Here is a 56,499-nt window from a genome sequence, read left to right as displayed (position 1 = left end):
ACGTCGCGATCGTCGACGTCCGCATGCCACCGACGCACACCGACGAGGGTCTCCGCGCCGCGATCCGGATCAAGGCGGAGCATCCCGCCACGGCGATCCTCGTGTTCTCGCAGTACGTCGAGGCGCGGTACGCGAGCGAGTTGCTCGGCTCGTCCGCGGGCGGGGTCGGCTACCTGCTCAAGGACAACGTCAGCGACGTCGCGGCGTTCAGCGACGCCCTCGACCGGGTCGGGGCCGGCGGCACGGCGCTCGACCCGGAGGTGGTGCGCCAGCTGCTCGGCGCGACCCGACAACGGGAACGGCTCACCACGCTCACCCCTCGCGAGCGCGACGTGATGGTCCTCGTAGCGCAGGGCCGCTCGAACCGGGCCATCAGCCAGGGCCTCTCGATCACCTACAGCGCGGTCGAGAAGCACATCGCCAGCATCTTCATGAAGCTCGGGCTGGGGACGTCGGACGACGACAACCGGCGCGTCCTCGCCGTCCTGTGGTTCCTCGGAGGGTGAGTCGGGACGGGCCCCGGGCTCGCGGCCGGCGTCGATACGACCTCCGGCAGAACTGACGCCAAATCTCGGGGTCAGGCGAGCCCGCCGGGCCCGGAGACCGGGAGTGTCCGCCCGCGAACCGCGAAGTCCGAGCTGTCGTCGCCACCCGCGTTGTCGCTCCAGCCGACGAACACGGCCTCGCCGCCGAAGCCGAAGGTCGACGCCGCACACGTCCCGGCCCGGTCGGCCGCTGTCGACGTGCTCACCTGGACCTCCGCGCCGACCGGCCCCGCGCTGTCGGAGAACGCCCTGGCCTTGACGACCGGAGTGGTGGCGAACGTCTCGGCGCTTCGTTGCATCCACGCGACGACGAAACGTCCCCCGGGCAGCGCCGCGATGGCCGGCGACGAGCAGTTGATGCCTTGCCCGGAGCTGGCCGCGAACGCGATCCCGGCCTCCGTCGCATCGGGGCGGAACACCGTGGCCTCCACGGTGCTCCGCTGGACCCCGATGTCGCTCATCGTCCCGTTCCTGATGTGGGCGAGGGCGAATCGCCCCGTGTCGAGCAGCGCCAAGGCCTTGCCGCCGCCGAACCCGAAGAGGTTCACCGGCCGCTCGGCCGACTGGGGTGTGCCCGCGAGGTCGAAGACGCGGAAGAGGAGCGCGCCGCCGCCGACCGCGGCCGGATCGCTGCGCCACGCGACCACGTAGTTCCCACCTTCCAGCGGCACACAGGTCGGGCCGGTGTGGAATCCGGCCGTGGTGGTGACGGTGAACTCCGCACCCGTCCTCACCCCGCTGCTGGTGAAGCGCTGCGCCCGGATCCGCTGGTCGGGGCGCGGGTCGACCCAGACGGCCAGGAAGCCGCCGTCGACGAGGTTCACCAGGGCGGGCCGGTGCTCCGGATCGACGTCGGCGGTGCTGACCTGGATCTCGGCGCCGATCGGCCGTCCATCCTGGTCGAACCTGCGCAGCTTCACGTGCGGGCGCGGACCGGGGTTGGTGAACGCACGCTCCACCCACGCGGCGACCAGCCCGAACCCGATGTTGCGCACGGTCGGCAGCCGGCGGTCGGTGTTGTTCGCGGCCGGGGCGCTGACCGTCAACTCGCCACCGCTGCGGACGCCGTCCGAGCGAACGATCTGCCCCTTGATCGTCGCGTCGCTGCCGTCCGCCCACACGACGAGGAAGTGGGTCCCGGCGAAGGACGCCACCGCTGGTTGGTGCTGCAGCCCTGCCGTCGTCGTGTTGACCAGCATCTCACTCATGATCAGCGCTCCAGTCCTCCTGGAGGTCCGAGTATCTGGTCGCGCCCGGCCCCGGTCCCGAGTAGTCGGGTACTCGATCCGGGTCCGACGGCTACGAGATGGACCGGAGCCGGCCGCCGCGCTCCCGGCCGAGCTGGGTCACCGCGTGCGCGGTTCGGTCGTCGGTGGGGTGGAAGACGACGAGCTGCTGGTCGTCGGCGGGGAGTTCGAGGGTCTCGCGGTGCAGGTGGAGCTCGGGCCCCGCCGGGTGCCGGAGCCGGAGAACGCCGCGCGGCGGCACGACGTGGCGCTTCAGACGCTGCGTGAAATCGGGGCCGGCGACGGGCGTGAGCTCGGCGGTGAGCCACTCGGAGTTCTCGATGGACGGGACGAGCCACAGGTCGAAGGCCTGTTCGTCGGCGACGTCGGCCCAGTCGATGAAGAACGTCCGCGCGCGCGGGTCGGTGAAGACGTAGCGGGTGAGGTTCGGGGGGTCGGCGTCGAGCAGCCCGGTCCCGCTGGTGATCGACGCGTAGCCGCTGGTGTGGGCGAGCACGTCACCCAGCCGGTTGGTCACGACCGCGATGCCCGGTTCGAGGAGGCGGAGCGTCTCCAGCACGGAGGATCGCACGGTCCGGCCCGGCGGCACGGGCTGGATGTGGGCGGAGCACTCCCCGCCGGTGATCTTCGCGAGGTAGCTCAGGTGGTTGCGTTCCGGTGCATCGAGGCCGAGCGCGTCGGCGAGCGCCTTCGTGACGGCCGGCGAGGGACGCCGGTCGCGGCCCTGCTCGATGCGGGTCAGGTATTCGACGCTGATGCCGGCCCGCTCGGCGACGTCCAGGCGGCGCACGCCGGGTGCCCTGCGGCGGCCGCGGTCGGGCAGGCCGATGGATCCCGGCTGGATGCTGTCGCGCTTGGCGCGGAGGAAGTCCCCCAACGGCGAACCCATCCTTCGAGCGTATGCCGGTTACCGCGGCTAAGGGTGTCCCGACGAGGGCCAGCCTGAGCTCGGCCTGGTTGATCGCCACCGGGTGCCTCGATCGTGGCGAGCATGGACACGCACGAGGTGGTGGGTAGGAGGTCACGCTCCGGTCGGGCGCTGCTGGTGTGGGGCCTGCTGGTGGTGGCTGCGAACCTGCGGGCGAGCCTGACGGGCGTCGGGCCGTTGCTGGATCAGGTGCAGGCCGATCTGGCGCTGGCGCCCGCGGCGGCCGGTCTGTTGAACACCGTGCCGTTGCTGGCTTTCGCGGCGATCTCACCGATGGTTCCGCGGCTGGCCGCGCGGTGGGGGCCGGAGCGGCTGCTCGGGGGTGCGCTCGTGGTGCTGGCGCTCGGGATCGCGGTCCGGTGGGTGCCGACGACGGCCGGCCTGTTCGGCGGAACGGTGCTGATCGGAGGCGGGATCGCGGTGGGCAACGTGATCCTGCCGAGCCTGATCAAGCGCGACTTCCCGACCAGGGTGGGGCTGCTGACCAGCGCGTACGCCACCGTGATGGGCGGGGTCGCCGCCGTGGCGTCCGGGGTGGCGGTGCCGGTCAGCCAGGTTGCCCCTGGTGGTTGGAGCACCGCGCTGGGCGGCTGGGTCGTGTTCGCGCTGGTGGCCGTCGTGCTGTGGCTGCCCCAGGTGCGGAATGCGCCGCGGCCGGCCACGGCCGCGGCGCACGGGCACAGGTTGCCGTGGGCGTCACCGCTGGCGTGGGCTGTCACGGCGTTCATGGGGCTGCAGTCGCTGGGCTTCTACGTCGTCGTCACGTGGTTGCCCCAGGTGCTCCAGGACAGCGGGGTGAGCGCGGCCGCGGCCGGTTGGCTGCTGTTCGTGTTCCAGGCGGTCGCGGTCGCAACCAGCCTCGCGGTGCCTGCGGTGCTGCGATGGGCGCGCGACCAGCGGCTGCTGGCCGCGGTGAGTTCGGCCATCCTGCTCGCCGGCTACCTCGGGCTGCTCGTGGCGCCGGGATGGGCACTGCTGTGGAGCGTCGTGCTCGGGCTGGGCGGTGGCGCGTGTCTGGTACTGGCACTGGCCTTCCTCAGCCTGCGCGCCCACGACGCTGCCACGGCCGGCGCGCTGTCGGCGATGGCGCAGTCGATCGGCTACCTGCTGGCCGCCGTCGGGCCGGTGGTGTTCGGGCTGCTGCACACCGTCAGCGCCGGCTGGCAGGCCCCGATCCTGCTGATGTGCGTCGCCGCCACCGGACAGGTGATCGTCGCGACGGTGGCAGGCCGGGGCGCGGTGCGGGCGGCGCGAAGCAGGTAGCGGCTACTCATGTGGTTCGGGGTGCCGATGCATAGCGTGCCGTTGGCAACGGTCCGCATCGGCGAAAGGTCGCCGGCCATGAACCGCCCTGACGATCACCGACCCTCGGTTGGCGGGTTCGCACCCCGGCGGCCGATGCCACCTCATCCAGGCCAGCCGCCCTACGGCCACCCGCCCTATCCGCCACAAGGATTCGCCCCTGGCTACGCGGCGCATCCCGGCCAGCCGCCCTATCCCGGCACGCCGTCGTATCCCCGCCAGCCGATCCGGACCACGAACTACGGTCGAGCACTACTGGCATCGCTCGTATAGGCCGTGGTGATCGGGGTCGTCCTGCTGGTGCTCTACATCAACACTCTGGCGGCCGGTGACCCCGAACCGATCAAGCCCGTCTCCGAAGAATTCGGACGGCTCTCGCTCCTCCTTGCGCGACGACCTTCCTGACCGCGTTGCCGATCTGGCTCATCGCCCGCAACGCGCCGAGACCCTGGCCGTTCATCGGCCTGACGGGTCTGGCGCTCCCGATCTTCGTTGTCGGCTGGCGATCGTCGTCGACCTCGCCGACATGCGCAGCTCGGCCGCCCCGGACGCAGTTCCAGGCCCAGACGACCTTCGGTCAGATCATCACCGGGCCGGACACGACAACGGCCGAGTTGGCCAAGCTCCTGCGAGCGATGCGGGCCGATATCGAAAAGCCGATCGGCGGGTAGGCACCTCCGGTCTATGCCCGCAGCCCGTCGAACACGATCGCGAGCATCCGGTCGCGGACGTTCGCGTCGAGCGCCGTGTACACCGCCGCCCGCGACACCCCGACCAGTAGCGCGTAGACCTCCGGCAGCTCCACGTCAGCTCGGACGGCACCGGCCTCGATCGCGCGCTCCAGGAGCTTTCCCACGGCAGCACGCAGCTCGCCGGACGCCCGCGTGGCCTCGGGCGCGGCCCCGCCGCCCGCTTCGCTCAACGCGGTGGCGATGGCGATCTTGCCGGCGGCGTCCTCGACGAGGGTGGCGAAGAAGTCGAAGAACGCGGAGCCCGGCTCGAGCCCGTCGACGAGCGCGGCCGCCTGATCGCGCAGCCGCTCCAGCCTCCCGACCAGCACGGCCTCCAGCAGCTGCGGCTTCGTCGGGAAGTGCCGGAACACCGTGGCGATCCCGACGCCGGCTCGGCTCGCGACCTCCTCGGTGGACGCGGCGTCGCCGCCCTCGGCGAACACGGCCTCGGCCGCGTCGAGGATCCGGGCCCTGTTGGTCCGGGCGTCCGCGCGCATGCTCGTCGTGCCTCCCTCTCTCGACAACCGGAGTGACGACTCCCTATATTCGGAGTCTCTACTCCGAATATATCGGGAGATCTCATGCCACTCTCACCGCGAGAAGTGTTCCTCAAGCTGGTCAACGGCGTCGCCGACCAGGACGTGGCCGCGCTTCCGCAGCTCTACGCCGAGCACACGGACGTCCGACACCCGATGGCGCCGCTGGGCATCCCACCGCTGACTACCCGCGCCGAGCTCCGCAAGCACTTCGAGCGGCCCGAGCTGGCGCAGGTGGCGCGGCTCCGGGTCCGGCCGGCCGACATCGTCGTCCACGAGACCGCCGACCCCGAGGTGATCGTCGCCGAGTTCTCCTACGCGGGGACGCACCCGGAGACGGGTGAGGCGTTCGCGGTGCCGTGCGTGTTCGTGATGCGGGTGCGCGACGGCGAGATCGTGGAGTCCCGCGACTATGTCGACCACCTGCGCTTCGCCCGCCTGCGCGGCCAGCTCGACGACCTCTGGGCGCGCCTGCACGCGCAGGCCCGCACGAAACCACCCGTCCTGGCACCGCAATGACCACTCGACGTGCGTCGGGAGCCGGGGGCGGGGGTGACCCCGGAAAGGGCAGCAAAGCCACTTTCCGGCCCTCACAGGGCAGGAAAGTGGCTTTCCTGCCCTCGCGTGCGGAACGCGCGCATCTGCTCGCACAGGTCGCGCAGCTCCGCCGCGAGCGCCTGCGGGCAGGTGAGCTGCGGAAGGTGTCCCCCTGACAGCTCGACGAGCGGCGCGCCCAGTCGATCCGCGAGCCAGCGCGACGCGTCGTGGAACCAGTGGAAGGGTGCGTCGGCAGCGCGGTGCTCGGCCCCTGCCGCGACAACACAACAGGTACGCACCGCGGCCAGCTCCTGCTGCGCGGGCAGGTACGCGGAGACTCCTCCGATCTCCATTCCGAACAGCACCTCGCCGTTGCCGAGCATCCGGGAGCGGGTGGCCGGATCGATCGCCTCGAAGGCCGCGTCCCCACCCACCCAGCGCAGGAACCGCTCGGTCGCGAGCGCAGGACCGCCCTCCGCCATCGCAGCGCCGACCAGCTGCTGCAGACCGCCGCGGATCTCATCGGCAGCTGGCAGGGCGCCTGCGTAGGGCGGCTCGTGGAACACCGCAGCGGAGAGCACCTCGGGGTGCCGCAGGACGAGCGCGGTCAGGACCATCGCACCCTGACTGCTGCCGTAGCCGATCGCAGGTGCGAGCCCGAGCGCTCGGAGCAGCGCCGCTGCGTCGTCGGCCTGCTCCCCGATCGGGGCGCTGCCCCAGGCCGGTGGACGTGGGCTGCGCGAGTTGCCGCGTCGGTCGTAGGTCAGCACCGTGTAGTCGTCGGACAGCAGGTCCGCGACGGCGTCCCACTGGCCGGCGTCACCGGTCGCCCCGGAGATGAACAGGATCGTCGGACCCGCCCCACGGACCTCGTGGTAGAGCTCGGCGCCGTTGGCGACGACGGTCCCGGCGCCGGTCATGGGACGTCGGGGGCCGTGGCGCGCTGAGCCGTCGCCAGCTCGGCGATCCGGTCGAGACTGGTGACCATGTTGGCGTGCAGGTCGGCCTGGAGGTCGCGGACGCCGAACAGCACTCGCAGCACGATGTGCAGGCCCAGCGGCACCGTCTGCAGCACCTCGTAGCTCAGCGCCACCCGGGTTCCGCCTGCCTCGGGAAGCAGGCGATAGGCCCACCGGATGCTGCCACCGCCCGGTTCGGTGCGGCAGATCGTGAACTCGCGGCCGGGATCGGCCACTTCCACGACCGGCCTGTTGGACCAGACGAACCAGCGGAGCTTGTTGCGCGCGACGAACCGCGCGCCGACGGCGGGGCCGGTGGCGCCGTCGAGCCACGAGCAGTCGATCACCTGCGGGCTCCATGTCGGCGTGCGGGTGACGTCCGAGACGAGCTCGTAGACCTGCAGCGGTTGAGCCACCACGTGGCGCTGCACCTCATCGCGTCCCAACCGCTGCATGACCCCTCCTCGAACTCCCCTATAGGTCATAGTTAAACAGATAGGGTATAGCGTCGTCTATGGTGTAGTGGTGACTGACGTCGTCGATCGGCCGCCCGGACCGCGCGAACGGCAGCGCAGGCGGACCCGCGAGGAGATCCTCGATGTCGCGCTGGCCGTCATCGGCGAGCTCGGCGCCGGTGCGCTGAACATGTCCGAGGTCGCCCGTCGGGTGGGGCTTCGCCAGCCGTCGCTCTACCAGTACTTCGACTCCCGCCTGGCCATATACGACGCGCTCTTCGAGCGAGGCATGAACCAGCACCTCGAACTCGTCCGTGCAGCGGTTGCGGCGAACGCCCCGGGGCTGCCGGCGCTCCGCGCGATCATCACCGCCTCGATCACGTTCACGGTCGAGGACCCCGCGCTCACCCAGCTGTTGTTCTTCCCCGCGGTGCCCGGCTTCGAGCCGTCCGAGCGCGCCTACCGTCCCAGCCTGGAGGTGCAGGAGGTGATCGCGAGCGCGGTCGCGGCAGCCATCGATCGCTGCGAACTGCACCCGGCAGCGGGTACCGAGCGCGGCACCAGCCTGCTCGTCGCCCTCAGCGCCGGCATCTCGTCGCTCCAGCTCGGCAACGACCAGCACGCCCGGCCGGGTGAGGCGCGCTTCGCCCCGCTCGCCGCGCCGGCGCTCGAGATGTTCGAGGCGTACTTCTCGCCGGAGAAGCCGGCCGGCTGGCGGCCGTGACGGTCAGCCGGTGGATTCGCTGTCGTAGCGCCACAGCTCGGGCACGGCCCACACCAGCAATGCGACGGCCAGAACTGTGAGCGCTCCCCCGACGCCGACCGCCCAGCGGGCGCCCATGGCGGCGCCCGCGAACCCGTGCACCACGTTGGCCAGCTGCGGACCACCCATCAGCACAATGGTGAGGATGCCCTGGATCCGGCCGCGGAGCGCGTCGTCGGTGTGGGCCTGCGAGATGGCGTTGCGGAACGTGCTGAGCACGAAGTTGACGGCGCCACCGGCGACCAGCGCCAAGACGGCGAGCGGCAACGCGGTCGCCAGGCCGAGCACCACGACGCAGCAGCCCCAGACGATCGCGGCGGACGCCATGAGCCGACCATGCCGCCGCGCTCGGCTGAACGTCCCCGAGAACAGTCCTGTGAGCAGCACACCGGTCGGGTAGGCGGCGAACAGGAGGCCGAGCTCGACGCCGCCGCCGGCCGGGCCGCCGTAGCTGCGCTCGGCCAGCTCCGGGAAGAGCGCGACGGGCATGGCGAGCACCATCGCGGCCAGGTCGACGGCGAGGATCGCGACCAGCACCCGTTGCCCGGCGAGGTAGCGAAAGCCGTGGCGGAGCGAGCGTTCTGCGCCGGTCCCGCGCGGCGGCATCGCCGGCAGCTTGGCCGTGGCCCAAAGCACGGCCCCCAGCGCGAGCGCGTCGAACAGGTAGAGCGAGCCGAGCCCGACGACGGGGATGAGCACGCCGGCGAGCAGCGGACCCACGACCGCGCCGGTGTAGCGGGTCAGGGCGCTGAGGCTGTTGGCGGCGACCAGCTGGTCGTTCGGCACCACGCGGGGAACCGCCGCGCCCGTCACGGTCATGGTCGCGCCGAAACCGACGCCCTGGAGCGCGACGAGCACGAGCAGCACCGGGAGCGTCGCGACCCCGAGCACGGAGCTGAGCCACAGCCCGAGGTAGGCCAGCGCCAGCCCGCCGTTGCCGGCCAGCAACAACCGTCTGCGGTCGATGGCGTCGGCCAACGCGCCGGACCAGAGCGCCGAGACGACGAGCGCGCACATCGACACCGTCGCCGAGACGCCCACGGCGGCCGAGGAGCCGGTGAGCGTGAAGACCTGCGTCGGCACGGCGATGAGGCTGAACGAACCGCCGACCGCGGACACCACCGACGCCGTCCACAGGCGGCGGAACGCCGGGATCCGCAGTGGCCGTCGGTCGATGACGTATGCGCTCAATCGCATGGTGACCTCCCCCGTCGGGCCGAGCGTGGACCTTCCCCAAGGGGGAAGGTCCAGCCCGCGTCCCCTCGACGGGCGATCGCCCTCCCCCGCTGCGGGGAGGGCGAGCACGGTCCCGGCCGCAACGCTGAGCGGCAGCCGAGACCGAGGAGCAGCCGATGACCGTCCTGACCACCCGGGTGCAAGCGCCGCCGCGATGGGCCGTCCGCGCGGCGCACGTCATCCCGTTGCTGACGCTGCCCACCGCGCTGTGGCGTCTGGCGTGGGTGTTCGCCATCCCCATCGGCTGGGACGCGACCCTCTACCAGCAGGCCACCGACGACCTGCACGAGAAGGCCTACCTGCTCGGGCTCGCGCTGCTCGCCGAAGGGCTGGCGCTGCTGGCCCTCGGCCTGGTTCAGCCGTGGGGCGAGGTGGTGCCGCGCCGGGTGCCGGGCCTCGGCGGCCGGCGGATCCCACCGATGGCGGCGGTCGTCCCCGCCACGTTCGGCGCGATCGCCCTCACCGTGATGTGGGGCGCCACGCCGCTGATGTTCTTCCTCCCGCCGCAGGCCGGCGCACCCGACGGCAACGGGTGGGAGGCGCTCATGGCGGTCTGCTACCTCCCACTGACGCTGTGGGGGCCCCTCCTCGGCGCCGTCACGTGGTCGTACTACCGGCGGCGCGTGAGGTGTGTGGCGTCCGGCTCCGCCGGGAGGGCAGGAAAGCCACTTTCCGGCCCTCACAGGGCCTGAAAGTGGCTTTGCTGCCCTCCCGGCGTCACGGCGCGCTCGACGTTCGTCAGGCGTGGGCGATGCCGGCTATTTGGGTGTTGAACGGGATGAACGGGGTGTGCAGGCGGTACAGCTCGATGTCGAGGCGGGCGAACCCGGCCGTGCGCAGCTGACCGGCCAGGTCCCGCTCGCACGAACACCCCTCGAAGGTCCAGGCCCACGGCCTGCGCAGCGCACGTTGGAGGAAGCGCGTCGGCGTTCCGGCCGGGGCGGCGACGTGTTCCACGAAGCGGAAGGTGCCACCGGGCCGCAGGATGCGACGGATCTCGGCGAGCACCGCGGCGGGGTCGGTCACCGAGCAGAGCACCAACGAGGAGATCACGCCGTCGACGCTCCGGTCGGGGAGTTCGGTGTGCTCGGCGACCCGGTCGCGCAGGTCGAGGTGCACGCCGCGCCGCTCTGCGGCAGCCCGCAACCGCGCGTGCATGTGGATGTTGGGTTCGATGGCGACGAGTGTCGATCCGCGGGGCAGGTGGCGGAGGTTGGCCCCGACGCCCGGGCCGACCTCGACGACCGTCTGAGGCAGCCCGGCGAACACACGTCGCTTGTGCCCGCGCAGGTTCCACTCGATGTACGGGCCCATCACGCTGAAGAACGCGGCGTTGAAGCGTCCGCGTGCCCCGTGCACCTCGAAGCCGGGCGCGGGAGGCATGGGGCTGTCGGTCACAGGAGTCCTCGCCTCGCTGGTCGGTGGGGGCGCATGCCGCCCATCTCACCGAATCGAGAGGTGTGGAACTACCCCAAGTCCGTGCGAGAACCCGACGGCCGCCGCATCGGCCGCACACCAGCCGCACCGACGCGGAGCACCAGAGCCACCGGACGAGGTCACTCGGTCGCCTTCGGGTGCGACGTGCACGCCGCAACGACCCAGACCACCCGCTTCTGGTCGTGCGGGCAGTACCAGATCCGCGCGCCCGCAGTGACCTCGTGCTGCCACTGCGGCAGGGTCCGCCCCCCGATCTGACGCTCGGCCAACTGACCACGCAGGCGGTGCTGCCGTGATGGATTCTTCGGGTGCATCGGCTGCTCGGTCAGCACAACCCACGCCTCCCAGGTGTTGGCCTGCGACGCTCCCACGGCAGGTCCGCACCGCTGCCAGAAAGTCCGCCATGACCTTCGGGCGCATGCGGTGCACCCACCCGTCGGGCCGGAAGTGAACCCCACCACGGACGTACCCCGAGTGCCGCACCCAGCACCGATTCTCATCCCTCGTGGCGACCCGGAGGGCCATGGCGGACTTTCCTGGCAACGTCTGCGTTGCGCACGCATCCAGCTCGCGGGGTAGACCGCGCCGTGCAGACGGGGACAGGCTCCGGGGTTGCGGACGGGCCGCTTTGCACACCGGGGGCGTGCTTTGCACATGGCCGACCATCTGCACGGTGCGTCGACGGTGTGCAACGTCGGACCGCGCCTGCGGCGATTCACCTGAAAGCCACTTTCCTGCACCCGCACGCCGGCGCAGTGGCACTCCCGCCCTTCGTCCGGTCCTCGTCGGCGCTCCTCCGGCGCCGACCAGCGGGCTCTCGCGCGTGAAACGGGAGCCGTGCGCCCGCGCGCCAGGATGTAAGCCGGATGTCAGCCAAGGCTGATGAAGTGCGCCGCATGAATCACACACCGGGCTTGCGCGTCAGGGTGAAGGTGCAGGCGGCACTCATCGCGGTCGCCATCCTGTCGGCGACCTGCGCCTTCACCGCCCCCGTCGCAGCAGCCGCAGGCTCCGCGGGAGCGGCCTCGGAGTTGTGCGATGGCAGCTCCTACCCGGCCGAGAAGAGCCGCAAGTACAAGAATGTCCGACTCCGGATGGTCACCTGCAAAGCGGCCCGACCTGGTGCCTGGACGTACACCGCGGAGCTCCTCGACGCCCCCAGGGAAGCCACGTCTACCTCTACTACTTCCCGTACGGAAAGGGGATGGTCCCGGGCGGCGCCGGTGGACCCGTCGACGGGACGGGCTATGCCAGCGTCCCAGGCTGGTGGTACGGCAACTACGGAGAGCTGCAGCCGTGCGCAACCATGGGCAACACCGGCGAGTTCTGGTGCGCGTGGGAGTGGGAAGGTCCGTTGGGACCGCACGCATGAGGGCGTCTCAGCCGGAGCTGCGCGGGCGTAGGCCGCCCGAGGCGACCACCGACAGCGACGGGGTCTCGGCCCCCAGAAAGAACGACGACGACCGACCAACGGCCAGCGCGACAGGCGCCGCCGAGGCGACCCCGACCCCGACCTCGACCTCGACCAGGCCCTCACCCTCGCGAGATCCGCTGGGATGTCACCGACCTCGACCGCCGCCGGGACCTTTATGAGATCGTCCTCGTCGAAGGCAGCCTCGATGACATCACGCGGCTGATCGACGGCCCTGGACTCGTCGAAGTCTGGGACCGCATGTACCTGCCGCACCGAGTTCGGTCCGCCTGGCGTCCGCTGATCGACGACTCGCGCGCGGCTGCCTGAACCGTGCCGCTCGATCCCTTGCAAGATCTGATCGTTCGCATCGCGTCCGCTCTGCCCGAAGCGCACACCATTGCCCTCGCCGGCGGCGGGGCGGTGATCGCCCATGGCTTCGCCGACTGAGCGACCCAGGACGTCGACCTGTTCACCGAGATCGACGACGCAGAAGCACGCCGCGTCACAGCCGCACTGCGTACGGCCTTGCGCGAGCGCGGCCTGGAATCTCGCGACGCCGACCGCCCTCCCGCCGACCACCGCTTCGTCGCCGTCGATCCCACCGACGGAAGCGAGTGCACGGTCGAGGTGTTCGCCGACGGCGGCCGTCTCCAGCCCCGCGTCATGCTTGATGTCGGACCGGTCTTGCACCCGGATGACCTGGCCGCGGACAAGGTGCTCGCGCTGTGGGGACGAGCCCGCCCACGCGACTTCTACGACGTCCACGCACTGATGCGCCACTACTCGCGTGACGCGCTGCTGCAGCTTGCCGCCGCCAAGGACGCCGGGTTCACGATCGAGATCTTCCTCGACGCCCTGAACGCCATCAAGCGGCTGACCAACGCCGATTGGGCCGAGGACGGGATCCGCGGCGACGCCGTCCTCCAATTGACGAGTCTCTTCGCCGAATGGCGCGCCGCCCTCGCCGCCGGCGGGTAGGACCTGGTCTCAAACTCGGCGTGTCGCTAGGTGGACCAACGGCCCGCCGCCAGCTCCGCAGCGCCCGCTTGTGGGCCGGCCCGACGGACCGCGAGGTCTGTCAGAGAGACTGGGGGCCAGTGCCCGCCCTCTCGACCTGGAGCCTTCGATGCCGCAGGGGACCGTCCGTTGGTTCGACGCCGACCGGGGTTTCGGCTTCCTCGCGCCCGAGGACGGCTCGCCGGACGTGTTCGTGCACGCCTCCGAGATCGTCGGGGACGGCGGCGGGAAAGTGCTCCGCGAGGGTCAGGCCGTCGTGTTCGAGGTCGGCGAGAACGACCGCGGGCCCCAGGCGCTGCGCGTTCGCGTCACCGCCGATGCGGCCACCGGCAGCGCCATGGGCCTGCTCGGCACCGTCAACTGGTACGAGCCGGGCAAGGGGTACGGCTTCGCGTCGCCGGACGGCGGCGGCGCCGACATCTTCGTGCACAGCTCCGCCATCGTGACCGGCGGCGTGGTCACCGAGGGGCAGCGGGTGGCCTTCCTGATCGTCGAAGGCGAGCGCGGCCCGCAGGCCGGGCACGTGATCCCGCTGGGAGCCGGGGCCGGCCTACCCGCTGCGGCCGGCACCGCGGACGGTGCCGACGGCACGGTGGCCTGGTACGACGAGGACAAGGGCTTCGGCTTCATCACCCCCGACTCCGGCGCCGGGGACGTCTTCGTTCACGCCCGGGCCCTGGCCGACGGGCTGACGTGGCTCGCGGAGGGCGACCGCGTCGCCTACGAGGTGGCTAGTGGAGACAAGGGCCCGCAGGCCCGCGACGTGCACCTGGTCCGGGGCGCCGAGCCTCAGACGGCGCCGCAGCGGTCGGCACCTGCCGCGGCCGCAGGGCCGGCGGCGCGGGACGTGCCCGCACGAGGCGGCGAGGGCGTCGTCGCGCGCTACGACGGCGACCGCGGCTTCGGCTTCATCACCCCGGACGCAGGCGGCGACGATCTCTTCGCCCACGTGTCCGTGATCATGGGGTCGGAGCCGCTGCAGAAGGGTGACCGGGTCCGGTACGCGGTGCGGCAGAGCGACCGGGGCCCGCAGGCCGACCGCGTCGAACGCCTCTGAAGAGGCGGCCCACCGATGGCTGATCAGTTCCCGACGTGAGTGCTCGTTCATCCCCGTCGATGGGTGCCGTCAGCAACGCCGCCGCCGATCCTGCTCACGCCTTAACTCGTCCCAGTACGAACTCACAGACCTCTTCGACCAACCGCAGCGCGTAGCCGACACCGCCGCACCGGTGGCCTCGCGCGCCGACTGGCGGCCGGATGACGCGACCTCAGCCCGCGTCGTGTAGAGCCCGAAGCCCCTCGCCCACCGCTGCACTCGACCCTCATCACAGCGTTCGCTCATCCGCGACCGAAGTCGGCCACCGTGTCCGCGATTTCGCACCACGAATGGCTCCACGCGGCGGATGCGCGCAGTCTTCCCCTCAGCACGCGCTATGGCGATCCGTACGCCCCCGGACCCACGAGCGTCGCCAGGCATCCTGAGCAGCGGCGTCACGGATCGCGACGAGGTCAACCTCACCCGGCGTCCATCCCAGGTCAGCGCCTGAGGACCGGCTTACCGGGTCTCACCAAGTGACCACTCGGCTCACGGACTTGCAGTCACCACTGATCGACAGCCCGCGTTTCCGCAGGTCACGTGGGCGCGGCAGGGTTCGAACCTGCGACCGCTCGAGTGTAAGAGGGGCGGGCAGCGCCACACGGAGCCTCTACCATCGACTTCGGCGCCGTGCTCCACATCATCTGACGCTGCAGGCTGGCCCTGATCGCCGCCATTTCGCACCACGAATGGCTCCACGCCGGCAGAGCGAGTTCGATCTTCTACTCGGTGACCTTGGGATGCGACGTGCTCGCCGCAACGACCCACACGATCCGCCTCGCCGCATCAGGGCAGTACCAGATCCGTCCGCCCGCGGTGACCTCGTACTGCCACTGCGGCAACGTCTGGCCTGCGATCTGACGCTCCGCGAGTTGGCCGCGGAGTCGGTGTTGCCGTGAACGGTACTCCGGCTGAGTGGGTCGCTCGGTCAGCACGACCCACGCCTCCCACGTGTTCGACTGCGCCACCCGGCACAGCTCTTCCCAACCTTTCGCCGCCTCCGAGGTGGCGAACCGGGCTTCCCACCCATCAGGGCGAGCCGGTGGCGCCACCCGATCACCACGCTTCGCAGGCATCGCTCAGGAACCCGTCGGCGCCGGCACCGGACCGAGATCATCATCGAGCGACCGGGACAACTCCGCGACGAGCGCAGGGTCGGCGTATACGGCCGCGGTCGCCTTCCACTCGACCAGGACCTGCGCCAACACCGTCCAGCGACCCAGCTCCGCCGACGCCCCCACCGCCCGCACGAAGTCGGACACGAACTGGAGCCGATCGGCCTCGGGAAGCAAGTCCGCCCACGGGAACTCCTCGACCAGGACCTCCGCCGCCGCCTCACCCGGCAGATGCGAGAGCGCGTTACGCAGCGTCCGCGCCGCGCCTACCGCGCCATCGGCCGCCGACGTGGCGGAGTCCTCACGAACCAGCAGCAGCGGCACACCATCCCGGCGCCGCACCCGCACGTCGCCCTGATCGGCAAGCGCAGCGACACCCTTCGGGTCACGCTGCAAGTCGCTCCACTGCACCTCGGTAGTCACATCACCCAGTCTGAACTTTTTCAGAAGTCCTGGCAAGGCGGTCGGCGTCGACTCAGGTTTACCACGATCACACCAGCCACTCCGGCTTGCCGCGAACGTGCCATTTGATCTTCGCGCGGTGCGAAACTCCGGCACGTCGAGTCAACCAGGGTGAACTTCCACAGGAACCGCTGGGACGTTTCCGCAGGTCAAGACGTGGGCGCGGCAGGGTTCGAACCTGCGACCGCTCGGGTGTAAGCCGAGTGCTCTCCCGCTGAGCTACGCGCCCGTGTGCACGGAGGCCGGAGGGCCTCCGTGCACAGACTCTCACAGCGCCGCTACTGCCTTCTTCCATCCGTCCTGGTCACGGGCCTCGCCGGGCGCGTTGACCTCGGCGAAGCGCACGACGCCCGCCTTGTCGACGAGGAAGGTGCCGCGGACGGCCATGCCGCGGTCGGCGTTGAAGACGCCGTAGTCCTGCGCGACCTTCCCGTGCGGCCAGAAGTCGGCGAGCAGCGGGAACTCGTAGCCCTGCGCCTCGGACCACGCCTTCAGGGTGAACGCGTGGTCCACCGAGATCGCGAGGACCTGCACGTCGTCGTTCTGGAACGACGCCAGGTCGTCGCGGATGCCGCACAGCTCGCCGGTGCAGATGCCCGAGAACGCGAACGGGTAGAAGACCACCAGTACGGCGCGCTCGCCGCGGAACGACGAGAGCGTGACCTCCTGGTTGTTCTGGTCCTTCAGGGTGAAGTCCGGTGCCGCGGTGCCGACCTCGGGCGCCATGTGCTGGTCTCCTCGACTCGATCGATCGCTGTCGAGGAGAGCCTAGGCGATGGCATACCGGCCGGTGCGAGACCGGCGGGATCAGCGTCTGGACTTCGCCGCCTTCGGTGCCACGAGCCGGGCCCCCGCCCAGTCGTCGCTGACGCTGACGTTCGACGTCTGCGAGAGGCCTGCCGTCGGTGCGGCTTCGGCGATCTCGCTCGGCTCGACGTGCCCACGCCGGCCGGTCTTCGGGCTGAGCACCCAGACCACACCGTTGTCGGCGAGCGGGCCGATCGCCCCGATCAGTGCGTCGACGAGATCGCCGTCGCCGTCGCGCCACCACATGACGACGACGTCGACCACCTCGTCGGCGTCCTCGTCGAGCAGCTCGTCCCCCGACCTCTCCTCGACGGCATCACGTACCGTCTCGTCGACATCGGAGTCCCAACCGAGTTCCTGGACGACCATGCCCGGCTCAACGCCGAGCTTGCCCGCGATGTCGGACCCACGTCCGGCATCATCCGCGGCGACCACGCGTGTACCCCTTTTCGTCGTTCTCCCCACTCGAGCGTTCAACGCACGAGCGTGCATCCGGATGCGGAATCCGAACACGTGACTCGTCGGTGCGCAACCACTCGTTACGAGATCGAGCGCCGAGGGGCACGATAGGGGAAGAACCGGAGATAGACCCAGCTCGAGCCCTGCAGGGAGATCCCTTGACCGGCCAGACCAGTCCCCACGACGCGGCGCCGCGGCGTGTCCACGTCATCCGCGACGGCCTCGCCGCGCACCTGCCGGACATCGATCCGGAGGAAACCGCAGAGTGGCTTGACTCCTTCGATGCCGTCGTCGACGCCGCCGGACAGCAGCGTGCGCGCTACTTGATGCTGCGGATGCTGCAGCGCGCCCGCGAGCGGCACGTCGGCGTACCGTCGCTGACCAGCACCGATTACGTGAACACGATCCCGACCGATCGGGAGCCGTGGTTCCCGGGCGACGAGGAGGCGGAGCGCGCCTACCGCCGTTGGATCCGTTGGAACGCGGCCATGACGGTGCACCGGGCGCAGCGGCCCGGCATCGGTGTCGGTGGCCACATCTCGTCCTACGCGTCGTCGGCGACGCTCTACGAGGTCGGTTTCAACCACTTCTTCCGTGGCAAGGACCACCCGGGTGGGGGTGATCAGATCTACATCCAGGGACACGCGTCTCCAGGTGTGTACGCCCGCGCGTATCTCGAGGGTCGCCTCACCGAGGACCGCCTCGACGGGTTCCGGCAGGAGCTCTCGCACGGCGGGCCCGGCAACGGGCTGCCGTCCTACCCGCACCCCCGGTTGATGTCGGACTTCTGGGAGTTCCCGACCGTCTCGATGGGCCTCGGCCCGATGAACGCGATCATGCAGGCGCGGTTCAACCGCTACCTGGGCGACCGCGGCTTCACCAACACCGACGAGCAGCACGTGTGGGCGTTCCTCGGCGACGGCGAGATGGACGAGCCGGAGTCCCGCGGCCTGATCCACATCGCCGCGACGGAGGGCCTCGACAACCTCACGTTCGTGGTCAACTGCAACCTGCAGCGCCTCGACGGGCCGGTCCGCGGCAACGGCAAGATCATCCAGGAGCTGGAGTCCTTCTTCCGCGGCGCCGGCTGGAACGTGATCAAGGTCATCTGGGGTCGCGAGTGGGACGCGCTGCTGCACGCCGACCGTGACGGCGCGCTGGTCAACCTCATGAACCAGACGCCCGACGGCGACTACCAGACCTACAAGGCGAACGACGGCGGTTACGTCCGCGACCACTTCTTCGGACGCGACCCGCGCACGAAGTCGCTGGTCGAGCCGATGTCCGACGCCGAGATCTGGAACCTCAAGCGCGGCGGCCACGACTACCGGAAGGTGTACGCGGCCTACGCGGCCGCGATGGAGCACAACGGTCAGCCGACCGTCATCCTGGCGAAGACGATCAAGGGCTACAGCCTCGGGACGCACTTCGCGGGCCGCAACGCGACCCACCAGATGAAGAAGCTCTCGCTCGAGGACCTCAAGCAGTTCCGCGACGAGCAGCGCATCCCGATCTCCGACGCCGCGCTGGAGGAGAACCCGTACCTCCCGCCGTACTACCACCCCGGCGAGGACGCCCCGGAGATCCAGTACATGGCCGAGCGGCGCCGCGCGCTGGGCGGGCCGCTGCCGTCGCGGCGGATCACGGCGAAGCCGCTGGTCCTGCCCGGCGACAAGGTCTACGACTTCGTCCGCAAGGGCTCGGGCAAGCAGGAGGTCGCCACGACGATGGCGTTCGTCCGGCTGCTGCGCGAGCTGGTGAAGGACAAGGAGATCGGCGGCCGGTTCGTGCCGATCATCCCGGACGAGGCGCGCACGTTCGGGATGGACTCGATGTTCCCGACGCAGAAGATCTACAACCCGAACGGGCAGCAGTACACGTCCGTCGACGCCTCGCTGATGCTCGCCTACCGCGAGTCGGAGCAGGGGCAGCTGCTGCACGAGGGCATCAACGAGGCCGGCTCCGTCGGCTCGTTCACCGCCGCCGGGACGTCCTACGCGACGCACGGCGAGCCGATGATCCCCGTGTACGTCTTCTACTCGATGTTCGGCTTCCAGCGCACGGGCGACTCGATCTGGGCGGCTGCCGACCAGATGGCGCGCGGGTTCCTGGTGGGCGCGACGGCCGGCCGCACCACGCTGACCGGTGAGGGCCTGCAGCACAACGACGGCCACTCGCTGCTGCTCGCGGCGACCAACCCGGCCGTCGTGGCGTACGACCCGGCGTTCTCGTTCGAGATCGCACACATCGTCAAGGACGGCCTGCGCCGGATGTACGGCGAGGGTGCGGGTGACGACGCCGAGCGCCTCGGCGGCGAGAACATCATCTACTACCTGACCGTCTACAACGAGCCGTACGTCCAGCCGGCAGAGCCGGAGGGTCTCGACCCCGAGGGCGTGCTGCGCGGTCTCTACCGGTTCGCCGCGAGCCCTCGTGACGAGGGCCCGCAGGTGCGCCTGCTGGCGTCGGGCGTCTCGGTGCCGTGGGCCCTGCAGGCGCGCGACATGCTCGCCGAGCAGTGGGGCGTCGGTGCCGAGGTGTGGTCGGTGACGTCGTGGGGCGAGCTGCGCCGCGACGGCGTCGAGACCGAGCAGCACAACCTGCTGCACCCGGAGTCGGAGAAGCGCGTTCCGTACGTCACGAGCGCGCTCGGCGAGGGGGCGCCCGTGATCGCGGTGTCGGACTGGATGCGGGCCATGCCCGACCTGATCCGCCAGTGGGTGCCGGCGCCGTTCACGTCGCTGGGCACCGACGGCTTCGGGCTCTCCGACACCCGCCCGGCCGTGCGCCGCCACTTCAACGTCGACGCGGAGTCGATCACGGTGGCAGCGCTGGCCAGCCTGGCGGAGCGCGGCGAGATGGAACGTGCCGTGGTGGTGGACGCAGCGGCGAAGTACAAGATCGACGACCCGCAGGCGGCCGGTCCGCAGACCAGCGACAGCGGCGTCGCGTAAGGGCTTCCCGGATACCGCACGAACGCCGCAGAGCCCCCAAGAGCCACGTTCCTGCCCGCAGCGGGCAGGAACGTGGCTTTTTGGCCCTCGGCAGAGAGCCCGGAACACGATACGCTCCGCGCGACGCCGACCTCGCGTGATCGCGAACGGGGTCCCGGCTGGGCGCTGATCGTAGTGGCCGGCCGGCGCGATGCCGGGGGCCAGCGCCCCGGCGACAGGTACGAGGAGAGCAAGAATGGCAGAGGGCACCGTCAAGTGGTTCAACAGCGAGAAGGGCTACGGCTTCCTCGCTCCTGACGGTGGTGGCGCGGACGTGTTCGTGCACTACTCGGCGATCCAGACCAACGGGTACAAGAGCCTCGACGAAGGCCAGCGCGTGGCGTTCGACATCGAGCAGGGACAGAAGGGGCCGCAGGCCACCAACGTCAGCCCGCTTGCCTGATCGCACTCATCGATCAGTAGCGCCGGGACCGCCGCCCGGCGCCAGTACCCCTCGCGGAAGTTCAGCTGAGGGTCGCGTGCATCTCCCAGACGAGCACTTCGGCGCCGTCTGAACCTGCGATTACCCGCTGCCCGTCACCGACGGTGATGCGGGCGGTATCGCCTGTGTCGAGCTTCCCTGCGCCTTCGAGCTCTACGGAGCCCCGCGCGAGGAACAAGTGCACCAGCGGCGCCTGTGGCAGGTTGATCGACGCTCCGGGCTGCAGCCGTGCCGCGAACAGGGCTGCGTGCTTCTGGTGGATCGAGATCGCACTGTCGGTGTTGTGCTTCGGCATTCCCGAAGCCACCACCACGAGCTCGCCCGAGTCTAGTTGAGGCCCGATGTCGAGCTGCGCGTACCCCGGTGTGATGCGTTCCGTGTCGGGCAGCACCCACATCTGCACGAAGTGGACGTCCTTGTCGTGCGGTCCGGCCGCGGGGTCGAGCCGCCACGAGTCGTTCTTCTCCGAGTGCAGGATGCCGCTTCCGGCGCTCATCCGCTGGGCCAGTCCCGGGTAGATGACGCCGGAGTGACCGGTGGAGTCCTGGTGCACGAGTGAGCCCTCGAGCACCCAGGTCACGATCTCCATGTCGCGATGGGGGTGCGTGTCGAAGCCGGTCCCCGCGCGCACGACGTCGTCGTTGCTCACGAGCAGCAGCCCGAAGTGCGTGTTCGACGGGTCGTAGTGCTGCCCGAACGAGAAGCTGTGCCGGGAGTCGAGCCAGTCGATCTCGGTATGGAAGCGCTCGCCTGCCCTCCGGACGTCCACCGAGGGCGTGAGGGTCGTGAGGGCGCTGCGTGTCATCGGATGCCTCCAGCCATTTTGTTGCATCTGCAACTACACGTTGGGAACGCCGGCACCAGCCGTCCTGTTCCCAGGTCCTTCGCGGCGCGCGTGCAATGCTGCCCGACATGACCCGGCGGGAGGCGATAGGACCAGCCACACAAGGGACGGCGGTCTCAGCCGCCACCCGGCGTCGGCTCGGGCTCGCGGCGGGCGAGCTGGCGTCCGCGTGCCTCGTCGCCATGGAGGAGCGCCAGCCGTGGTTCGCACGGCTGCCGGCCGACCAGCGCGCCGGTGTTGCGCTCGTGACGCAGACCGGCGTCGCCAACTTCGTGGCGTGGCTCGGTGAGCGCGGCGAGACGATCCGGCTCACCGCCGAGGCCTTCCGCATCGCACCGCACGACCTGGCCGAGCGACTCAGCCTGCGGCAGACCGTCGACCTGGTGCGGATCGCCACCGAGGTCTTCGAGCGCCACCTGCCCCCGCTCGCCGCCGACGAGGCCGAGCGACGCCTGCTGGTGGAGAGCATCCTGCGGTTCGGACGGGAGATCGCCTTCGCCGCCGCGACCGTCTATGCCGGCGCCGCCGAGACCCGCGGCGCCTGGGACGCCCGCCACGAAGCGCTCGTCGTCGACGCCGTCGTGCGCGGCGAGACCGACGATGCGCTCGTCTCGCGCGCCTCCGCGCTGGGCTGGGACCCCGACGCCGCGCTGCAGGTCGTCGTCGGCTCCCCCGCGGCCGACGCACCACGCGGGCCGACCGTCCTGCGCCGCGAGGCCGACAAGGCCGGCCGCTCCGTGCTCGCGGGGATCCAGGGCAGCCGGCTGGTCGTGCTCGTCGCGGAGCCGTCCGGCGAGGCGACCGAGGACGTCCTCGGTCAGCTCGTCGACGGCTTCGGACCGGGGCCGATCGTCGTCGGGCCGCTGGTCACAGGGCTCGCGGCCGCACACGGCAGTGCGCGGGAGGCGATCGCGGGCCTGCGCGCCGCTCCGGGCTGGCCCGCCGCGCCACGGCCGGTCGCGGCGAAGGACCTGCTGCCCGAGCGCGCGCTCTCCGGCGACGCCACGGCGCGGCGGCGGCTCGTCGAGTCCGTCGTCGAACCGCTCGAATCGGCAGGTGGCGAGCTGCTGCACACCCTCGCGGCGTACCTCGAGGGTGGCAGCGCGCTGGAGTCGTGCGCGCGTCAGCTGTTCGTCCACCCGAACACGGTGCGCTACCGACTGCGTCGCGTGAGTGAACTCACGGGCCGCACCCCGACCGATCCGCGCGACGCGCTGGTGCTGCGCACGGCGCTCGTCGTGGGCAGACTGGACGCCGACGAGGCGATCTGACCTGCGAGTTCCTACAACTTGTGCACCCTTCAAGTGAGGGTGACGTGGGACTCACCGGGCCGGCTTTGGAGGAAACCTCCAACTGGAAGCCTCCGAGTTCGTGCGTGCCGGTATCCCGCCGCGAGGGCCCGGGGGTGTTGTCTGTGCACCGTGATCGCACTGCTCGCACCCGGACAGGGATCCCAGAAGCCCGGCATGCTCAGCCCGTGGCTCGACGACACGCCGCACGGCACCGCCGCGCAGGAGTCGCTCGAGGCCTGGTCCAGCGCCAGCGGGCTCGACCTGCGCCGCCTGGGCACCACCGCCGACGAGAACGAGATCAAGGACACCGCGGTCACCCAGCCGCTCGTGGTCGCGACCTCGCTGATCGCTGCCGCCCGGCTCGCCGCGACGATCGACCTCCCGGCGGACGCGCCGACCGCGGGCCACTCGGTCGGTGAGCTCGCCGCCGCGGCCGTCGCGGGTGTGCTCACCCCCGATGCCGCCGTCGGGCTGGCCGCCGTGCGCGGCCGGGAGATGGCAGCCGCGTGCGCTGCCGAGCCGACCGGCATGAGCGCCGTCCTCGGCGGGAACCCCGACGATGTGCTGGCCACGCTCGACAAGCTCGGCCTCGATCCCGCGAACCTCAACGGCGCTGGTCAGATCGTCGCGGCCGGGCCCGTCAGCGCACTGGAGGCGCTCGCGGCCGAGCCGCCGGAGCGGGCGAGGGTGATCTCCCTGGCCGTCGCGGGCGCGTTCCACACCCGCTTCATGGCCCCCGCGGAGGACGCGCTGCGTGCCCACACCGCCGACCTCGCGACCGCCGACCCCGACCGGCCGCTGCTCTCCAACGCCGACGGCACCGTCGTCACGTCCGGCGCCGAGGTGCTGCGCAGGCTCGTCGCGCAGGTCACCCTCCCGGTCCGCTGGAACGCGTGCATGACGACCCTGCGCGAGGTCGGGGTCACGGCCGTGATCGAGCTGCCCCCTGCCGGTGCGCTGGTGGGCCTCGTGAAGCGCGAGCTCAAGGGCACGGCAACGCTGGCACTCAAGACCCCGGACGACCTCGACGCGGCCGCCGCGCTGGTCAGCGAGCACACAGGAGGAAACGCATGACCGGACGGTTCACGCTCGCACCCACTGCACCCGGCGCCCGGATCATCGGGCTCGGCAGCACCCAGCCGGAGAACGTCGTCACCAACGACGACCTCGCCGCACGCATGGACACCAACGACCAGTGGATCCGCGAGCGGGTCGGCATCCAGAGCAGGCGCATCGCCGAGCAGGGCACGTCCCTCGTCGACATGGCGTCCGAGGCGGGCGAGCTGGCCGTCAAGGACGCCGGGCTCAACCCCGCCGACGTCGACACCGTCATCCTCGCCACCTGCACGATGCCCAACCCCATCCCGAACGGCGCCGCGCAGACCGCGGAGCGCATCGGCATCCCCGCGCCCGGCGCGTTCGACCTGAACGCGGCCTGCGCCGGGTTCTGCTACGCGATGGGCAACGCCGCCGACCTGGTCAGGGCCGGTTCGGCGCGCAACGTGCTGGTGATCGGCGCCGAGAAGCTCTCCGACTGGGTCGACTGGACCGACCGCTCGACGGCGATCATCTTCGCCGACGGCGCGGGAGCGGCCGTCGTCGGCGCGGCACCGGACGCCGAGTCCGTCGGGATCGGCCCCCTCACCTGGGGCAGCGCGGGTGACATGGCGCAGGCGATCCACATCAAGTCGGACAACAACATGCTCCACCAGGAGGGCCAGGCGGTCTTCCGCTGGGCGACCACCAAGATCGCGCCTGTCGCGCTGCGCGCCATCGAGCTCGCCGGGCTCACCCCCGCCGACATCGACGTGTTCATCCCGCACCAGGCCAACCTGCGGATCGTCGAGGCGGTCGCGAAGCGGCTGCGCAAAGAAGGGGCGCGCGAGGACATGCGCGTCGCCGACGACATCGTGCACTCCGGCAACACGTCCTCCGCCTCGATCCCGCTCGCACTGGATCACATGCGACGTGACGGGCGGGTCCGTTCCGGCGAGACGGTGCTACTCGTAGGCTTCGGCGCGGGCTTGTCCTACGCCGGGCAGGTTGTCGTCTGTCCCTGAGCTGTTCCCGAAGTTTTCCCACTCGAAGGAGAAATGACCGTGGCTGACAACAAGGAGATCCTCGCCGGCCTCGCCGAGATCGTCGACGAGGTCGCCGGCATCGACGCCGCCGAGGTGAGCGCCGACAAGTCGTTCGTCGACGACCTCGACATCGACTCGCTCTCGATGGTCGAGATCGCCGTGCAGGCCGAGGACAAGTTCGGCGTGAAGATCCCGGACGACCAGCTGGCCGAGCTGAAGACGGTCGGCGACGCCGTGGACTACATCGCGAAGAACCAGTGAGGTCGGCCCCCCACCCGTTCCCCACCACGGAGGCGCCATGAGTACCGTCGACATCGTCGTCACCGGGCTCGGCGCGACCACCCCGCTCGGCGGGGACGTCGCGTCGACCTGGGAAGCGCTGCTCGCCGGCAGGTCGGGCGTCCGCCGGATCGACGACGACGAGCACGAGTGGGTCGACCGGCACGAGCTGCCCGTGAAGATCGCCGCGCCGCTCGCCGTCGCGCCGACCGACGTGCTGCCGCGCGTGCAGGCCCGCCGGCTCGACCGCTGCGAGCAGGTTGCGCTCGTCGCGGCGAAGGAGGCGTGGCACCACGCCGGGCTGGGCGACCCGAAGGAGAACCCCCAGGTCGACCCGCTGCGGCTGGCCGTGGTGATCGGCACCGGGATCGGGGGCGCCGTCACCCTGCTCTCGCAGGACGACCTGCTGGAGACCGGCGGGCTGCGCAAGGTCTCCCCGCTCACCGTCCCGATGCTGATGCCCAACGGCCCCGCCGCGTGGGTCGGCATCGAGTACGGCGCGCAGGCCGGCGTGCACGCGCCCGTCTCGGCGTGCGCGTCCGGCGCGGAAGCGCTCGCGTGGGCCGCGCGGCTGCTGCGGGCCGGCGAGGTCGACGTGGTGATCGCCGGTGGCGCGGAAGCGTGCATCACCGGAATCACCGTGGCCGGGTTCGTCCAGGCCAGGACGCTGTCGCAGCGGAACGACGAGCCGGAGCGGGCCTCGCGCCCCTTCGACGTCGACCGCGACGGATTCGTGCTCGGCGAAGGCGCGGGCGTGATGATCCTGGAGCGGGCCGAGCACGCCGCAGCCCGCGGAGCCACCGTGCACGGCAGGCTCGCCGGCGCCGGGCTCTCCGCCGACGCCTACCACATCACCGGCCCCGAACCGGAGGGCGTCGGTCAGTCCCGCGCCATCGCGGCGGCCGTGCGGAACGGCGGGCTGGAGCCGACCGACGTCGGGCACGTCAACTGCCACGCCACCTCCACGGTGGCCGGCGACGTCGGCGAGACCCGGGCCGTGCGCAAGGCGCTGGGCGACCACGTCGTGCTCACCGCGCCCAAGTCGGCGCTCGGGCACATGGTCGGCGCTGCCGGCGCCGTCGAGAGCATCATCACGCTGCTCTCGGTGAAGGAGGGGATCATCCCCGCCACCCTGAACCTCGAGAACCTCGACCCCGGCGTCGAGCTGGACGTCGTTGCGGGCGAGCCCCGCAAGGTCGACCTGCAGGCCGCGGTCTGCGACTCCTTCGGGTTCGGCGGCCACAACGCCGCAGTGGCCTTCACGAAGGTCTGAGCACGAACTTCCCCACCGTTTTGCCAACCTGCACACCCGCGAGGGCGTGCAAGTAGGCAAAACGGTGGGGAACTTTCGTGTCTGCGGGACCACCAAGCGCCAACTTCAGCAGGGGGCCTTGCGGGAGCTGCCGCCCTGCGTCACGCCGATGCGGGGTGGGGTCCCGTCCATGGGGAGCGTGTTGCGCCAGCAGATGCGGGTGGCCTGCACGTCGACAGGCGCGTTGGCCAGGTCCTGCGAGCTGATGAACCGCACCCGGACGAGCATCGCGCCGGTGGGCAGGTCGTCGATTCGTTCGATGTAGATCGAGCCGTCGCTGGTGCTGGCGTAGTCCTTCGCGAAGTCCCCTTCCGACAGCGCGGTCGCCCGTTCCGGCACGACCGTCGCCCGCCAGGCCGCGTAGTTGCGGCCGTTGATCGCGTCGAAGTGCTCCTGCAGCTGCCGCCGCACCTCGTCGGCACGCGGATGCTTCGCCGCGTAGAGGCTCATCGCGACCGTCGAGTCGCCGACGCCCTGCGCCGGCACCTGGATCGGCTTGCCGCGCAGCCGCGTCCCCGCGGTCGTCCACGCCACGACGAGCACCGCCACCAGCACGACGGCGAGCAGCGCGATGAGAACCCGCAGCCCCCTAGCCGTCATCGTCCACCCGCCACGGGCGCAGTGTGCCGCAACCAGGTTGCGGCCGGGTCACCCGACCTGGTGCAACCAGGTCACGGGCGCGCCGTCGCCCGCGAGGCGGAGCGGTTCGAGCGCCTCGTCCCACCGCGTTCCGAGCAGTTCGTTCATCTTGGCGGGCAGCTGCGCGACGGGCGTCTCCGCCATCAGGGTCCGCAGCTGGTCCTCACCGATCACGATGTCGCCGTTGGCGCTGGTCCGGCCGCGCCACAGGCCGAGCGCCGGCACGTGGCAGAACCGCTCGCCGTCGACGCCGGGCGTCGGCTCCTCGGTGACCTCGAAACGCAGCATCGGCCACGCCCGCAGCGCGCCGGCGATGGCGCCACCGCTGCCGACGGAACCCGACCACGTGCACTCGGTACGCAGCTGTCCCGAGACGGCCGCCTGCGGCGTCCAGTGCAAGGAGACCTTGGTTCCGAGCACGCCGGAGATCGCCCACTCGACGTGCGGACAAACCGCAGTCGGCGACGAGTGGACGAAGACCACGCCGCGTGCATTCACCGCAGACCTCCAACGTCGACGAGGATCGTCTTCCCCTACGTCCTCGTGGCGTCGTGCCTGCTCAGTTGTGGCGATCAGTTTGCCTGCAACTACTCGGGACGCCAAGTCGAACTGCAGCCCGGGCGTGTCGTGTCAGCGGCCTGGCAGTGGACCTCCGTCGGCGAACCGGTTGTCGGTGACGACCGTCTGCGGCGAGACCCGCAGCGGACCTTGTTCGGCGTCGCGGTTGAAGACGTTACCGGTGATCCGCACGTCGGTGCGGCCGCCCCCCGCCTGGTCCTGGTACAGCGTGTATCCGCCGCCACCCAGCGTGTTGCCCCTGATCACGTGCTGGGCATCGGCGCGGCCGGACGTGCCGGTCAGGCGCACGGCGCTGCCGCGTCCGGCGCCGATCTCGATGCGGTTGTCCTCGACGAGCGCACCTGACCCCTCGATCAGGATGCCGTCGCGCAGCGTTCCCGGCGCGGGCGCGAAGTCGTGGATCACGCTGTTGGTGAGCCGGGACCCTTCGCCGAGCCGGACGCCGTCGCGCGTCACGCCGGTGATCTCCAGGCGGGTGCCGGACCAGCGGTCGTCTCCGATGGCGGCCTCGGCGAAGTCGCCGGTCAACGTCGAGTCCTCGATGCGGACCGAGCCGGCAGGCGTGGTGTAGATGCCGTAGGGCGTGCTGCCGTCGCCGGTGATCCGGCTGCGCCGCACCACGACGTCGGCCGCGTCGATGATCACGCCGCCGCGCACGTCCCAGCCGTCGAGCACGGCGCCCGCCTGGCTCACCACCATCGTGCCGCTCGGGCAGAGCTGGGTGCCGGCCGGCACGCCGACGCTGCCCGGCTCCGGCGTGACGTAGGCACCCGTCGTGCTGCACGCCCGCACCGCCGCCGGCGTGAACGCGACGCTCGGCGCCTCGACGGTCGGGAACCGGACGCCCTCCGTGGCGACCACGACCCCGGCAACCGCAGCGGCGAAAGTGACGACGGCCAGGCCGATGCGGGCGACGAGTCCTCCGGCACCTACCCCCTGCATGGACGAGAGAGTACGGCCGGACGGCCCACGTGTCGTCAGTGGGTATCTACGAAGAGTGAATCGTTATCACGTTGTGTAGTGGGCGACACCGTCCTGCTCCGAACGGGTTGCGATGCGCCGCTCGACGAGAACGTCCAGGTGCGCGGCGGTCTCCAGCACGGCGAGCATCGCGTTGAACGGGTCCAGATCGGCAAGTGTTCGTTCCCTACGGGTCCACGGCAGAGCCGCCGCCACCTGCGCCGCCGTGGTGCGCCCTTCGTAGAGCGCGGCCAGCGTGGCGTCGAGCCGCTTGCCGTGGTGCGCGAGCAGCTCGTCCACCCGCTCGTGCACGCGCATGCCGACCGGCCCGTGTGCGGGCAGCAGCGCCGCGTCGGGCCGGGTGAGCAGCAGCTCGAGCGAGTTCAGGAAGTCCGCGAGCGGGCTCGGCGGCGGGACGGCCTCGAAGCCGATCGACGGCGTGATCCGCGGCAGCACGTGGTCGCCGGAGAACAGCAGCCCTGCGGTCTCGTCGGCGAAGACGACGTGCCCGCGGGTGTGCCCGGGGGTCGACACCGCTTCGAGCCCGCGCTCGCCCACCGTGAACACCGCACCGTCGTCGATCCATCGGTCGGGTGACTCCCATTCCGACGGGTCGGCCTGTTCCTTCGGTTGGCTGTCGAGCGCGCGCAGCAGCTCGTCGGCGCCCGCACGGACCAGCCGCGGGCGCTGCCCCATCGGCTTGCGGTCGGGGTCGGTGATCGCGCGCAGCGCGGGTTGCTCGCCGCGGCCCAGCGCCACCGGGGTGCCGAACTCCTTCCGCAGCGTCACGGCCTGTGTGTAGTGGTCGCGGTGCGCGTGCGTCACGAGGAACTGCCGGACGTCGCCGAACCCCGCGCCGAGCGCCGCCAGCGCCCGTCCGAGCAGGTCCCCCGACTGCTGGAGGGCCCACCCGGCATCGATCAGGGTGAAGCCGGTGCCGTCGGCCACCGCGTAGACGTTCACCGCGCGCAGCCCGTCGTTCGGCAGCGGCAGCGGGATCCGGTGCACGCCCGGCGCGCAGCGGTGCACGCCGGGTGCGGTCCAGTCCCCTTCGGGGTTGTCGTCCTGCAACTCCACCGTCGTCACGCGGTACCTCCTGGCGCGACTCGATGGGGCGCGGGTTCGCTCCGTCGCGCCGCGCCGTCACCCTACGCCGCGGTAGCGGGAGGCAACGGTGTGTGCGTCATGGGTCACGTGGGGCCGATGGTTCATCCGTCGGTGCCCGTCGATTACCCCGGAGGGTGACGGCAGCTCCACTAAGGTCCACCGAGACGCAAAGCAACCGCCCCATCGGGGCGACGGGAAGGACACGCACGATGGCTGCAGATATCCCGCGCGTCCCCGAGGTGATCGAGGCGCCCTTTCTGACGGTCGGCGAGGTCGCCGACCGGATGCGGGTATCCAAGATGACGGTGTACCGCCTCGTCCACAGCGGCGAGCTGCCCGCGGTCAGGTTCGGCCGCACCTTCCGCGTGCAACGCGGCGCGGTGGAGGAGCTGATCAGGGCCGCCAGGTACGAAGCCGGATAGCCTCCACGGGTGGGGACCATCGGGAACGAGGAACGCCGCGCGCGGGTCGCCACGGCGCGGATGCGGCTCGCGCACGCGGGCCCTGGCTGGACCCGCCCGCACGAGGGCGACTTCCCGCGTGTCACGGTGCCCCTGCTCGACTGCGACCTGGTACGCGACATCCTGGTGGCGGAAGGCGTTTCCCGGGTCGTCGAGATCGGGCTCGCCTATGGCAGCTCCGCGCTGGCGATCGGCGAAGCCCTCGTCACGGTCGGCGGCGAGTCGCCGACGCACCTGATCATCGATCCGTTCCAGGCCACCGAGTACGGCGGTGTCGGCTGGCGGCAGCTGCAGGACGCCGGTCTCGACACGATCGCGACGCTGGTCGAGCAGCCGTCGTCGGCCGCACTACCGGGGCTGGTCGCCGACGGGTTCACGACGGACGCCGCGTTCGTCGACGGCAGCCACCGGTTCCACGAGGTGTTCCTCGACCTCTACTACCTCCGCAAGATCGTCGTGCCTGGTGGGCTGGTGCTGCTCGACGACCACTGGTGGCCGTCGGTCAGGTCGGCCGCTCGCTACTACGTCACCAACATGGGCTGGGAGATCCTGCCCGACGCCTTCCTCGACGGCACGCTCGACGACGCCACCGGACGCCCCCGCGCCGTCGCTCTGCGGCTGCCCGATCCCGCCTTCGAGCCGAGGTTCGAGGACTTCCGCCCGTTCTGACGGGGCCGATGCGCCTGCCCCGGGCCGCAGACCAGGCGCGATCGCGACCGTCACGGCGATCGACGCGGCCGCCATCACCGCGATGCCCGTCGCCGGCGAGGTCAGCTGCGCCACCGAGCCCGCAACCGTTGCTCCGACGCCCTGCATGGCCAGCATGCCGGACGTGTGCAGGCCCAGCGCGTGGCCGGTGAGCTCGGTGGGCGTCAACGCCATCAGACGCTCCTGCAGGAGCAGGCTCGCGCCGTAGCCCACGCACGCCACGGCCGCCGCGACGGCGGCGACGCCGAGCTCCGGGCGGAACACGAAGATCAGGTGCGGGGCGGCGAGCAGCAGGAGCATCGGCACTGCCAGCCGGGCGCGCCACCGGGCGGGCAGGAACCGTCCGACGGCGGTGTCGCCGAGCAGCATCCCGAACGCCGCGCTCGCGAACAGCACCCCGGCGTGCTGCGGCGCGTACGAGACGTAGAGCGATTCGCAGCCGACGACCAGGCCGTTCGGCACCCACAACCCCAGGTAGACGAACCGGCGGGGCGGCGCCGACCAGAGCTGCGCGTTGCCGCGCCACGTCTGCGCGACCGACGGCCGGCCGCCGGCTCGGGGTGGGCGTCGGCTGAGCCCGAACACCGCGACGAGCGCGGCGACGCAGTGCAGCGCGGCGCCGGCGAGCAGCGCACCACCCGGCGAGACCAGCGCGAGCAGCAGCCCACCGAGCGCGTACCCGCTGATCTGCATGACACCGACGGACATGTTCAACATCGCCCGCCCGAGCAGGTAGCCCTGCGGCGGGAGGATCTCGTTGAGCAGCCCGTAGCGCACGCCGCCGCCCAGCGACGTGACCGTCCCGACGCCGAGCAGCACCGCGAACGTCGCCGCGACGGACAGGCCGGGCACCGCCTGCACCGCCGTCGAGATGCCCATCACCAGCGACAACCCCACCAGCGCGGCACGTGGCGGGAGCCGGTCGGCAGCCGAGAGCAGCGTGCTCGCCCCGAGCAGCTGCGCCAGCGACGGCCCGAACATTCCCAACGCGGCCAGCAGCGGCGAGCCCGTCTCGGTGAAGAGCAACGTGCCGAGCGCGAGGCCGCTCACGGTCTGCGCCGCGACGTGCGCGGCGGAGGCGGCGAAGAGCGGACCGAACTCGGGTATGCGGAAGAGCTCGCGGAAGGTGACCACGCCGGGAGTCTCGGACGGCGGTCGTGAGGGCAGTTACAGTTTCGCAGGGAGGCGAAACCATGGGCTGGTGGCGGATCAGCGCCGACACGCTGGCACAGGCCAGGTTCGTGCTCTCACCGCTGGCGGAGACGATCGCGAGCGTGCAGTCGCTGGTGCACACGACGGCCGCCCACCCCGGTGAGCAGGCGTGGCTCGACGCGCACCTGCCCGCCTACCGGCAACGCACGCGCGACGAGCCGATCGGGGCGTTGATCATGCAGGCCGGGCTGCGGCTCTCGTGGAACGCCGACTTCCTGACCCCCACCCCCACCGCGGACCGCGAGCACACCTTCGACGAGGAGGTGGCCGTCGTCCGGCGAACCCCGCCGGACGCCGCTCGTGCCGATCTCGAAGTCGCGTTGAACGGGCCGCTCCCGGCCGAGCTGCGGCGCTCCGACCTGCCCGAACACGCTGCCGAGCTGTACCGCTGGGTATGGGAGGAGACCGTGCTCCCCTACTGGCCGGCCCGCAGGCGCACTCTGGAGGCCGACGTCGTCGCGCGCACGTCGCAGCTCGCGACGAAGGGGTGGGCCGGCACCATCGTCGACCTCCGCCCGCAGGCGCGGTGGCTCGGCGAGGGCCGGCTGCAGATCAACGCCTACGAGTACCCGCCGCGCGACGTCGACGGGTCGACGCTGGTGTTCGTGCCGGTCACGCTGCGACGACGCTGGGTCACGTGGACCGGCACCGACCGCTACGCGATCATCTACCCCTGCTCGGGCGCGCTCGTCGAGCCCGGCAACGCGGCGGTGCCGGCCGCGCTCGGCGCGCTGCTCGGGCCGGCCCGGGCCGCCGTGCTCGTGCTGGTCGAGACGCCCAAGAGCACCACCCAGCTGGTCGCGCTGACCGGGCAGGCGCTCGGCTCCGTCGGGCGCCACCTCAAGATCCTCCTGGACGCCGGGTTGGTGCGACGCCGCAGGTCAGGACGCTCGGTGCTCTACTACCGGGCCGCGCCGGGCGACGCGGTCGTCGCCGCAGCGGCGTCCGGCGCGGGCGGCGCCTGGCCGATCTCCACCCCCGGCTCCACCCGCGGGAGGTCCCGCTCCACCCGGTCCCGTCCATAACGTCCTCCGCATGGAACACGTCATCGAGTTCATGCTCCTCCGCTACGCCATCATCGCTGCCGTCGTCGTCGCAGTGATCATCATCGGCGCCGCCGTGCTCATGTGGCTGCGTCGCGCCGGCCGCATCGACGACGCCCGCCGCATGGCCGGCCCGATCGCGCAGGGGCTCAGCAAGCGCGACGGGATGGCCGGCATGGTCGGCCGCGGCATGACGCACTACTTCGAGGAACCCGAAAGGCGGGAACACCGCTGACGGCGCTGCCCACCAGACTGCTGCCCACCAGACGGCGGCCCACCAGGCAGGATGGCTCCGTGACCACTGCACGGAACAGCGTCTGGCGACGCGTGTGGTCCGTCTTCAGCGCGGGCGACCCGGAGACGGGTTGGCTGGGCAGGCTGGTCGGCACCGGCGTCATCACCGGGTTGCTGATCACCACGCACGTGTCGCCGGGCGCCTGGTGGGTCTGGGTGTGCCTGGGCTGCGCGTTCGCGGGTTGGCTGTTCTACGTCATCGCCGACCCGCGGGTCCGGGTGCTGCCACTGGTCGGGCTCGCGGTGGCGGCGCTGGCCGGCGCCGTCACGCTGGCCGCCGACGGCGACACGACCGGCATCGTGATCTCCTACCTCTGCCTCACGATGTTCGCGACGCACCGGGCAGTGCGTCCGCTCGCCTCGACCGCCCTCGCGGTGGTCATCGCCGCCGCACTGATCGTGATCTGGCCGTGGACGGGGCGCAGCCTCGAAGCGTTGCTGCTGCTCATCGGGCTGCTCGCGTTCATCGTGCTCTCGTGCCTGTACCGCCGCCAGTACCACCAGCGGGCCGCCGAGACGGCCGAGCTGCTGCAGCAGACCCGCCTCGCGCAGGCCGAGCAGGCCCGCGCGGCCGCGCTGGACGAGCGCGCCCGGATCGCCCGGGAGCTGCACGACGTGCTCGCGCACTCGCTCGGCGCGCTCGGCGTCCAGCTGGAGGTGGCGGAGGCGATGCTGGAGGAGTCCGATCTCGACGGCGGGCTCGCGCGGGTCCGGCGGGCCCGCCGGCTCGCCGCCGAAGGGCTCGGTGAGGCCCGGTCCGCCGTGGCCGCGCTGCGCAGCGACCCGATGCCGCTCCCGGAAGCGCTCTCGACGCTCGCCACCGCGCACGGCCGCGACCACCACGCCGCTGTGCCCGACATCGAGGTGCGCGGCGCGAGCCGGCCGGTGCCGGCTGCGGTTGCGGTCTCGCTCGCCGGAGCAGCCCGCGAAGCGCTCACCAACGCCGCCCGGCACGCGCCCGGCGCCCCGGTGCGGATCGTGCTGGAGTACGAGCCGGAACGCGTCCGGCTCGCCGTCCGCAACGGCGCACCCGCGCGGGAGCCCGAGCCGCGCTCGGAGCCGTCCGGCAACGGGTTGACGGGCATGCGCGAACGGCTGGCGCTGGTCGGTGGTCAGCTCTCGGCCGGCGCCGATGGCGACGGCTGGCACGTCGTCGCGGAGGTGCCCGAATGACCGACCCCGTGCGCGTGCTCGTCGTCGACGACCAGCTGATCGTCCGGGAAGGGCTGGTCGCGCTGCTGAACCTGGCCGAGGGCATCGACGTCGTCGGCGACGCGGCCGACGGGCAGCAGGCGCTCGACCTGCTCGCCACCACCACGTGCGACGTCGTGCTGATGGACCTGCGGATGCCCGGCCTCGACGGCGTCGCCGCCACCGAGCGGATCACCCGCGACCATCCCGACATCGCGGTGCTGGTGCTCACCACCTACGCCGACGACACGTCCATCAGCTCCGCGCTGGCCGCGGGCGCCCGTGGCTACCTCACCAAGGACGCCGGGCGCGCCGAGATCGCCGCCGCGATCCGGTCGGCGGCCGCCGGGCAGTCCACGTTCGACGCCGCCGTCACGCAACGGCTGGTCGCCGCATTGGTCGACGCCCCGGCCGGGCGCGTCGCCGCCCCCGACCGCGACGGGCTGACCGCCCGCGAGCGCGAGGTGCTCGGGCTCATCGCCGACGGCCTCTCCAACGGCGAGATCGCCGAGCGCCTGTTCATCGGCCAGACGACGGTCAAGACCCACATCAACAACGCGTTCGCGAAGATCGGAGCGGCGAGCCGGGCCGACGCGGTGCGCTACGCGATCCACGCCGGCCTCCACGGCTGACACCCGACAACCGTCGACAACGACGTTCTGGCTGTTTTGAAACGTTCCAAACAGCCAAAACGTCGTTGTCGTCGCCCTCGGTCAGTAGCAGGAGCAGTCGGTGTGGATGATCTGGCACTCGCAGTTGCGGAACATGCGGATGTGTTTGAAGTCGCCGCGCAGGCAGATGACCTGCGAGCAGAAGAAGTCACCGCACTGCGCGCACCCCTCGGCCGCGGCCTCGGTGTTGGGCACCAGCACCGACAGCATCCGATCCGCGAGCCGTGACGCGATCCCGATCATGAGTTCCTCCCCCGTTGGATCCCTGGTGAATCGATACGGACGCTAACAACGCGGCCTGTCGTTGATCTCGACCTCCGCTTACAAGATCACTAGTCCAGCGTGGGCGCGCCGTCCGCGGCCCGGTAGGCGATCGGGCCCAGCGAGAGCTCCGCCAGCTGGGCATCGATCTGCGCCCGGTCGCCGACCACGATCACCTTCAACTCCTCGGGCCGCAGGTGCGCTTGCGCGACCGCCTGCACGTCCGCGATGGAGATGTCCGCGTACGCGGCCGGAACGCCTTCGTAGAAGTCCGGCGGCAGGTCGTACAGGTAGAGGTCGGCGATGGAGCTCGCACTGGAACCGACCGTGGCGAACCGCGTCGGCTCGGTGAGGCTCAGCGAGTCCTTGGCGTACTGCAGCTCGGCGGCGGTGATCGGCGCATCGCGGATCGCTCTCACCTCGGCCAACATCTCCTTGATCGACGGGCCGGTGGCCGCGGTCTGCACGCTGCTCGTCAGGGTGATCAGCCCGACCGAACGGCCGACCCCCACGCTCGACGAGGCACCGTAGGCGTAGCCGTTGCGTTCGCGCAGGTTCAGGTTCAACCGGCCGCTGAACCCGCCACCGAGCACGGCGTTCATGACCTGCAGCTTCGCCAGATCGGGATCGGCGTACGCCACGCCGGGCTGCGCGAGCACCACCGAGGACTGCGGCGATCCGGGCTTGTCCACCACGAACACCCGCTCCGGCGACGGGACGGGCGGGCCGATGTCGCGCGGCTCGGTGCCGTCGCCCTTCCAGCTGCCGTAGTGCTTCTCGGCGAGGGCGCGGGCCTGGTCCTCCGTCAGGTCACCGGACAGGATCAGCGCGCTGTTGCTCGGGGTGAACGCCGCCCGGTGGTGGCGCAGCAGGTCCTCCCTGCCGATGGTCGGCAAGGACCGCTTGACGTCGGCGATCGACCTGCCGAACGGGTGCTGCCCCCCGTAGAGCTCGCCGGCCGCAAGCCCGCTCGCCACGGTCGACGGATCGTCACCGGCCTGGTCGAGCGCGACGGCCGACCGTTCCTTGATCCGATCTAGCTCCGCCTGCGGGAACGTCGGCTCGCGGACGACGTCGGCCATGACGGCCATCGCCTCGTCCATCCGGGAGGTCAGCGCGGAGACCTGCACCGCGCTGCTCTCGGCACCCGCCGACGCCGAGAGCGCGGCCCCGATCGCCTCCGTCTCGCGGGCGATCGTGAAGGCGTCGCGGCTCGTGGTGCCCTCGTCCAGCATGTCGGTCGAGATCGACGCGAGGCCCGGCTTGTCGAGGGGATCCGTCGCGTAGCCCCACCGGGACACCAGCCTCGCGACGGTGAGCGGCAGGTGGTGGGCTTCCAGCAGGTAGACCGGCATGCCGTTGGCCAGTTCGAAGCGCTTTGCGCTGGGCAGTTCCAGCGGCGGGACCGGGCCGAGCTCGGGGACCGCGTTGCGCCACTCCTGCGCCGACGGCACCTTCGCGGCGGCGACGTCGGGGGTCGCCGGCGCCGGTGGGTCGGGCGGCAGCACCTTCTCGCCCGGCACGGTGTGCACGACCACACGCCTGTCGCGCGGCAGCTGCTCCACGACGAAGCGCTTGACGGCCTCGGGATCGACCTCGGCGTACCGCTGCAGGTCGCGACTGAGGTAGCCGGGATCGCCGGTGTGGTGGTTGTACCTGTTGAGCGTGTCGGCCACGGCGCCGGCGCTCTCCAACGCGAAGACCTCGCCGGCACGGAAGCCGGTCTCGATCGCATCCAGCTCCGCGGCAGTCGGCCCGTCCGTCGCGAGCGTGTCGAGCTCGCGCTGGATCGCCGCCTCGAGCTCCTCGACGGTGTGGCCGGGTGCGGGGATCGCCGAGATCGAGAACACCGACCCGTGGCTGAGCGACTGCTGGGAGGCCGAGACGCTCTGCGCGATGCGGGTGCGCCGCACAAGCAGCTCGTCGAGCCTGCTGCTCCGGCTCCCGGAGAGCACGCCCGCCGTCATGTCCGCCTCGGCGTCCCCGGCGGTGAAGACCGACGGTGTCACCCACGCCATCTGGAGGAGCGGCAGCTCGACGTCGTCGGTGATCGTCAGCCGCTGCTCCGAGGTGAGCCGCGGCGCGTCCACCTGCGGCTTCGGCACATCGGCCCCGCGGGGGATGCTGCCGAAGTACTTCTCGACCATCGCCTTGGTCGCTGCGACGTCGATCTCCCCGACGATGGCGAGGCTCGCGTTGTTGGGCACGTAGTACTGCTGGAAGAAGCTGCGGACGTCGTCGAGCCGAGCCGCCTGGATGTCCTCGTGCGAGCCGATGATGTTCGCGTGGTACGGGTGGCCGACGGGGAAGAGGGCCTGGTAGAGCGCCTCCCCCGACAGCCCGTACGGCACGGCCTCGGTGTTCTGCCTGCGCTCGTTGCGCACGACGCTCTGCTGGTTGGCCAGCTGCGCCTGGTCCAGGCTGTCGAGCAGGAACCCCATCCGGTCGCTCTCCAGCCAGAGCGCCCGTTCCAGCGCGTTCGACGGCACCGTCTCGTAGTAGTTCGTCCGGTCGAAACCGGTGGTTGCGTTGACGTCCGAAGCGCCGAGCGCCTCCAGCGTCGGGAAGTAGACGTCGTGCTCGGTGTGCCCGGAGCCCTGGAACATCATGTGCTCGAACAGGTGGGCGAAGCCGGTCCGCCCGGCGACCTCGTTGGCGGGCCCGACGTGGTACCACAGGTTGACCGCCGCAACCGGCACCCTGTCGTCCTTGCGGAGGATCACCTCGAGCCCGTTGCCCAGCGTGTACTTCTCGAAGCTCAGGTCGGTGCCCTGCCCCTGGGCCGGCATTCCGCCGTCCGGCGCCGCCGAGCAGGCGGCGACGGTCGCGACTGCGAGCGCCAGCAGCACACCGACCAGCGATCGGCCCTTCCGCCTGCGGGTGTCGCGCGTGATCCGATCGTCCAGCATGGCCGCCCCCTCGCCTGCGCACACCGGCCCAGGCCGGTGGCTCGCGCCCCGCACGAGGGGCGTCGCCAGACGATCCCTGCCGGTCAGCAGGCGCGGCTATGCCGTAACAGTCAGGTTCACCTTCCCTTTTCGCTCGACAAAGGTGTCGACGCTGCGGGACGGCTCAGCTGCCGTCGGCCCAGAACTGCTGGAGCCTGCTGATCGCCTCGTCCTTCGTCATCGCCGCCACCTGCGACTCGTCGAGGCCGACCCGCGAGATCAGCATGTGGACGAGCGCGGCCGGCATCGCTCCGTCCGGCACGCTCGGGATGCCGCGATCGGGCTTCACACCGTCGCGTGCGCAGGCCCAGAACTGCGTGTCGTCGACCTCGAGTTGATCGCGGAGGATGTGCTTCCACAGCGCGGGCCCGTAGTCGGTGCGGTCGACCGGGTGCGAGATGCGGGTGCGCAGGATCCTGCCGTCGACGAGGTCGAGCTCGTAGGTGACGTGGTGCGTGCCGCTCCGACCCCGGGCATCACGCACCAGGCTCCAGCTCTCGACATGGCAGAACACCTGGTGGTCCTTTCGCGTCGGCTGGGGCCGCTTCACCGCGGGGACCCGACCAGCCACTCGCGTAACCGGTTGTCGTCGCTGAGGCTGATCAGCTGGACCAGCCCCCAGTTCTCACGGTGGTTCGGGGCGTTCAGCAGCCGCTGCTGCCAGTCGTCCGCGTACTCCCGCAGCGCAACGACCATCTCGCCGATCGCCTCGTCGAATGATGCGCCGTCGGCGGCGACCGGCAGGCCAGGGATGAAGACCGACCAGCCCCCCGCCTCGGGGACGACCTGCGCGTTCGAGGGCACGATCGACGCCAGGAAGTGGCGCAACCGCTCGACCTCGACGACGGCGGTTGTCATCGAATCGCGCCGGACCGTCGCGACCCGCCCGCTCTCCGCGGCGTCGAGCAGGTCCTTCAGGTGGGCACGCGCTTCCGTGTAACTGTCGTAGTGAACAGCGGCCAATGCAGCCTCCAAAGTCGCTCACCACCAGCGTGACGACGAACGCCAGGTACGTCAAGTACGTGACGTACCTGGCCGCGAAACGCACGAGGGCGGTGCCACGGGTCGTGGCACCGCCCTCGGGAGCGTCGGCGTCAGCTGCAGCCGCTGGTCGACCCGCAACCCTCGCAGAGGTAGCAGGACCCGGCCGGACGCATCTTCGTGCCGCACGTCATGCAGAGCGGCGCGTCGGCGGCCTTGCCCATCCGCAGCTCCAGCAGCTCGGTGGAGCTGCCGACCTCGACCGGTGCCGGAGCGGTGCCCGACGGGGCAGCCGGGAGGGCCTCGACCCCACCGCGCAACCCCTCAACGTCGACCTCGCCGTAGCTCTCCGCGACCTGCACCGTCCGCTCGTCGGCCGAGAAGATGCCCAGCTGGGCGCGCTTCTCGTACGGGAGGTGGTCGAGCGCGAGTCGCCGGAACAGGTAGTCGAGCACGCTCGTGGCGATGCGGATGTCCGGGTCGTCGGTCATGCCGGCCGGCTCGAAGCGCAGGTTGGAGAACTTCGAGACGTAGAACTCCAGCGGGATCCCGTACTGCAGGCCCACGGAGATCGACATGGAGAACGCGTCCATCACGCCGGAGAGCGTCGAACCCTGCTTGCCGAGCTTGACGAAGATCTCGCCGAGCCCGTCGTCGGGGTACGACCCGGCCGTCAGGTAGCCCTCGGCGCCGCCGACGGTGAACGAGATCGTCTCGCTCGGGCGCTTCTTCGGCAGCCGCTTGCGCACCGGCCGGGCCTCGACCACGGTCGTCACCTGCTGCTGCTCACCGCCGCCCGACGCCTTCGCCGACTTGCCCGCCGAGAGCGGCTGCCCGACCTTGCAGTTGTCGCGGTAGATCGCCAGCGCCTTCAGGCCGAGCTTCCAGCCCTCGAGGTAGATCTTCTCGACCTCCTCGACGGTGGCGCTCTCCGGCATGTTGACCGTCTTCGAGATCGCGCCGGAGAGGAACGGCTGCACCGCGGCCATCATCCGCACGTGGCCCATGGGGGCGATCGACCGCTCCCCCATCGCGCAGTCGAACACCTCGTAGTGCTCCTGGCGCAGCCCCGGCGCGTCGACGACGTGCCCGTGCTCACCCACGTACTCGACGATCGCCTCGACCTGCTCCGGCTGGTAGCCGAGGCGGGCCAGCGCACGCGGCACCGTCTGGTTGACGATCTGCATCGAGCCGCCGCCGACCAGCTTCTTGAACTTCACCAGCGCCAGGTCGGGCTCGATGCCGGTGGTGTCGCAGTCCATCATCAGGCCGATGGTGTTGTGGCTGACGAAGCCACCCGCGACGTAGGTGACGTTCTCCGGCACCGAGAGGTCGTAGGTGGGCTGCACGCCGCCGTCGACGTTCTCGGCGACAGTCTCGAACAGGTAGCCCAGCGCGTTCCCGAGCCGCTCGTCGGGCTGCTCCGCGTAGATCGTCTGCGCGATCATGCGGGAGACGTTGCCGGACTTGCGCAGCGCGCCCATCACGGCCGACCGGCGAGGGTGGCCGACGGGGACCAGCTCGTTCCAGACCGAGCGCGGGAGGTGGATCCGGTCGCGGTTGCCGCTCTGGGTGGGCTCCAGCTCCGGCAGCAGGCGGTTCTTCCGATCGCCGATGAAGCCGACGATCTCGTCGTAGCGCATGGCGTGGTCGAGGTTGCGCAGCCGGACCTGGTGGACCGCCCCGCCCCAGCCGTTTACCGTCGCACGGGTCGTCGTCGCCATGCCGAGCGTCAGCAGGATCGTGCGGATCTCCTTGGCGAACGCCTCCGAGCCGGTCGACAGCGTCGGGACACCGTCCAGCACGGAGCCGTCGGCCTCGAAGAGACCGCGGACGAAGCCACCGTAGACCTCCGGGTCGTTCGACTCCAGCAGCGCGGAAGGCACGAGCGGTGACACGACACCGTTGTCGAGCGCGCGACGGGTGAAGCCGGCGGCCTGCCACCAGCGGGCCAGCCGGACCGAGGCGAAGACGACCTCGTGGTGCCCCGCACCGGCGGTGACCGCGGCCTCCAGCCCGAACAGCTCCTTGCCCAGGATCCGCAGCCGCTCGACGACGTCGAGATCGGCCTCGGCGACGCGGAAGCGCAGCCCACCGGCCTGCAGGCTGCCATCGCCCATGAAGTAGCCGACCAGCTCGGCGAGCTCGCCGTCGACGACGTCGGGCACGACGACCCGCCGGTCGTCGGTGTAGTAGGCCTCGTCGAGCACGGGCAGCGGCACCCGTCGCGGCTGGCCGACGAACGTGCCGAGCTGCATCGGGACGATGTCGCCCGCGGCCACGTCGGCCATGCGACGCCAGACCCACTCGCCGCTCGCGGTGTCGATCACCTTGATCCGGTGCGCCAGCGTGCCCTGGATCGTGTAGCCGCCGCTGGTGACGATCCGGCGGGTCGGCTCCTCACCGTTCACGAAGAACTTCGTCGCCGCGCGCGGACCCTCGTCGGTGGCGACCACCAGGTCGAGGTCCTGCCAGCGGTCGCCGTAGACGTCGCCGATCTCGCCGAGGCGGACGAGCCCGCGGTCGGTGGTGACCAGCGTGTCGGCCGTGAGGCAGCCGGTGGGTGCGAGCACGGACGCCTGCGCGTTGCGCCACCCGTTGCGGGCGCCGACCGCGAGGCAGTCCTTCCAGGCGATCGTCGCGAGCTTGTGGATGCTCGTGCTGGCCGGGAACGTGCGCACGTCGTCGTTCGCGGCGGCGTGCTTGCGCATCACGCGCTGGTGCGACTCGGCGTTGCGCGCGTAGCCCTCGTAAGGGCCGACGACACCCGCCAGCTCCGCAGAGCGCTTGTACGCGGCGCCGGTCATCAGCGACGTGAGCGCGGCGGCGAGCGACTGCCCGCCCTCCGAGTCGTACGCGTGACCGGTCGCCATCAGCAGCGCGCCCAGGTTGGCGTAGCCGATGCCGAGCTGGCGGAACTTGCGGGTGGTCTCACCGATCGGCTCGGTCGGGAAGTCTGCGAAGCAGATCGAGATGTCCATCGCGGTGATGACCAGCTCGACCGACTTCTGGAAACGCACGGCGTCGAACGTGCCGTCCTCACCCAGGAACGTGAGCAGGTTCAGCGAGGCGAGGTTGCAGCTGGAGTTGTCCAGGTGCATGTATTCGCTGCAGTTCGCCACCACGACGCCGCCGACGACGTAGGAGTGGTTCCGCGGCTCGGTGAGGTTGTAGGTCGTCTCGAACCCGCGGGACACCCGTGAGACGAGACGCGTGCTCTCCTCGACGGTGTAGAAGCTGCTCCTCGCCAGCACGTCCCGCAGCTTGTCCGCCTTCCGCGGGTGCTCGAACCCGACGCGGGCGGCGAAGCGCTCGATGTGCCGCCCGGTGATCCGCAGGTCGAAGAACGGACCATCGCTGCCGTACTCGGCGATGCTCCCGTCCTTGCGGGCGTAGGTGAAGGAGACCTCCTTGGTCCCCGTCCGGTAGATCACGGCCCGGATCCCCAGGCTCGCCAGCAGCTCCTGGACACCGATCAGGAGCTCCTCGGAGCGACTTCCCAGCCCGACGTACCGCGTGCCCTTCACCTGCTGGTCGACAACACACCCATCGGCGTCGAACAGCGAGCGGAGGAAGGCGACCAGCGACTCCTCGGGGGCTTCCAGGAGCGAACCGGGAACGACCTTCTCCGACGAACGCCCGTCCGACACCCCGAGCATCCGCAGGAAAGCGCCGAAACGGCCGCGCATGGTCCTCAGCTGCTGCGTGCCGTTCGCTTGGACGCTCGGCTTCCCACGCGTCCCCGTGATCCCGGCAACGAGAGCGGTGTGTGCGGGGAGCAGGACGCGCTGCTCCCACTCCCCTGCGTAGACGGTGACCGCGCCGTCCTGCGTCAGGCAACCGTCGCCGACCAGCCAGCCGAGGTAGCCGGCCAACTCGGGCGACCACTTCTCGGGAACCGTGGCGAGCGCTCGGCCACGTGCGGAGTGCCCGGCCTCCACCGCCCGTTCCGGAAGCGCAGCCGAAGCGTGCGGGCGGGGGGCGTATTCGAAGGAGCGGACGACCCGGTCGTCCTCGGTCAGCTCCTCCGCGCGCACCCACTGCCTGTTCGCCGTCCAGACGCGGTGCTTGGGCGTGCACCGCAGCCGCGACCCGTCCCGGAATCGCAGTTCGACGACCTCGTTCGTGCCGGTGACCATGTATTGGGTCGGCCGGGTCGCGTGCACCGCCGAACGGGGATCGGTCTCATTGGTGACGTCGTTGGTGTAGACGGCGAACTCCTCGCCGACCGCTGACCGACCGACGAGGTCGCCGATCGGGATGAGCCCGCTGTCGGTCAGGACCCGCTGGTCGGCCGGGAAGCACGGATTGGACGCGGAAATGCGTCCCGACTCGGGGCAGGTGTGCCAGTCGTTGATGATTCCGTCGTACTGGATACCGGGGTCGGCGCATTCCCACGCGGCCTGCGCAATGGTGCGGAAGAGCTTCTTCGCGCTGATCTTCTCGATGACCTCGCCGGTCATCCGGCCGCGCAGCCCGAACTCACCGTCGGCCTCGACGGCGCGCATGAACTCGTCGGTGACACGCACCGAGTTGTTCGCGTTCTGGTACTGCACGGACGTGATGTCGGAGCCGCCGAGGTCCATGTCGAAGCCCGCGTCGCGCAGGACGCGGATCTTCGCCTCCTCCTTGGCCTTGGTCTCGACGAACTCCTCGATGTCGGGGTGGTCGACGTCGAGCACGACCATCTTCGCCGCGCGGCGCGTCGCCCCGCCGGACTTGATCGTGCCGGCGCTCGCGTCGGCGCCGCGCATGAACGACACCGGGCCCGACGCCGTGCCGCCGGAGGAGAGCAGCTCCTTCGAGGAGCGGATTCGGGAGAGGTTGAGCCCGGCCCCCGAGCCGCCCTTGAAGATCAGCCCTTCCTCGCGATACCAATTAAGAATAGACTCCATCGTGTCGTCTACGGCAAGAATGAAACACGCCGAGACTTGCTGAGGGGAGTTCGTGCCGACGTTGAACCAAACCGGCGAATTGAAGCTGAACACCTGGTGCAGCAGCATCCAGGTGAGCTCGTGGGCGAAGACCTCGGCGTCCTCGTCGGTCGCGAAGTAGCCGTTCTCGACACCGGAGCGGTGGTACACGCCGACCACGCGGTCGATCAGCTGGCGCAGGCTCGACTCGCGCTTCGGGGAGCCCACAGCGCCGCGGAAGTACTTGCTGGTGACGATGTTGGTGGCGTTGAGCGACCAGAACTCGGGGAACTCGACCCCCCGCTGTTCGAAGTTGACGGTGCCGTCGCGCCAGTTCGTCATGACGACGTCGCGGCGCTCCCACGCGACCTCGTCGTAAGGGTGGACGCCGGGGGTGGTGTAGATCCGCCCGACGGTGAGGCCCGCCTGCTTGTTCTTGGCTGCGGGCTTCTTCCCTCGTCCCGACGTGGCTCCGACGGTCTCGGTCATGCTTTCCTCTCCTCCGGTGCAGACGGGCTGGGGTCGCCGACACCGTGGCTATGGCTGCGCTACTGGCTGCGTTGCGGGGGCGGACGGCCTGATCCGGGGCGTCAGACCGGTGAGGTGGGGCTCTTCAGGGGGAACCGGGCCCGGCGGAAGACCCGGGCTCCTGCGACTCGTCGACGCCGCGCAGGTCGGCGATCTCCTTCTCGAAGTCCTCGATGGAGGAGAAGGATCTGTAAACGCTCGCGAAGCGCAGGTACGCCACCTCGTCGAGCTCACGGAGGGGGCCGAGAATGGCGAGGCCGACCTCGTGACTGGGGATCTCCGCGGTGCCGCCCGCGCGCACGGTCTCCTCGACGCGGTGCGCGAGCTGTTGCAACGCGTCCTCGTCGACCGGGCGGCCTTGACAGGCCCTCCGGACGCCGCGAACGACCTTCTCGCGGCTGAACGGCTCGGTGACCCCGCTGCGCTTGAGCACCGCGAGCACGGCCTCCTCGACCGTGGTGAAGCGGCGGCCGCACGCGACGCAGGATCGTCTGCGGCGTGTGGCCTGGCCGTCGTCGACCTCGCGGGAGTCGATCACGCGGCAGTCGGAGTGGCGGCAGAAGGGACAGCGCATCGACCTCGCACTCCCTTCCCGCATAGCGACGGTTCCGCGCTCGGAACCCCACTCGTTGACGAACAACACCAGTGTAAACACAACATGTAGGGGCAGGGGAAGCAGGAGGCCCCCATCCGTGCCGGCGTGTCCTCCGAACGGGCCGACCGGACGCGCAGCGTCAGCCGCGGGGCAGCCGCAACACCTGGCCGGGCTGCAGCTGCACCGTGGTGAGGGAGTTCTCGGTGACGATCTGCTCGACGATCGCGCTCAGCTCCGCGCCGTCGGCGAGCGGGGCCGCGCCGGGCGCGACGTCCCACACGGTGGTCTCGCTCGTCACCGTGACCGACAGCTGCTCGCCCTCGCCCCTCCACTGCACGGCGGCATCCGCGACGAGCCCGAGCGCGACGACCACCGCGACGCTGGCGACGAACACCGCGATCCCGGCGAGCACGCGACGGACGCGCATACGAGCGGCCGTTGCGATCGGGCGGGGCGCGGACCTCCGCAGCGCGAGCCGCACCCCGGCCGGGCGCCGCCCCGGGACGGCAACCGCCCACAATGGAGCGCGCAGCGTGAACGGGCGACGCGCCGCCACTGGGCCGTTCGAGTGAAAATTGGCAGCGTCGCGCCTCGCGTCAGCTCGCTCGCGCGCCGGCTCGACGTCCGCCGCCGCCGGCCTGCTCGACTCCTCAAGAGGAGCCTCGCGCACGATGCTCAGCCGGACCGACTGGCACGACTGGCGCTCCAGCGGCGCACCACGCAAGGCGGCCGGCGCGATCTCCGGCCGCGCGGGCCACGGGCCGCGCTCGCGGCGGCGCGGCTGCGCCCGGCCGGGACGCACAGCGCCCCGACCAGCGGCGGGCCGACCGAGGCCGGCTCTGGTGACGGTCGAGTGCGCCTGCTCGGGCCCGGATTCCGAGCGCGCCTCGGCGGGCGTCGAACCCGCCGGAGCCACTCCCGGCCGCACTCCATCGAGCGCCTCGCGGGCCTCCATGTGCTTGTGCATCTCGCCGCCTCCGCTTCTGCCAACCCGTCCCTGCGACTCAAACAGACGTTCGAGCGAACGCATGGGGGATGTCTACCACTCGGCACCGACAGAATCGAGAAAAGTAGGGCGTGTCCTTCGAACATGTGTTTGGCGGATGCGCAAGATCGGGCTACCGTCTTCGCAACGGCGGTCCCCCGCACTCCACCTGATCGGGTGAGCAGCTCCGAAGGAATGCGGGGTCACCGCGCTCGAGCGGCATTTCCGAGGAGGAGCAACGACATGGCACGGGACGAGCCCGGCGGCCCACGGCGGAGCGCAGGTGCGACCGCGGAGGTCAGCACGTTTCCCGACCCGCCGGGCGTCACGGGTGCACTGACCCCGCGCCAGCGCAAGGTGCTCGAGGTGATCCGCGATTGGGTCGAGCGCTTCGGCTACCCGCCCAGCGTGCGGGAGATCGGCGACGCGGTCGGGCTCACGTCCACCTCGTCGGTGCACCACCAGCTGCGCACGCTGGAGCGCAAGGGCTACCTGCGTCGCGACCCCAACCGCACTCGCGCCGTCGACGTGCGCGGCCCGGACGAGCCCGGCGAGAACACCCGGGTCGTCGCGGCGGAGGACGCCGGCGACACCGGCGACCTGCACCCCACGCCGGCGTTCGTGCCGCTGCTCGGCAACATCGCGGCCGGTGGTCCGATCCTCGCCGAGCAGGCGGTGGAGAGCGTGTTCCCGCTGCCGCGCGAGATCGTCGGTGAGGGCGAGCTGTTCCTCCTGAACGTCCGAGGCGATTCGATGGTCGAGGCGGCCATCACCGACGGCGACTGGGTCGTCGTCCGCCAGCAGCCGGTCGCGGAGAACGGCGAGATCGTCGCCGCCATGATCGACGGCGAGGCCACCGTCAAGACGTTCAAGCGGCAGGGCAAGCACGTGTGGCTGATGCCGGCCAACCCCGCGTACGACCCGATCGACGGCGACGAGGCGACGGTCCTCGGCCGCGTCGTGGCGGTCCTTCGGCGCCTCTGAACGTCGGCCGCGGCTACCGGCGGCGGCCGCGCAGCGTCATCGCCAGCATGAGCACCACCAGCGCCAGGACCGCGACCCCGCCGCCGACGGCGGCGGGGAGCCAGGTCGGCGCCGGCTCCGGTTCGGGGGTCGGGGTGCCGCTGGCGGGGACGACGGACGCGCCGACCGGCACGAGCGCCGCCGCTCCTGGCACGACCCTGAGCTCCCCCGGCACGCCGCCGCGGGTCTCGGACCCCGAGATGAGGGTGCCGTCCTCGTCGAACGTGATCGCCTCGCCCTGGGGCTCCCCCGGTAGGGGCACCCGGATCGGCTCGCCGCGGAGCGCGGCGACGACGTCGCCGTCGACCACGGGGAAGAGCCAGGCGTCGGTGTAGGTCCGCAGGGCGACCAGGCGGCCGTCGGGGGTGGCGGCGGCGCCCGTCACCAGCCGCGAGCCGATACCGCCGAGCGGGCCGCCCTCCGTGTCGGACGCCGGCAGGCTCACCGTGCCGACCTTCGTCAGCGGGATCGGGCCGGCCCCCTCCGGCGCCGTGTCCGTCCGGTAGATCCCGGCCTGGTTCCCGATCTCCTTGGTGATCAGGAGGGGACGCTGCTCCGCGTCGACGAGCAGCGCCTCGGCGTCGTGCGGACCGTCGGGGTAGGTCAGCCGGTGCAGCACACCCTTGCCGCGTTTCGGCAGCACGACGACGGCGACCGAATCACGGGTCCGGTCGTTGTCGCCGGTGTCGGCGACCCACAACGCGCCGTCGCGCCCGCGGGCGAGGTCCTCGGCGTCGAACGGGTCGATGTCGGCACGGCGGGTCTCGGTCACCGCGCAGGTCGTGTGATCGAGGCGGTGCACTTCGACCCGCCGCCCGCCGTCCGTCATCGCCCACAGCCCGCTGCCGTCGGCGACGAGGCCGGACAGCTCGGCGAGCCGCGGATCGTCCACCGTGCACAGCGGCTGCGGCGCCGCAACGGTCACCGCGGGGACGGTCACCGCCACGGCAGCCAGTCCGGCGACGAACAGGCGGATCAGCGTGCCGCGCCGTTCACGCTCTTCGGCGCGGACAGGTCGGGCGCGGGTCGGGCAGGTGGCAGCGCCACCTGATACGGCAGGACGGCGGTGGCGAGCTCGCCGCCGACCCGCGCGTGCAGGCGCGTGCCCGACGGCGTGTGCTCCTCCTCGAGCACCTCACCCTCCGCGTGGACGCGCGCGACGAGCGAGCCCTCCGCGTAAGGCACGAGCAGCTCGATGTCGAGCTCCGGACGCGGCAGCAGCTCGGCGATCCGGCTGCGCAGCCGTTCGATGCCGTCGCCGCGGTGCGCCGAGACGAACACGGCCTCCGGCAGCAGGTGCCGAAGCCTCGCCAGCTGCAGGTCGCCCGCCGCGTCGGTCTTGTTGACGACCAGCAGCTCCTGCGGCATCTTCCCGTGGCGCTGCTCGCCGATCTCGACCAGCACCTGCCGGACCGCCTTTATCTGGTCCTCCGGCAGCGCGTCGGACGCGTCGACGACGTGCACGAGCAGGTCGGCCTCCGCGGTCTCCTCCAGCGTCGACCGGAACGCCTCGACGAGCTGGTGCGGCAGATGGCGGACGAACCCGACGGTGTCGGTGAGGGTGAAGGTGCGCCCGTCGGTGGTCGACGTGCGCCGCGTGGTGGGGTCGAGCGTCGCGAACAGCGCGTCCTCGACCAGCACGCCCGCGCCGGTGAGCTGGTTGAGCAGGCTGGACTTGCCCGCGTTGGTGTAGCCGACGATCGCGACGGACGGCACCTCGTTGCGGCGGCGCGCCCCGCGCTGGGTCTCGCGGACCTGGCGCATGCCGGAGAGCTCGCGGCGCAGCTTGGCCATGCGGTTGCGGATGCGACGGCGGTCGAGCTCGATCTTCGTCTCACCGGGACCGCGACCACCGATGCCGACGCCGCCCGCGGCGCGGCCACCGACCTGGCGCGACAGCGCCTCACCCCACCCGCGCAGGCGCGGGAGCAGGTACGACAGCTGGGCGAGCTCGACCTGCGCCTTGCCGTCCTTCGAGCGGGCGTGCTGGGCGAAGATGTCGAGGATCAGCGCGGTGCGGTCGATGACCTTCACCTTGAGCTTGGCCTCCAGCTGACGCAGCTGGCCGGGCGAGAGCTCGCCGTCGCAGATCACGGTGTCGGCCTCGGCCGCGACGACGGCGTCATACAGCTCGTCGACCTTGCCGGAGCCGATGTACGTGGCGGGGTCGGGGCGCGAGCGGCGCTGGATCAGCGCGTCGAGCACGGCGGAGCCCGCCGTCTCGGCGAGCCGCGCCAGCTCGGTCATCGACGCGCGCGCCTGCTCGGACGTGCCCTCGGTCCAGACCCCGACGAGCACGACGCGCTCGAGGCGCAGCTGCCGGTACTCGACCTCGGTGACGTCGGTGAGCTCGGTGGAAAGTCCCGTAACACGGCGGAGCGAGGTGCGTTCCTCGAGCTCGAGGTCGCCGGTGGACGGATTCGGAGTGGACAGGGCGGGTTCAGTCATCGTGTCAGTCATGCTCCCACGACAACGCCCGGTGTGTCGGCTTTGTTTCACGCACCGAAGTGGGACCCGATCCGGCGGATGGTCTCGTGCAGTGACGAGCCCTCCCCGATGACGTGATCCCCCTCGACCGCAAGCAGCGCGGTGAACTCGTCGCGCAGCGGTCGCGTGGCGTGGCGCACCGTCTCGGCGAAGGAGACGAGACCCGATGGCGTGCCCGCCGATTTTGTCGTGCCCCCACATCACGATCCGGCGGAAGTGTCCTGCTGCGCCAGCGCGCACGGCCGCCCGCGCTCGGCCCGGACGGCGCCGGCGACGGTCGACTTCCCCGAGCCGGAGTTCCAGCGGATGATGATCAGGTTGGTCGTCGGGCTCCCGGTCGGGACGAGATCGGACACTGTGCCGGCTGACCGCCGCAGGACGGCCTTACGCCTTCCCGATCTCCGACGTGACCTCGCCGTGGGCGACGAGCACGGCCGGGCCCTGGAGCGTCGAGGTGCCGTGGCCGATGGTCACGCGCACGGTGCCGCCCAGGATGTGCACGACGACCTCGCCGGTCTCGCGGCCCGCGTGCTGCAGCGCGGCGGCGGCCGCCGCGACCGTGCCGGTGCCGCAGGAACGGGTCTCGCCGACACCGCGCTCGTGCACCCGCATGCGGACCTCGCCGCCGGCGAGCGGCGAGACGAACTCGACGTTCACCCCTTCGGGGAACAGCTGGGAATCGTGCAGGGGCGCGCGGGTGAGGTCGAGCGCGGCGAGCGGGGCGTCGGTGACGCACGCGAGGTGCGGGTTGCCGACGTCGACGGCGACACCGCCGAACTCCTGGCCCGCGACGCTCGCCTTGCTGCTCTCCCCGAGCCGCGCAGGGCCCATGTCGACGGCCACGTCGCCGTGCTCGCGGTCGCCGCCCACGAACCGGACCGTGCGCACGCCGGCCCGGGTGCCGATGGGGAACTCCGTGCCGGGCTGCAGGCCGGTGGTGGCGAGGTACCGGGCGAAGACGCGCACGCCGTTGCCGCACATCTCGGCGATGCTGCCGTCGGCGTTGCGGTAGTCCATGAACCAGGTGACCGACGGATCCGGGGCCGGACCGTCGCCGAGCGCCACCCACCGCACCACCCGCAGCACGCCATCGCCGCCGATGCCGCGGCGGCGGTCGCACAGCTCCGCGACCAGCGCAGGCGTCAGGTCGAGCGCACCATCCGGGTCGGGCAGCAGCACGAAGTCGTTCTCGGTGCCGTGCCCCTTGCTGAACCGCACCTCACGAGCGTACGCGGAGCCGCTCCAGCGTCTGCTGCACCAGGTCGGGCGCGGCGCCGTCGAGCCAGTGCACCCGCTTGTCGCGGCGGAACCACGAGCGTTGCCGCCGCACGAACCGACGGGTCGCGACGACGGTCTCCTCGGCCGCGGTCATCATGTCGCCGCCGCCGTCCAGAGCGGCCGTGACCTGCTGATATCCCAACGCCCGAGCGGCCGTGAGGCCCTCCCGGAGCCCTTTGGTGAGCAGCTCACGGGTCTCGTCGACGAGCCCGGCCGCGAACATCAGCGCCACCCTGCGCGCGACGCGTGCGTCGAGCTCCGCGGTGTCGCGGTCGACACCGAGCAGCACGGCGTCGTAGCGCGGGTCGCGGCCGGCCGGCAGCTGGGCGGGGAACGGACGGCCGGTCAGCGCGATCACCTCCAGCGCCCGCACGATCCGCCGCCCGTTGCTGGGCAGCACGACCTCGGCGGCGGCCGGGTCGACGGCGGCGAGGCGCTCGTGCAGCGCGGCCGATCCGTTCGCCTCCAGCTCGGCCTCGAGACCTGCGCGCAGCTCGGGATCGGTGCCGGGGAACTCCAGCTCGTCCACGACCGCCTGCACGTACAGGCCGGAGCCGCCGACCAGCACCGGTGTCGTACCGCGGGCGCGCAGCTCCTCGATGACGCCGCGGGCGGCGCGCTGGTACGCCGCGACCGTCGCCGTGGCGCTCACGTCGAGCACGTCGAGGAGGTGGTGCGGCACACCCGCGCGCTCCGCGGCCGTGAGCTTGGCGGTGCCGACGTCGAGGCCGCGGTAGAGCTGCATGGCGTCGGCGTTGACGACCTCGCCACCCAGTTCGGCCGCCAGTGCGACGCCCAGGCCGGACTTCCCGGTGGCCGTCGGCCCGAGTACGACGACGAGCGGAGGGGTCCCGCTGCGTAGTTGGGCCACACCGAACCGTATCGGGTGATGCCTGCTCAGGTGGGGGGCGGCTCGGCGACCAGGAGCCACCGCTGGCGTTGGTGCTCCATCGTGGGCGTTCCGATCCGCAGGGGGAGCTGCTTGAATCGGGACACGGCCCCCACGGGGAAACCGGCTGATCAGCAGGATCGGCCGTGGCCGTAGTGCACGGCCCCGCCCTCGGGCGGGGCGCCCGCCGCGCGCGGTGGGCCGGGTCGTAAGGAGGACGACGGTGGCGGAGCAACAGGCGGAGGCCCAGCAGGCGCAGGCCCAGGGGACGGCGGGCGAAGAGGTGGCCGCTCCTGTCGAAGGGACGCAGGCCGCCGGCAAGGAGCGGGCGCCCAGCCCCGCCGACCTCGCCGGACGGGCCGCCACACCGCCCGACCCCGTCGAACACCGATCGGCTGAAGTGGACGAGGCGCCGGTGGACGTTCTAACAGTGGACGAGCCGGCCCTCGTCGAGCCGGCAGCCGTTGAGCAGTCAGCCGTTGAGCAGTCAGCCGACGTGGTCGAAACGCCGGCAACCGAGGCCGTCGAGGAGCCTGCGCCGGAGAGCGCCGAGGACTCGAACCCGGCGACCGTCGAGGACACTGCGCCAGAGGTCGTCGAGGACACAGCTCCAGAGGCCGTCGAGGCCCCCGCGCCGGAGGCCGTCGAGCAGCCGGCACCGAATGCCGTCGAGCAGCCGGCGCCCATTCCCTCGCCTGCGAGCATCGCGCCGGCCCGGCCGACACCGGCGCCGCCGCCCGGTCCCCGTCCCGTGCCTCGGCCCGGCCCACCGCCGGCAGCCCGGCCGGGCCCGCCCCCGGTGACACCCGCGGCTGTCGCTCCGGCGCCGGCACCCGTGCCGTCCGGTGTGGCGGCCGTGGCACACCCGTCCCCCGTCGCGCCGGCGAGCAACGAGCCGGGCCGTTGGGGCCGGGTCGACGCCGAGGGCACGATCTACGTCACGACGGCCGACGGCGAGCGGGTGGTCGGGTCGTGGCAGGCCGGTGAGCCGGCGGAAGGGCTCGCGCACTTCGCCCGCCGGTTCGACGACATCCTCACCGAGGTCGAGCTGCTCGCCACCCGCCTGCACGCCGGCGGTGGCGACCCGAAGCACACGCTGACCAGCGCGAAGACCATCATCGACGGTCTCGACGAAGCCACGGTCGTCGGCGACCTCGTCGGGCTGCGCGCACGGCTGGACGAGCTGGTCGCCGCCGCCGAGGAGGCAGTGGGCGCCGCGCGGGCGGCCCGGGACGCTCAGCGCGCGGAGAGTGTCGCGCGCAAGGAGGAGCTGGCCGCGGAGGCGGAGCAGCTCGCCGGCGAGGCGACCCAGTGGAAGCAGGCGGGCGACCGGTTCAAGTCGATCCTCGACGAGTGGCGCACCATCCGCGGCATCGACCGCAAGACCGACGAGCTGCTCTGGAAGCGCTTCTCGAAGGCCCGTGAGGCGTTCAACCGCAGGCGCGGCTCGCACTTCGCCGACCTCGACCGGCAGCGGGCCGGCGCGAAGGTCCGCAAGGAGGAGCTGGCCGTCGAGGCGGAGAAGCTCGCCGACTCCGACGACTGGGGCCCGACCGCGGCCCGCTTCCGCGACCTGATGGCCGAGTGGAAGGCGGCAGGGCGCGCGCACAAGGACGCCGACGACGCGCTCTGGCAGCGGTTCCGGACCGCGCAGGACGCGTTCTTCGCGCGCCGCAGCGGCACGTTCGCCGAACGCGACGCGGAGTTCGAGGCGAACGCCGAGGCGAAGAAGGCGCTGCTGGTCGAGGCGGAGCGGATCGACACGTCCGACGCCAACGGCGCCCGGGCCGCCCTACGCAGCATCCAGGAGCGCTGGGAGGCGATCGGCAAGGTCCCGCGCGACGACATCCGACCGCTCGAGGCGCGGCTGCGGGCCGTCGAGGAGAAGGTGCGGGAGTCGGCCGACCGGCAGTGGCGCCGCAGCGACCCCGAGGCCGAGGCGAGGGTGGCGCAGTTCCGCGAGCGGGTCGCCCAGTTCGAGGCGCAGGCCGCCAAGGCGCACGCCGCGGGCGACAAGCGCCGCGCCGAGCAGGCCGAGGCGCAGGCCACGCAGTGGCGCGAATGGCTGGAGACGGCGGAGCAGGCGGTCCAACACCGCTGAACCCTTCGCGGGCAGGCTGGGGTTCAGCCCGGTGATGGTGCCGGGGCGCGGTGCGTGCGTTGCGCACGCGAGGGCAGGAAAGCCACTTTCCGGCCCTGTGAGGGCAGGAAAGTGGCTTTCCTGCCCTCCCCCGCACCCTGGCCGGGAGGGGAGTCGGGTCAGTCGCGCCTGATCGCGATGCGGACCCAGCTCGCCGCCAGCACCACCATGGCCAGGACGGCGAGCACCATCCCGAACCCGGGCCCGGTGCCGCCTTCGAACACGGCGGTCTGGCGCGACCAGATCGCCCAGATCCCGTGCACGACGGAGAACCCGCACCCGACGGCGCAGACCCACGCGAGCGCGAACCGCTGTGCCGCCAGCGCGATGGCGGAGCCGACGAGGCCGAAGCCGAGCGACGTGAAGGTGAACAGCCGCGGCAGCACCCCGAAGGTCTCCTCGCCGGAGAGGATCTGCCAGCCGGCCGCGCCGCCCGTCCACGGCAGCACGAGCGAGACGATCAGCGCGACCATCCCGATCGAGACGGTCATCGCCGTCCGGCCGGGGTCGATGCGGCGTTCGATACGACGCTGCAGCTCCTTGTCGAGCGCTGCGAGCTCCTCTGGCACCTCGTCACCTTCCGTTGCCATCATGGGTCATCCAGGGACCGCGCACCCCGTCGCCGCCGGGGCGGGCGCGGGCGCGCCGAAGCCCGGGAGGCCGAGCCCGGTCGAGGCCGGGCGCGGCTTGCCGAACGCGTCGCCCGCCTTCGTCCGGCGGTGGCTCAGCACCGCGCCGTCGGATACGAGGTGGTGCGGCGCGCCATAGCCGATCTCGACCTCGACGACGTCGCCGGGCCGGATCTCCGCCTCGCCCGGCTGGAAGTGCACGAGCCGCCCGTCGCGCGCCCGCCCGGAGAGCCTGCGGGTGGCGCCGTCCTTGCGCCCCTCCCCCGCCGAGACGAGCACCTCGACAACCCTGCCCTCGATCGCCCGGTTCTGCGCCCAGGAAATCTCCTCCTGCAGCGCGACGAGCCGCTCGTAGCGCTCCTGCACGACGGCCTTGGGCAGCTGGTCGGGCAGCGTCGCCGCGGGGGTCCCGGGCCGGGGCGAGTACTGGAACGTGAACGCGCTGGCGAACCGGGCCTCGCGCACGACGTCGAGCGTCGCCTGGAAGTCGTCCTCGGTCTCGCCGGGGAACCCGACGATGATGTCGGTGCTGATCGCGGCATCGGGAATGGACGCGCGCACCTCGTCGAGGATCGAGAGGAACCGCGCCGAGCGGTACGAGCGGCGCATGCGGCGCAGCACGTCGTCGGAGCCGGACTGCAACGGCATGTGCAGCTGCGGGCAGACGTTGGGCGTCTCGGCCATCGCGGCGATGACGTCGGAGGTGAAGTCGCGGGGGTGCGGCGAGGTGAACCGGACGCGTTCGAGGCCGTCGACGTCGCCGCAGGCGCGCAGCAGCTTCGCGAACGCGCCGCGGTCGCCGAACTCCACGCCGTAGGAGTTGACGTTCTGACCGAGCAGGGTCACCTCCAGCACGCCGTCGGCAGCGAGGGCCTGCACCTCGGCGAGGACGTCGCCGGGGCGGCGGTCCTTCTCGGTGCCGCGCAGTGACGGGACGATGCAGAACGTGCACGTGTTGTTGCAGCCGACCGAGATCGACACCCAGCCGGCGTAGGCCGACTCGCGGCGGGCCGGCAGCGTCGAGGGGAACACCTCGAGCGACTCGGCGATCTCGACCTGCGCGGCCTCGTTGTGCCGCGCGCGTTCGAGCAGGACCGGGAGCGCGTGCACGTTGTGCGTGCCGAACACGACGTCGACCCACGGCGCCTTGCGCACGATGGTGTCGCGGTCCTTCTGCGCGAGGCAGCCGCCGACCGCGATCTGCATGCCGGGGTGGGCGTCCTTCACGGGGCGGAGGTGCCCGAGGTTGCCGTAGAGGCGGTTGTCGGCGTTCTCGCGCACGGCGCAGGTGTTGAACACGACGACGTCTGCGGTGTCGGAATCGGCTCTCGTGTAGCCGGCCGACTCCAGCAGGCCGGCCATCCGCTCGGAGTCGTGCACGTTCATCTGGCACCCGTAGGTGCGGATGGTGTAGCTGCGCGTCACGGTCCGAGGGTAGGCCTTCTGCCACGCCGTCGCGCCGGCTGGGTCGACCGGGACGGGCCGGCACGGCAGGATGCCGAGCATGACCGGGGGACGCGCAGCCGTCGACCGGCGCACGGTTCTGCGTGGGCTCGGTGCGCTCGGGGTGCTCGGCGCACTCCCGACGCTCTCCGCGTGCTCGGCACCGTTCCGCGACGTGCGGCTCACCCTCGCGACCGGCGGGACGCAGGGCGTCTACTTCGCGCTGGGCACGGCGCTCGCCGTGG

General features: G+C 71.4%; 54 protein-coding genes, 1 tRNA gene and 4 pseudogenes (2 of these 59 running past the window's edge). 24 read left to right on the top strand and 35 right to left on the bottom strand.

Annotation, left to right across the window (positions count from 1 at the left end; translation table 11 throughout):
• Window positions 1-506, top strand: the 3' portion of a protein-coding gene (locus LL648_RS12265; RefSeq protein WP_232662625.1) for a response regulator transcription factor. The gene continues 139 nt to the left of window position 1, outside the view; the window shows 506 of its 645 coding nt (coding positions 140-645); its start codon lies off the left edge, out of view; it ends in the stop codon at window positions 504-506.
• A gap of 71 nt (window positions 507-577) precedes the next feature.
• Here the strand turns inward: LL648_RS12265 and LL648_RS12260 are convergent, their stop codons facing one another.
• Window positions 578-1,753 carry a hypothetical protein gene (locus LL648_RS12260; RefSeq protein ID WP_232662624.1) on the bottom strand — a complete coding sequence of 392 codons (1,176 nt, stop codon included), beginning with the start codon at window positions 1,751-1,753 and terminating at the stop codon, window positions 578-580.
• Between the two features lie 91 nt (window positions 1,754-1,844).
• Complete coding sequence (locus tag LL648_RS12255; protein ID WP_232662623.1) at window positions 1,845-2,681, bottom strand: helix-turn-helix transcriptional regulator; 837 nt, start codon at window positions 2,679-2,681, stop codon at window positions 1,845-1,847.
• A gap of 102 nt (window positions 2,682-2,783) precedes the next feature.
• On the opposite strand from LL648_RS12255, the gene LL648_RS12250 reads away from it, so the two are divergent.
• Window positions 2,784-3,983: an MFS transporter gene (locus LL648_RS12250; protein ID WP_232662622.1), complete on the top strand. Its 1,200-nt coding sequence runs from the start codon at window positions 2,784-2,786 to the stop codon at window positions 3,981-3,983.
• A gap of 449 nt (window positions 3,984-4,432) precedes the next feature.
• Window positions 4,433-4,693 carry a hypothetical protein gene (locus tag LL648_RS12245; RefSeq protein WP_232662621.1) on the top strand — a complete coding sequence of 87 codons (261 nt, stop codon included), beginning with the start codon at window positions 4,433-4,435 and terminating at the stop codon, window positions 4,691-4,693.
• A gap of 11 nt (window positions 4,694-4,704) precedes the next feature.
• Here the strand turns inward: LL648_RS12245 and LL648_RS12240 are convergent, their stop codons facing one another.
• Window positions 4,705-5,250: a TetR/AcrR family transcriptional regulator gene (locus tag LL648_RS12240; RefSeq protein WP_232662620.1), complete on the bottom strand. Its 546-nt coding sequence runs from the start codon at window positions 5,248-5,250 to the stop codon at window positions 4,705-4,707.
• 84 nt (window positions 5,251-5,334) lie between these two features.
• Between LL648_RS12240 and LL648_RS12235 the strand changes: the two genes are divergently transcribed.
• A complete protein-coding gene (locus LL648_RS12235) occupies window positions 5,335-5,808 on the top strand; it encodes a nuclear transport factor 2 family protein (protein WP_232662619.1) in 474 nt (157 codons plus the stop codon).
• A 71-nt stretch (window positions 5,809-5,879) separates the two neighbouring features.
• On the opposite strand, the gene LL648_RS12230 is transcribed toward LL648_RS12235, so the two are convergent.
• Entirely contained in the window at window positions 5,880-6,746 is an 867-nt protein-coding gene (locus tag LL648_RS12230; protein WP_232662618.1) for an alpha/beta fold hydrolase, read from the bottom strand.
• Complete coding sequence (locus LL648_RS12225) at window positions 6,743-7,240, bottom strand: SRPBCC family protein (RefSeq protein WP_232662617.1); 498 nt, start codon at window positions 7,238-7,240, stop codon at window positions 6,743-6,745. The genes LL648_RS12230 and LL648_RS12225 overlap by 4 nt, the downstream gene beginning before the upstream one ends.
• A gap of 70 nt (window positions 7,241-7,310) precedes the next feature.
• On the opposite strand from LL648_RS12225, the gene LL648_RS12220 reads away from it, so the two are divergent.
• Window positions 7,311-7,964: a TetR/AcrR family transcriptional regulator gene (locus LL648_RS12220; RefSeq protein ID WP_232662616.1), complete on the top strand. Its 654-nt coding sequence runs from the start codon at window positions 7,311-7,313 to the stop codon at window positions 7,962-7,964.
• 3 nt (window positions 7,965-7,967) lie between these two features.
• Here LL648_RS12220 and LL648_RS12215 read toward each other — a convergent pair whose 3' ends face one another.
• Window positions 7,968-9,200: an MFS transporter gene (locus LL648_RS12215; protein ID WP_232662615.1), complete on the bottom strand. Its 1,233-nt coding sequence runs from the start codon at window positions 9,198-9,200 to the stop codon at window positions 7,968-7,970.
• Window positions 9,201-9,355: 155 nt separating this feature from the next.
• Between LL648_RS12215 and LL648_RS12210 the strand changes: the two genes are divergently transcribed.
• On the top strand, window positions 9,356-9,931 hold the full coding sequence (locus tag LL648_RS12210) for a hypothetical protein (RefSeq protein ID WP_232662614.1): 576 nt from the start codon (window positions 9,356-9,358) through the stop codon (window positions 9,929-9,931).
• A gap of 46 nt (window positions 9,932-9,977) precedes the next feature.
• Here LL648_RS12210 and LL648_RS12205 read toward each other — a convergent pair whose 3' ends face one another.
• Both LL648_RS12205 and LL648_RS12200 read right to left on the bottom strand, forming a co-directional pair.
• A complete protein-coding gene (locus tag LL648_RS12205; protein WP_232662613.1) occupies window positions 9,978-10,637 on the bottom strand; it encodes a class I SAM-dependent methyltransferase in 660 nt (219 codons plus the stop codon).
• 158 nt (window positions 10,638-10,795) lie between these two features.
• Window positions 10,796-11,047, bottom strand: a complete 252-nt coding sequence (locus LL648_RS12200; protein WP_232662612.1) for a hypothetical protein — start codon at window positions 11,045-11,047, stop codon at window positions 10,796-10,798.
• A 1,505-nt stretch (window positions 11,048-12,552) separates the two neighbouring features.
• On the opposite strand from LL648_RS12200, the pseudogene LL648_RS12195 reads away from it, so the two are divergent.
• Window positions 12,553-13,068, top strand: a pseudogene (locus tag LL648_RS12195) (nucleotidyl transferase AbiEii/AbiGii toxin family protein); the annotation flags it as partial.
• A gap of 148 nt (window positions 13,069-13,216) precedes the next feature.
• Complete coding sequence (locus tag LL648_RS45730) at window positions 13,217-14,164, top strand: cold-shock protein (protein ID WP_441344305.1); 948 nt, start codon at window positions 13,217-13,219, stop codon at window positions 14,162-14,164.
• A gap of 761 nt (window positions 14,165-14,925) precedes the next feature.
• On the opposite strand, the gene LL648_RS12170 is transcribed toward LL648_RS45730, so the two are convergent.
• The 5 genes from LL648_RS12170 to LL648_RS12150 form a co-directional block, all read right to left on the bottom strand.
• The gene (locus LL648_RS12170) at window positions 14,926-15,171 is read right to left on the bottom strand and encodes a hypothetical protein (protein WP_232662611.1); all 246 of its coding nucleotides are present in this window, start codon (window positions 15,169-15,171) and stop codon (window positions 14,926-14,928) included.
• Window positions 15,172-15,282: 111 nt separating this feature from the next.
• Window positions 15,283-15,876, bottom strand: a complete 594-nt coding sequence (locus LL648_RS12165; protein WP_232662610.1) for a hypothetical protein — start codon at window positions 15,874-15,876, stop codon at window positions 15,283-15,285.
• Window positions 15,877-15,937: 61 nt separating this feature from the next.
• Window positions 15,938-16,009: transfer RNA gene (locus tag LL648_RS12160), tRNA-Val, on the bottom strand.
• Between the two features lie 38 nt (window positions 16,010-16,047).
• Complete coding sequence (locus tag LL648_RS12155; protein WP_232662609.1) at window positions 16,048-16,506, bottom strand: peroxiredoxin; 459 nt, start codon at window positions 16,504-16,506, stop codon at window positions 16,048-16,050.
• Between the two features lie 81 nt (window positions 16,507-16,587).
• Window positions 16,588-17,022: a DUF3052 domain-containing protein gene (locus LL648_RS12150; RefSeq protein WP_232662608.1), complete on the bottom strand. Its 435-nt coding sequence runs from the start codon at window positions 17,020-17,022 to the stop codon at window positions 16,588-16,590.
• 182 nt (window positions 17,023-17,204) lie between these two features.
• Between LL648_RS12150 and aceE the strand changes: the two genes are divergently transcribed.
• Window positions 17,205-20,000, top strand: coding sequence for a pyruvate dehydrogenase (acetyl-transferring), homodimeric type (gene aceE, locus LL648_RS12145; RefSeq protein ID WP_232662607.1), 2,796 nt, complete (start codon window positions 17,205-17,207; stop codon window positions 19,998-20,000).
• Between the two features lie 235 nt (window positions 20,001-20,235).
• The gene (locus LL648_RS12140) at window positions 20,236-20,442 is read left to right on the top strand and encodes a cold-shock protein (RefSeq protein WP_232662606.1); all 207 of its coding nucleotides are present in this window, start codon (window positions 20,236-20,238) and stop codon (window positions 20,440-20,442) included.
• A 61-nt stretch (window positions 20,443-20,503) separates the two neighbouring features.
• On the opposite strand, the gene LL648_RS12135 is transcribed toward LL648_RS12140, so the two are convergent.
• Window positions 20,504-21,286 carry a pirin family protein gene (locus tag LL648_RS12135; protein ID WP_232662605.1) on the bottom strand — a complete coding sequence of 261 codons (783 nt, stop codon included), beginning with the start codon at window positions 21,284-21,286 and terminating at the stop codon, window positions 20,504-20,506.
• Window positions 21,287-21,393: 107 nt separating this feature from the next.
• Here LL648_RS12135 and LL648_RS12130 point away from each other — a divergent pair, with 107 nt between their 5' ends.
• The 5 genes from LL648_RS12130 (at window position 21,394) to LL648_RS12110 (ending at window position 26,250) form a co-directional block, all read left to right on the top strand.
• Window positions 21,394-22,596, top strand: a complete 1,203-nt coding sequence (locus tag LL648_RS12130) for a PucR family transcriptional regulator (RefSeq protein ID WP_232662604.1) — start codon at window positions 21,394-21,396, stop codon at window positions 22,594-22,596.
• Between the two features lie 150 nt (window positions 22,597-22,746).
• A complete protein-coding gene (locus LL648_RS12125; RefSeq protein ID WP_232662603.1) occupies window positions 22,747-23,691 on the top strand; it encodes an ACP S-malonyltransferase in 945 nt (314 codons plus the stop codon).
• Complete coding sequence (locus tag LL648_RS12120; RefSeq protein ID WP_232662602.1) at window positions 23,688-24,677, top strand: beta-ketoacyl-ACP synthase III; 990 nt, start codon at window positions 23,688-23,690, stop codon at window positions 24,675-24,677. Before LL648_RS12125 ends, LL648_RS12120 begins: the two co-directional genes overlap by 4 nt.
• Window positions 24,678-24,716: 39 nt before the next feature.
• The gene (locus LL648_RS12115) at window positions 24,717-24,959 is read left to right on the top strand and encodes an acyl carrier protein (RefSeq protein WP_232662601.1); all 243 of its coding nucleotides are present in this window, start codon (window positions 24,717-24,719) and stop codon (window positions 24,957-24,959) included.
• 37 nt (window positions 24,960-24,996) lie between these two features.
• Window positions 24,997-26,250 carry a beta-ketoacyl-[acyl-carrier-protein] synthase family protein gene (locus tag LL648_RS12110; RefSeq protein WP_232662600.1) on the top strand — a complete coding sequence of 418 codons (1,254 nt, stop codon included), beginning with the start codon at window positions 24,997-24,999 and terminating at the stop codon, window positions 26,248-26,250.
• Between the two features lie 105 nt (window positions 26,251-26,355).
• Here the strand turns inward: LL648_RS12110 and LL648_RS12105 are convergent, their stop codons facing one another.
• From LL648_RS12105 to LL648_RS12090, 4 genes are all read right to left on the bottom strand, one after another.
• Window positions 26,356-26,889, bottom strand: coding sequence for a hypothetical protein (locus LL648_RS12105; RefSeq protein WP_232662599.1), 534 nt, complete (start codon window positions 26,887-26,889; stop codon window positions 26,356-26,358).
• 48 nt (window positions 26,890-26,937) lie between these two features.
• A complete protein-coding gene (locus tag LL648_RS12100) occupies window positions 26,938-27,426 on the bottom strand; it encodes a DUF3145 domain-containing protein (RefSeq protein ID WP_232662598.1) in 489 nt (162 codons plus the stop codon).
• A gap of 132 nt (window positions 27,427-27,558) precedes the next feature.
• Complete coding sequence (locus LL648_RS12095) at window positions 27,559-28,449, bottom strand: right-handed parallel beta-helix repeat-containing protein (RefSeq protein ID WP_232662597.1); 891 nt, start codon at window positions 28,447-28,449, stop codon at window positions 27,559-27,561.
• Window positions 28,450-28,515: 66 nt separating this feature from the next.
• The gene (locus tag LL648_RS12090; protein ID WP_232662717.1) at window positions 28,516-29,544 is read right to left on the bottom strand and encodes an MBL fold metallo-hydrolase; all 1,029 of its coding nucleotides are present in this window, start codon (window positions 29,542-29,544) and stop codon (window positions 28,516-28,518) included.
• A gap of 239 nt (window positions 29,545-29,783) precedes the next feature.
• Here LL648_RS12090 and LL648_RS12085 point away from each other — a divergent pair, with 239 nt between their 5' ends.
• From LL648_RS12085 to LL648_RS12060, 6 genes are all read left to right on the top strand, one after another.
• Window positions 29,784-29,996 (top strand): helix-turn-helix domain-containing protein, encoded by a 213-nt coding sequence (locus LL648_RS12085; protein WP_232662596.1) that lies wholly within the window; start codon window positions 29,784-29,786, stop codon window positions 29,994-29,996.
• Between the two features lie 9 nt (window positions 29,997-30,005).
• Window positions 30,006-30,704, top strand: coding sequence for a class I SAM-dependent methyltransferase (locus tag LL648_RS12080; protein WP_232662595.1), 699 nt, complete (start codon window positions 30,006-30,008; stop codon window positions 30,702-30,704).
• Window positions 30,705-31,936: 1,232 nt separating this feature from the next.
• On the top strand, window positions 31,937-32,980 hold the full coding sequence (locus LL648_RS12075) for an ArsR family transcriptional regulator (RefSeq protein ID WP_232662594.1): 1,044 nt from the start codon (window positions 31,937-31,939) through the stop codon (window positions 32,978-32,980).
• A 10-nt stretch (window positions 32,981-32,990) separates the two neighbouring features.
• Complete coding sequence (locus LL648_RS12070; protein WP_232662593.1) at window positions 32,991-33,233, top strand: hypothetical protein; 243 nt, start codon at window positions 32,991-32,993, stop codon at window positions 33,231-33,233.
• Between the two features lie 59 nt (window positions 33,234-33,292).
• Window positions 33,293-34,465: a sensor histidine kinase gene (locus tag LL648_RS12065; RefSeq protein WP_232662592.1), complete on the top strand. Its 1,173-nt coding sequence runs from the start codon at window positions 33,293-33,295 to the stop codon at window positions 34,463-34,465.
• On the top strand, window positions 34,462-35,115 hold the full coding sequence (locus LL648_RS12060; protein WP_232662591.1) for a response regulator transcription factor: 654 nt from the start codon (window positions 34,462-34,464) through the stop codon (window positions 35,113-35,115). The genes LL648_RS12065 and LL648_RS12060 overlap by 4 nt, the downstream gene beginning before the upstream one ends.
• Window positions 35,116-35,196: 81 nt before the next feature.
• On the opposite strand, the gene LL648_RS12055 is transcribed toward LL648_RS12060, so the two are convergent.
• From LL648_RS12055 to LL648_RS12025, 9 genes and pseudogenes are all read right to left on the bottom strand, one after another.
• Window positions 35,197-35,397, bottom strand: coding sequence for a hypothetical protein (locus LL648_RS12055; protein ID WP_232662590.1), 201 nt, complete (start codon window positions 35,395-35,397; stop codon window positions 35,197-35,199).
• Window positions 35,398-35,486: 89 nt separating this feature from the next.
• On the bottom strand, window positions 35,487-38,324 hold the full coding sequence (locus LL648_RS12050) for a M16 family metallopeptidase (RefSeq protein ID WP_232662589.1): 2,838 nt from the start codon (window positions 38,322-38,324) through the stop codon (window positions 35,487-35,489).
• 163 nt (window positions 38,325-38,487) lie between these two features.
• The gene (locus LL648_RS12045) at window positions 38,488-38,847 is read right to left on the bottom strand and encodes a cytotoxic translational repressor of toxin-antitoxin stability system (RefSeq protein ID WP_232662588.1); all 360 of its coding nucleotides are present in this window, start codon (window positions 38,845-38,847) and stop codon (window positions 38,488-38,490) included.
• A 62-nt stretch (window positions 38,848-38,909) separates the two neighbouring features.
• Window positions 38,910-39,326, bottom strand: a complete 417-nt coding sequence (locus LL648_RS12040) for a prevent-host-death protein (RefSeq protein ID WP_232662587.1) — start codon at window positions 39,324-39,326, stop codon at window positions 38,910-38,912.
• Between the two features lie 131 nt (window positions 39,327-39,457).
• A pseudogene (locus LL648_RS45725) lies at window positions 39,458-40,621 on the bottom strand (TSCPD domain-containing protein); the annotation flags it as partial.
• 27 nt (window positions 40,622-40,648) lie between these two features.
• Window positions 40,649-41,464: pseudogene (locus LL648_RS45720) on the bottom strand (LAGLIDADG family homing endonuclease); the annotation flags it as partial.
• 435 nt (window positions 41,465-41,899) lie between these two features.
• A pseudogene (locus LL648_RS45715) lies at window positions 41,900-44,746 on the bottom strand (LAGLIDADG family homing endonuclease); the annotation flags it as partial.
• 124 nt (window positions 44,747-44,870) lie between these two features.
• Window positions 44,871-45,359, bottom strand: a complete 489-nt coding sequence (nrdR, locus tag LL648_RS12030; protein ID WP_232662585.1) for a transcriptional regulator NrdR — start codon at window positions 45,357-45,359, stop codon at window positions 44,871-44,873.
• 160 nt (window positions 45,360-45,519) lie between these two features.
• A complete protein-coding gene (locus LL648_RS12025) occupies window positions 45,520-46,347 on the bottom strand; it encodes a hypothetical protein (RefSeq protein ID WP_232662584.1) in 828 nt (275 codons plus the stop codon).
• Window positions 46,348-46,608: 261 nt separating this feature from the next.
• Here LL648_RS12025 and lexA point away from each other — a divergent pair, with 261 nt between their 5' ends.
• Window positions 46,609-47,349, top strand: a complete 741-nt coding sequence (gene lexA / locus LL648_RS12020; protein WP_232662583.1) for a transcriptional repressor LexA — start codon at window positions 46,609-46,611, stop codon at window positions 47,347-47,349.
• Window positions 47,350-47,362: 13 nt separating this feature from the next.
• Here the strand turns inward: lexA and LL648_RS12015 are convergent, their stop codons facing one another.
• Genes LL648_RS12015 through miaA form a run of 6 tightly spaced genes read right to left on the bottom strand, consistent with a single transcriptional unit; the run spans window position 47,363 to window position 52,024 of the window.
• Window positions 47,363-48,334: an esterase-like activity of phytase family protein gene (locus LL648_RS12015; protein ID WP_232662582.1), complete on the bottom strand. Its 972-nt coding sequence runs from the start codon at window positions 48,332-48,334 to the stop codon at window positions 47,363-47,365.
• 29 nt (window positions 48,335-48,363) lie between these two features.
• On the bottom strand, window positions 48,364-49,848 hold the full coding sequence (gene hflX, locus LL648_RS12010; protein WP_232662581.1) for a GTPase HflX: 1,485 nt from the start codon (window positions 49,846-49,848) through the stop codon (window positions 48,364-48,366).
• Window positions 49,849-49,883: 35 nt separating this feature from the next.
• On the bottom strand, window positions 49,884-50,015 hold the full coding sequence (locus LL648_RS43975; protein WP_255685189.1) for a hypothetical protein: 132 nt from the start codon (window positions 50,013-50,015) through the stop codon (window positions 49,884-49,886).
• Between the two features lie 60 nt (window positions 50,016-50,075).
• The gene (locus LL648_RS12005) at window positions 50,076-50,231 is read right to left on the bottom strand and encodes a hypothetical protein (RefSeq protein WP_232662580.1); all 156 of its coding nucleotides are present in this window, start codon (window positions 50,229-50,231) and stop codon (window positions 50,076-50,078) included.
• Window positions 50,232-50,259: 28 nt separating this feature from the next.
• Window positions 50,260-51,093 (bottom strand): diaminopimelate epimerase, encoded by an 834-nt coding sequence (gene dapF, locus LL648_RS12000; protein ID WP_232662579.1) that lies wholly within the window; start codon window positions 51,091-51,093, stop codon window positions 50,260-50,262.
• 1 nt (window position 51,094) lies between these two features.
• Window positions 51,095-52,024 carry a tRNA (adenosine(37)-N6)-dimethylallyltransferase MiaA gene (gene miaA, locus LL648_RS11995; RefSeq protein WP_232662578.1) on the bottom strand — a complete coding sequence of 310 codons (930 nt, stop codon included), beginning with the start codon at window positions 52,022-52,024 and terminating at the stop codon, window positions 51,095-51,097.
• Between the two features lie 817 nt (window positions 52,025-52,841).
• On the opposite strand from miaA, the gene LL648_RS11990 reads away from it, so the two are divergent.
• Window positions 52,842-54,143, top strand: a complete 1,302-nt coding sequence (locus tag LL648_RS11990; protein WP_374112031.1) for a DUF349 domain-containing protein — start codon at window positions 52,842-52,844, stop codon at window positions 54,141-54,143.
• A gap of 158 nt (window positions 54,144-54,301) precedes the next feature.
• On the opposite strand, the gene LL648_RS11985 is transcribed toward LL648_RS11990, so the two are convergent.
• Both LL648_RS11985 and miaB read right to left on the bottom strand, forming a co-directional pair.
• Entirely contained in the window at window positions 54,302-54,751 is a 450-nt protein-coding gene (locus LL648_RS11985) for an Rv2732c family membrane protein (RefSeq protein ID WP_232662577.1), read from the bottom strand.
• 27 nt (window positions 54,752-54,778) lie between these two features.
• The gene (gene miaB, locus LL648_RS11980) at window positions 54,779-56,236 is read right to left on the bottom strand and encodes a tRNA (N6-isopentenyl adenosine(37)-C2)-methylthiotransferase MiaB (RefSeq protein WP_232662576.1); all 1,458 of its coding nucleotides are present in this window, start codon (window positions 56,234-56,236) and stop codon (window positions 54,779-54,781) included.
• 79 nt (window positions 56,237-56,315) lie between these two features.
• On the opposite strand from miaB, the gene LL648_RS11975 reads away from it, so the two are divergent.
• On the top strand, window positions 56,316-56,499 hold the 5' portion of the coding sequence (locus tag LL648_RS11975) for a TAXI family TRAP transporter solute-binding subunit (protein WP_232662575.1). Its footprint extends 803 nt past the window's final position; the window shows 184 of its 987 coding nt (coding positions 1-184); the start codon lies at window positions 56,316-56,318; the stop codon falls past the right edge of the window.

Source organism: Pseudonocardia sp. TRM90224 (genome assembly GCF_021245725.1).
GTDB lineage: Bacteria > Actinomycetota > Actinomycetes > Mycobacteriales > Pseudonocardiaceae > Pseudonocardia.
Note: the sequence above shows the minus strand (reverse complement) of the source record. Positions and strands in the feature narration are given on the sequence as shown.

Coding starts and splice junctions, on each gene's coding strand:
- LL648_RS12260 (WP_232662624.1), bottom strand. CDS start 1,753: ATGAGTGAGATGCTGGTCAACACGACGACGGCAGGGCTGCAGCACCAA.
- LL648_RS12255 (WP_232662623.1), bottom strand. CDS start 2,681: ATGGGTTCGCCGTTGGGGGACTTCCTCCGCGCCAAGCGCGACAGCATC.
- LL648_RS12250 (WP_232662622.1), top strand. CDS start 2,784: ATGGACACGCACGAGGTGGTGGGTAGGAGGTCACGCTCCGGTCGGGCG.
- LL648_RS12240 (WP_232662620.1), bottom strand. CDS start 5,250: ATGCGCGCGGACGCCCGGACCAACAGGGCCCGGATCCTCGACGCGGCC.
- LL648_RS12235 (WP_232662619.1), top strand. CDS start 5,335: ATGCCACTCTCACCGCGAGAAGTGTTCCTCAAGCTGGTCAACGGCGTC.
- LL648_RS12230 (WP_232662618.1), bottom strand. CDS start 6,746: ATGACCGGCGCCGGGACCGTCGTCGCCAACGGCGCCGAGCTCTACCAC.
- LL648_RS12225 (WP_232662617.1), bottom strand. CDS start 7,240: ATGCAGCGGTTGGGACGCGATGAGGTGCAGCGCCACGTGGTGGCTCAA.
- LL648_RS12215 (WP_232662615.1), bottom strand. CDS start 9,200: ATGCGATTGAGCGCATACGTCATCGACCGACGGCCACTGCGGATCCCG.
- LL648_RS12210 (WP_232662614.1), top strand. CDS start 9,356: ATGACCGTCCTGACCACCCGGGTGCAAGCGCCGCCGCGATGGGCCGTC.
- LL648_RS45730 (WP_441344305.1), top strand. CDS start 13,217: ATGCCGCAGGGGACCGTCCGTTGGTTCGACGCCGACCGGGGTTTCGGC.
- LL648_RS12155 (WP_232662609.1), bottom strand. CDS start 16,506: ATGGCGCCCGAGGTCGGCACCGCGGCACCGGACTTCACCCTGAAGGAC.
- LL648_RS12140 (WP_232662606.1), top strand. CDS start 20,236: ATGGCAGAGGGCACCGTCAAGTGGTTCAACAGCGAGAAGGGCTACGGC.
- LL648_RS12135 (WP_232662605.1), bottom strand. CDS start 21,286: ATGACACGCAGCGCCCTCACGACCCTCACGCCCTCGGTGGACGTCCGG.
- LL648_RS12130 (WP_232662604.1), top strand. CDS start 21,394: ATGACCCGGCGGGAGGCGATAGGACCAGCCACACAAGGGACGGCGGTC.
- LL648_RS12120 (WP_232662602.1), top strand. CDS start 23,688: ATGACCGGACGGTTCACGCTCGCACCCACTGCACCCGGCGCCCGGATC.
- LL648_RS12110 (WP_232662600.1), top strand. CDS start 24,997: ATGAGTACCGTCGACATCGTCGTCACCGGGCTCGGCGCGACCACCCCG.
- LL648_RS12105 (WP_232662599.1), bottom strand. CDS start 26,889: ATGACGGCTAGGGGGCTGCGGGTTCTCATCGCGCTGCTCGCCGTCGTG.
- LL648_RS12095 (WP_232662597.1), bottom strand. CDS start 28,449: ATGCAGGGGGTAGGTGCCGGAGGACTCGTCGCCCGCATCGGCCTGGCC.
- LL648_RS12085 (WP_232662596.1), top strand. CDS start 29,784: ATGGCTGCAGATATCCCGCGCGTCCCCGAGGTGATCGAGGCGCCCTTT.
- LL648_RS12075 (WP_232662594.1), top strand. CDS start 31,937: ATGGGCTGGTGGCGGATCAGCGCCGACACGCTGGCACAGGCCAGGTTC.
- LL648_RS12070 (WP_232662593.1), top strand. CDS start 32,991: ATGGAACACGTCATCGAGTTCATGCTCCTCCGCTACGCCATCATCGCT.
- LL648_RS12060 (WP_232662591.1), top strand. CDS start 34,462: ATGACCGACCCCGTGCGCGTGCTCGTCGTCGACGACCAGCTGATCGTC.
- LL648_RS12055 (WP_232662590.1), bottom strand. CDS start 35,397: ATGATCGGGATCGCGTCACGGCTCGCGGATCGGATGCTGTCGGTGCTG.
- LL648_RS12050 (WP_232662589.1), bottom strand. CDS start 38,324: ATGCTGGACGATCGGATCACGCGCGACACCCGCAGGCGGAAGGGCCGA.
- nrdR (WP_232662585.1), bottom strand. CDS start 45,359: ATGCGCTGTCCCTTCTGCCGCCACTCCGACTGCCGCGTGATCGACTCC.
- LL648_RS12025 (WP_232662584.1), bottom strand. CDS start 46,347: ATGCACAAGCACATGGAGGCCCGCGAGGCGCTCGATGGAGTGCGGCCG.
- lexA (WP_232662583.1), top strand. CDS start 46,609: ATGGCACGGGACGAGCCCGGCGGCCCACGGCGGAGCGCAGGTGCGACC.
- hflX (WP_232662581.1), bottom strand. CDS start 49,848: ATGACTGACACGATGACTGAACCCGCCCTGTCCACTCCGAATCCGTCC.